The 57,240-nt window shown below is 68.5% G+C and carries 48 protein-coding genes and 5 tRNA genes (1 of these 53 only partly in view); 19 read left to right on the plus strand and 34 right to left on the minus strand.

Going from position 1 to position 57,240, the window contains the following annotated elements:
* Positions 1–223: 223 nt before the first annotated feature.
* The 4 genes from IEY69_RS00010 to IEY69_RS00025 form a co-directional block, all read right to left on the minus strand.
* Positions 224–298: transfer RNA gene (locus IEY69_RS00010), tRNA-Thr, on the minus strand.
* 15 nt (positions 299–313) lie between these two features.
* Positions 314–386: transfer RNA gene (locus IEY69_RS00015), tRNA-Gly, on the minus strand.
* A gap of 7 nt (positions 387–393) precedes the next feature.
* Positions 394–479: transfer RNA gene (locus tag IEY69_RS00020), tRNA-Tyr, on the minus strand.
* A gap of 70 nt (positions 480–549) precedes the next feature.
* Positions 550–622, minus strand: a tRNA-Thr gene (locus tag IEY69_RS00025).
* A gap of 327 nt (positions 623–949) precedes the next feature.
* On the opposite strand from IEY69_RS00025, the gene IEY69_RS00030 reads away from it, so the two are divergent.
* The gene (locus IEY69_RS00030; RefSeq protein WP_189071149.1) at positions 950–2,872 is read left to right on the plus strand and encodes an ABC transporter ATP-binding protein; all 1,923 of its coding nucleotides are present in this window, start codon (positions 950–952) and stop codon (positions 2,870–2,872) included.
* Positions 2,869–4,731: an ABC transporter ATP-binding protein gene (locus IEY69_RS00035; RefSeq protein ID WP_189071150.1), complete on the plus strand. Its 1,863-nt coding sequence runs from the start codon at positions 2,869–2,871 to the stop codon at positions 4,729–4,731. The genes IEY69_RS00030 and IEY69_RS00035 overlap by 4 nt, the downstream gene beginning before the upstream one ends.
* A gap of 64 nt (positions 4,732–4,795) precedes the next feature.
* On the opposite strand, the gene IEY69_RS00040 is transcribed toward IEY69_RS00035, so the two are convergent.
* Positions 4,796–6,637 carry an extracellular catalytic domain type 1 short-chain-length polyhydroxyalkanoate depolymerase gene (locus IEY69_RS00040; protein WP_189071151.1) on the minus strand — a complete coding sequence of 614 codons (1,842 nt, stop codon included), beginning with the start codon at positions 6,635–6,637 and terminating at the stop codon, positions 4,796–4,798.
* A 191-nt stretch (positions 6,638–6,828) separates the two neighbouring features.
* On the minus strand, positions 6,829–7,404 hold the full coding sequence (tsaB, locus tag IEY69_RS00045) for a tRNA (adenosine(37)-N6)-threonylcarbamoyltransferase complex dimerization subunit type 1 TsaB (RefSeq protein ID WP_189071152.1): 576 nt from the start codon (positions 7,402–7,404) through the stop codon (positions 6,829–6,831).
* Between the two features lie 100 nt (positions 7,405–7,504).
* Between tsaB and IEY69_RS00050 the strand changes: the two genes are divergently transcribed.
* Positions 7,505–8,647, plus strand: coding sequence for a citrate/2-methylcitrate synthase (locus IEY69_RS00050; RefSeq protein WP_189071153.1), 1,143 nt, complete (start codon positions 7,505–7,507; stop codon positions 8,645–8,647).
* A 68-nt stretch (positions 8,648–8,715) separates the two neighbouring features.
* Here the strand turns inward: IEY69_RS00050 and IEY69_RS00055 are convergent, their stop codons facing one another.
* The 5 genes from IEY69_RS00055 to IEY69_RS00075 form a co-directional block, all read right to left on the minus strand.
* On the minus strand, positions 8,716–9,156 hold the full coding sequence (locus IEY69_RS00055) for an ACT domain-containing protein (RefSeq protein WP_189071154.1): 441 nt from the start codon (positions 9,154–9,156) through the stop codon (positions 8,716–8,718).
* Between the two features lie 179 nt (positions 9,157–9,335).
* The gene (locus tag IEY69_RS00060; protein WP_189071155.1) at positions 9,336–9,797 is read right to left on the minus strand and encodes a hypothetical protein; all 462 of its coding nucleotides are present in this window, start codon (positions 9,795–9,797) and stop codon (positions 9,336–9,338) included.
* A gap of 131 nt (positions 9,798–9,928) precedes the next feature.
* Positions 9,929–10,921 carry an MBL fold metallo-hydrolase gene (locus IEY69_RS00065; protein ID WP_189071156.1) on the minus strand — a complete coding sequence of 331 codons (993 nt, stop codon included), beginning with the start codon at positions 10,919–10,921 and terminating at the stop codon, positions 9,929–9,931.
* Positions 10,922–11,020: 99 nt separating this feature from the next.
* Entirely contained in the window at positions 11,021–11,956 is a 936-nt protein-coding gene (locus IEY69_RS00070) for a PEGA domain-containing protein (protein WP_189071157.1), read from the minus strand.
* Positions 11,957–12,025: 69 nt separating this feature from the next.
* Positions 12,026–12,496 (minus strand): peroxiredoxin, encoded by a 471-nt coding sequence (locus IEY69_RS00075; RefSeq protein ID WP_189071158.1) that lies wholly within the window; start codon positions 12,494–12,496, stop codon positions 12,026–12,028.
* A gap of 36 nt (positions 12,497–12,532) precedes the next feature.
* On the opposite strand from IEY69_RS00075, the gene tilS reads away from it, so the two are divergent.
* Positions 12,533–14,131 carry a tRNA lysidine(34) synthetase TilS gene (gene tilS, locus IEY69_RS00080; protein ID WP_229783506.1) on the plus strand — a complete coding sequence of 533 codons (1,599 nt, stop codon included), beginning with the start codon at positions 12,533–12,535 and terminating at the stop codon, positions 14,129–14,131.
* Here the strand turns inward: tilS and IEY69_RS00085 are convergent.
* The 3 genes from IEY69_RS00085 to IEY69_RS00095 form a co-directional block, all read right to left on the minus strand.
* Positions 14,128–14,310 (minus strand): hypothetical protein, encoded by a 183-nt coding sequence (locus IEY69_RS00085; RefSeq protein ID WP_189071159.1) that lies wholly within the window; start codon positions 14,308–14,310, stop codon positions 14,128–14,130. The genes tilS and IEY69_RS00085 overlap by 4 nt on opposite strands.
* A gap of 71 nt (positions 14,311–14,381) precedes the next feature.
* Positions 14,382–15,155: a glycine-rich domain-containing protein gene (locus tag IEY69_RS00090; RefSeq protein WP_189071160.1), complete on the minus strand. Its 774-nt coding sequence runs from the start codon at positions 15,153–15,155 to the stop codon at positions 14,382–14,384.
* Positions 15,156–15,256: 101 nt separating this feature from the next.
* The gene (locus IEY69_RS00095; RefSeq protein WP_189071161.1) at positions 15,257–16,354 is read right to left on the minus strand and encodes a GTP pyrophosphokinase; all 1,098 of its coding nucleotides are present in this window, start codon (positions 16,352–16,354) and stop codon (positions 15,257–15,259) included.
* A gap of 84 nt (positions 16,355–16,438) precedes the next feature.
* On the opposite strand from IEY69_RS00095, the gene IEY69_RS00100 reads away from it, so the two are divergent.
* The 4 genes from IEY69_RS00100 to IEY69_RS00115 all read left to right on the plus strand — a co-directional run bounded on the left by IEY69_RS00100 (position 16,439) and on the right by IEY69_RS00115 (position 21,242).
* A complete protein-coding gene (locus tag IEY69_RS00100) occupies positions 16,439–18,247 on the plus strand; it encodes an N-acetylmuramoyl-L-alanine amidase family protein (protein WP_189071162.1) in 1,809 nt (602 codons plus the stop codon).
* Positions 18,248–18,873: 626 nt separating this feature from the next.
* Complete coding sequence (locus IEY69_RS00105; protein WP_189071163.1) at positions 18,874–19,560, plus strand: SDR family oxidoreductase; 687 nt, start codon at positions 18,874–18,876, stop codon at positions 19,558–19,560.
* Positions 19,561–19,598: 38 nt separating this feature from the next.
* Entirely contained in the window at positions 19,599–20,573 is a 975-nt protein-coding gene (locus IEY69_RS00110) for an NAD(P)/FAD-dependent oxidoreductase (protein ID WP_189071164.1), read from the plus strand.
* A 9-nt stretch (positions 20,574–20,582) separates the two neighbouring features.
* Entirely contained in the window at positions 20,583–21,242 is a 660-nt protein-coding gene (locus IEY69_RS00115) for an HAD family hydrolase (RefSeq protein WP_229783508.1), read from the plus strand.
* On the opposite strand, the gene IEY69_RS00120 is transcribed toward IEY69_RS00115, so the two are convergent.
* From IEY69_RS00120 to plsY, 5 genes are all read right to left on the minus strand, one after another.
* Entirely contained in the window at positions 21,202–22,998 is a 1,797-nt protein-coding gene (locus tag IEY69_RS00120) for a proline--tRNA ligase (RefSeq protein ID WP_189071165.1), read from the minus strand. The genes IEY69_RS00115 and IEY69_RS00120 overlap by 41 nt on opposite strands.
* 492 nt (positions 22,999–23,490) lie before the next feature.
* Positions 23,491–24,510, minus strand: coding sequence for an aspartate-semialdehyde dehydrogenase (locus tag IEY69_RS00125; RefSeq protein ID WP_189071166.1), 1,020 nt, complete (start codon positions 24,508–24,510; stop codon positions 23,491–23,493).
* 214 nt (positions 24,511–24,724) lie between these two features.
* Entirely contained in the window at positions 24,725–25,252 is a 528-nt protein-coding gene (locus IEY69_RS00130) for a hypothetical protein (RefSeq protein WP_189071167.1), read from the minus strand.
* 45 nt (positions 25,253–25,297) lie between these two features.
* The gene (locus IEY69_RS00135; RefSeq protein ID WP_189071168.1) at positions 25,298–25,597 is read right to left on the minus strand and encodes a hypothetical protein; all 300 of its coding nucleotides are present in this window, start codon (positions 25,595–25,597) and stop codon (positions 25,298–25,300) included.
* A 135-nt stretch (positions 25,598–25,732) separates the two neighbouring features.
* Complete coding sequence (gene plsY, locus IEY69_RS00140) at positions 25,733–26,323, minus strand: glycerol-3-phosphate 1-O-acyltransferase PlsY (RefSeq protein ID WP_189071169.1); 591 nt, start codon at positions 26,321–26,323, stop codon at positions 25,733–25,735.
* A 100-nt stretch (positions 26,324–26,423) separates the two neighbouring features.
* On the opposite strand from plsY, the gene IEY69_RS00145 reads away from it, so the two are divergent.
* Positions 26,424–26,513: transfer RNA gene (locus tag IEY69_RS00145), tRNA-Ser, on the plus strand.
* 167 nt (positions 26,514–26,680) lie between these two features.
* Here the strand turns inward: IEY69_RS00145 and IEY69_RS00150 are convergent.
* Entirely contained in the window at positions 26,681–28,417 is a 1,737-nt protein-coding gene (locus IEY69_RS00150; RefSeq protein WP_189071170.1) for a type ISP restriction/modification enzyme, read from the minus strand.
* Entirely contained in the window at positions 28,356–30,014 is a 1,659-nt protein-coding gene (locus IEY69_RS00155; RefSeq protein WP_189071171.1) for an N-6 DNA methylase, read from the minus strand. Before IEY69_RS00155 ends, IEY69_RS00150 begins: the two co-directional genes overlap by 62 nt.
* Before the next feature lie 522 nt (positions 30,015–30,536).
* Here IEY69_RS00155 and IEY69_RS00160 point away from each other — a divergent pair.
* Both IEY69_RS00160 and IEY69_RS00165 read left to right on the plus strand, forming a co-directional pair.
* Entirely contained in the window at positions 30,537–31,478 is a 942-nt protein-coding gene (locus IEY69_RS00160) for a hypothetical protein (RefSeq protein WP_189071172.1), read from the plus strand.
* A 78-nt stretch (positions 31,479–31,556) separates the two neighbouring features.
* A complete protein-coding gene (locus tag IEY69_RS00165) occupies positions 31,557–31,793 on the plus strand; it encodes a hypothetical protein (protein ID WP_189071173.1) in 237 nt (78 codons plus the stop codon).
* A gap of 14 nt (positions 31,794–31,807) precedes the next feature.
* On the opposite strand, the gene IEY69_RS00170 is transcribed toward IEY69_RS00165, so the two are convergent.
* Positions 31,808–32,686 (minus strand): tyrosine-type recombinase/integrase, encoded by an 879-nt coding sequence (locus IEY69_RS00170; protein WP_189071174.1) that lies wholly within the window; start codon positions 32,684–32,686, stop codon positions 31,808–31,810.
* A gap of 559 nt (positions 32,687–33,245) precedes the next feature.
* Here IEY69_RS00170 and IEY69_RS00175 point away from each other — a divergent pair.
* Positions 33,246–34,529 carry a hypothetical protein gene (locus IEY69_RS00175; RefSeq protein WP_189071175.1) on the plus strand — a complete coding sequence of 428 codons (1,284 nt, stop codon included), beginning with the start codon at positions 33,246–33,248 and terminating at the stop codon, positions 34,527–34,529.
* A gap of 58 nt (positions 34,530–34,587) precedes the next feature.
* On the opposite strand, the gene IEY69_RS00180 is transcribed toward IEY69_RS00175, so the two are convergent.
* Both IEY69_RS00180 and IEY69_RS00185 read right to left on the minus strand, forming a co-directional pair.
* Positions 34,588–35,760: an MFS transporter gene (locus tag IEY69_RS00180; RefSeq protein WP_189072270.1), complete on the minus strand. Its 1,173-nt coding sequence runs from the start codon at positions 35,758–35,760 to the stop codon at positions 34,588–34,590.
* A gap of 123 nt (positions 35,761–35,883) precedes the next feature.
* Complete coding sequence (locus IEY69_RS00185; RefSeq protein ID WP_160980099.1) at positions 35,884–36,306, minus strand: cobalamin B12-binding domain-containing protein; 423 nt, start codon at positions 36,304–36,306, stop codon at positions 35,884–35,886.
* A 152-nt stretch (positions 36,307–36,458) separates the two neighbouring features.
* Between IEY69_RS00185 and IEY69_RS00190 the strand changes: the two genes are divergently transcribed.
* Positions 36,459–37,592, plus strand: coding sequence for an META domain-containing protein (locus IEY69_RS00190; protein WP_189071176.1), 1,134 nt, complete (start codon positions 36,459–36,461; stop codon positions 37,590–37,592).
* A gap of 222 nt (positions 37,593–37,814) precedes the next feature.
* Here the strand turns inward: IEY69_RS00190 and IEY69_RS00195 are convergent, their stop codons facing one another.
* The gene (locus tag IEY69_RS00195) at positions 37,815–39,701 is read right to left on the minus strand and encodes an alpha-amylase family glycosyl hydrolase (RefSeq protein WP_229783509.1); all 1,887 of its coding nucleotides are present in this window, start codon (positions 39,699–39,701) and stop codon (positions 37,815–37,817) included.
* A gap of 425 nt (positions 39,702–40,126) precedes the next feature.
* Entirely contained in the window at positions 40,127–41,041 is a 915-nt protein-coding gene (locus IEY69_RS00200) for a DUF4384 domain-containing protein (RefSeq protein WP_189071178.1), read from the minus strand.
* Positions 41,042–41,282: 241 nt separating this feature from the next.
* Between IEY69_RS00200 and IEY69_RS00205 the strand changes: the two genes are divergently transcribed.
* The 4 genes from IEY69_RS00205 (at position 41,283) to IEY69_RS00220 (ending at position 44,871) form a co-directional block, all read left to right on the plus strand.
* The gene (locus IEY69_RS00205; protein ID WP_229783510.1) at positions 41,283–41,828 is read left to right on the plus strand and encodes a molybdopterin-dependent oxidoreductase; all 546 of its coding nucleotides are present in this window, start codon (positions 41,283–41,285) and stop codon (positions 41,826–41,828) included.
* Positions 41,825–43,066 (plus strand): sensor histidine kinase, encoded by a 1,242-nt coding sequence (locus IEY69_RS00210; RefSeq protein ID WP_189071179.1) that lies wholly within the window; start codon positions 41,825–41,827, stop codon positions 43,064–43,066. Before IEY69_RS00205 ends, IEY69_RS00210 begins: the two co-directional genes overlap by 4 nt.
* A 53-nt stretch (positions 43,067–43,119) precedes the next feature.
* The gene (locus IEY69_RS00215; protein WP_229783511.1) at positions 43,120–44,109 is read left to right on the plus strand and encodes a CAP domain-containing protein; all 990 of its coding nucleotides are present in this window, start codon (positions 43,120–43,122) and stop codon (positions 44,107–44,109) included.
* Positions 44,110–44,301: 192 nt separating this feature from the next.
* Positions 44,302–44,871: a DoxX family membrane protein gene (locus tag IEY69_RS00220; RefSeq protein ID WP_189071180.1), complete on the plus strand. Its 570-nt coding sequence runs from the start codon at positions 44,302–44,304 to the stop codon at positions 44,869–44,871.
* A gap of 47 nt (positions 44,872–44,918) precedes the next feature.
* Here IEY69_RS00220 and IEY69_RS00225 read toward each other — a convergent pair whose 3' ends face one another.
* From IEY69_RS00225 to IEY69_RS00240, 4 genes are all read right to left on the minus strand, one after another.
* Positions 44,919–45,296, minus strand: coding sequence for a DoxX family protein (locus tag IEY69_RS00225; RefSeq protein WP_229783512.1), 378 nt, complete (start codon positions 45,294–45,296; stop codon positions 44,919–44,921).
* 81 nt (positions 45,297–45,377) lie between these two features.
* Positions 45,378–45,599: a hypothetical protein gene (locus tag IEY69_RS00230; protein ID WP_174366860.1), complete on the minus strand. Its 222-nt coding sequence runs from the start codon at positions 45,597–45,599 to the stop codon at positions 45,378–45,380.
* A gap of 74 nt (positions 45,600–45,673) precedes the next feature.
* A complete protein-coding gene (locus tag IEY69_RS00235) occupies positions 45,674–46,165 on the minus strand; it encodes a GNAT family N-acetyltransferase (protein ID WP_189071181.1) in 492 nt (163 codons plus the stop codon).
* A 12-nt stretch (positions 46,166–46,177) separates the two neighbouring features.
* Complete coding sequence (locus IEY69_RS00240) at positions 46,178–46,813, minus strand: hypothetical protein (protein WP_189071182.1); 636 nt, start codon at positions 46,811–46,813, stop codon at positions 46,178–46,180.
* Between the two features lie 71 nt (positions 46,814–46,884).
* Here IEY69_RS00240 and IEY69_RS00245 point away from each other — a divergent pair, with 71 nt between their 5' ends.
* Together IEY69_RS00245 and IEY69_RS00250 are read left to right on the plus strand one after the other, a co-directional pair.
* Entirely contained in the window at positions 46,885–47,640 is a 756-nt protein-coding gene (locus tag IEY69_RS00245; protein WP_189071183.1) for a metallophosphoesterase family protein, read from the plus strand.
* Positions 47,641–47,657: 17 nt separating this feature from the next.
* Positions 47,658–48,737, plus strand: coding sequence for a hypothetical protein (locus tag IEY69_RS00250; RefSeq protein ID WP_229783513.1), 1,080 nt, complete (start codon positions 47,658–47,660; stop codon positions 48,735–48,737).
* Between the two features lie 57 nt (positions 48,738–48,794).
* Here the strand turns inward: IEY69_RS00250 and IEY69_RS00255 are convergent, their stop codons facing one another.
* The 4 genes from IEY69_RS00255 to rnr form a co-directional block, all read right to left on the minus strand.
* Positions 48,795–49,478, minus strand: coding sequence for a Bax inhibitor-1/YccA family protein (locus IEY69_RS00255; RefSeq protein ID WP_189071184.1), 684 nt, complete (start codon positions 49,476–49,478; stop codon positions 48,795–48,797).
* A gap of 84 nt (positions 49,479–49,562) precedes the next feature.
* The gene (gene treY / locus IEY69_RS00260; RefSeq protein ID WP_189071185.1) at positions 49,563–52,373 is read right to left on the minus strand and encodes a malto-oligosyltrehalose synthase; all 2,811 of its coding nucleotides are present in this window, start codon (positions 52,371–52,373) and stop codon (positions 49,563–49,565) included.
* Positions 52,370–54,229, minus strand: coding sequence for a malto-oligosyltrehalose trehalohydrolase (gene treZ / locus IEY69_RS00265; protein ID WP_189071186.1), 1,860 nt, complete (start codon positions 54,227–54,229; stop codon positions 52,370–52,372). The genes treY and treZ overlap by 4 nt, the downstream gene beginning before the upstream one ends.
* A gap of 266 nt (positions 54,230–54,495) precedes the next feature.
* On the minus strand, positions 54,496–57,240 hold the 3' portion of the coding sequence (rnr, locus tag IEY69_RS00270) for a ribonuclease R (protein WP_189071187.1). Its footprint extends 1,344 nt past the window's final position; only the last 2,745 of its 4,089 coding nucleotides appear in the window; its start codon lies off the right edge, out of view — the gene reads right to left on this strand; the stop codon is at positions 54,496–54,498.

Consider the following 57,240-nt stretch of genomic DNA (forward strand, 5'->3'; position numbering starts at 1 on the left):
CGACGTGACCGATGGTGCCCACGTTCACGTGGGGCTTCGTGCGCTCGAACGTTCCTTTAGCCATGAGTGTGTCCTCCTGAGAGTGGACTGCCCGCTGTGCAGGCAAGCCTTGACAGTGTACAGGGCCGCCGCGTGAACGCAAAGAGGGTTCCTTGGGTTTCAGCGGTCGGTCCGGAATGGGGGCCTAGAGAAGAGGCGCGACCCACAAGAGGCCGCGCCATGTTGGAGCTTCTGGTCGGGATTGAACCGACGACCTCTCCCTTACCAAGGGAGTGCTCTACCACTGAGCTACAGAAGCGTTGGGGGGTGAGAAAGCGGGAAACGAGACTCGAACTCGCGACATTCAGCTTGGGAAGCTGACGCTCTACCAACTGAGCTATTCCCGCGTGATCGTGGTGGGCAGGGGCGGATTCGAACCGCCGTACACTTACGTGAACAGATTTACAGTCTGTCGCCTTTAACCACTCGGCCACCTACCCGTATTGTACCCACTGTTTCGCCTTTCTCAAAGCGCACAATCTTCCCTGTGGTGAGGTTGATTGTGTTTGAAGCCACCCAGGAGAATCGAACTCCCAACCTTCCGATTACAAGTCGGGTGCTCTACCAGTTGAGCTAGGGTGGCACCGTTCCTGTCTGAAAGCGCTGGAACAATGTCCGGCCTCTGAGTGCGGTTGTTCCGGCGCTGGGCGCGTTCACTTCCGGCTGTGAATAGTAGCAGTCCCCCCCAGGAGTGTCAATCACCTCCCGAATGCGGCCGCCGCGCTGCTCCACAGGCAGCCCGGTCAGGGCCACGAGCTGCGCCTTGAGCGATCCCTGAACCTGCGGTGCATATGCGCCATGTGGCGCATTTCGCAGCCAGCCGACAGGCGTATTCTCGCGGGCGCACAGGTGCGCCGCACCTTGAACCGCTCTGGCCCCGCCCTCCCCACCGCCTCAGGAGGCACCACCCTTGGACAGTTTCCGCTCCCTGCTCCCGTACCTGCGCCTGCACACCCGCCAGTACGTGATCGGGCTCATCGCCGTGGTCATCGCCACTGCCGTGAACCTGCTGCCGTACTACCTCATCCGCCTGACCATCGACGGCCTGACCGGGCAGGTGGACGGCAACGCCGCCACGCCCGGCATCACGGCCGCCACCGCCGGGCTGTACGCCCTGGGCGTCGTCGCCGCCGCCCTGACCGCGGGCTTTTTCATGCTGGTCATGCGCCGCAACATCGTCGTGGCGTCCCGCCAGTCCGAGTACGAGATCCGCCGCGATCTGTTCGGGCACCTGCAGACCCTCGACAAGCCCTACTACGACCGCGCCCGCACCGGCGACCTGATGAACCGCCTGACCGGCGACCTGAACGCCGTGCGCGAGATGCTGGGCTTCGGCGCGTGGCAGATCGTGAACATCGTCGCGGGCTTCATCTCGGCCTTCGCGGTCATGTTCAGCCTCAGCTGGCGCCTGACGCTGATCGTCGTGGCGATCGTGCCGGTCATCGTGGGCGTCCTGACGTACCTCGCGCGGCAGATCAACGTCCGCCACCGCCTGGCGCAGGAACAGAACTCGCTGATCTCCGCCAAGGCGCAGGAGAACTTCAGCGGCGCCCGCGTCGTCAAGGGCTACGCCATCGAGGACCGCGAGATCGACGACTACCGCGCCATGAACCTCGAACTGCTCCGCCGCAACATCGCCCTGACGAAGGTGGACGGCCCGCTGCGCTCCTTCATGAGCCTGCTGCTGGGCCTCGCGTTCGGCCTGATCCTGCTCGTCGGCGGCCGCCTGATCCTCGAACCCGGCAGCACCTTCACGGTCGGGATGTTCGTGCAGTTCGTCGGTACGCTGGAACGCCTGACCTTCCCCATGCTGATGATCGGCTGGATCACCAGCATCACCCAGCGCGGCCTGGCCTCCTGGCTGCGCCTGAAGGAGATCCTTGACGCGCAGCCGCTCGTGCGGGACGAACCCGGCCGCACCGACCCCAACATCCGCGCGCTGCGGGGCGACCTCAGCTTCGAGAACGTCACCCTGAAGTACGGGCAGACGACCGTCCTGAACGGCGTGAACCTGCACGTGCCCGCCGGGACGTTCCTGGGCATCACCGGCCCCACCGGCAGCGGCAAGACCCTGCTGGGCCAGCTGCTGACCCGCGCCATGGACCCCAGCAGCGGCACCGTGCGCCTTGACGGGCACGACGTGCGGACCGTGCCCCTGAGCGTCCTGCGCGACGCGATCAGCGTCGTCCCGCAGGAACCCTTCCTGTTCGGGGACAGCATCGCCAACAACATCGGCTTCGGCATTGAGGCCCGCGACCTGCCCATCGTACCCACGGGCGTCAGCGTGGTCGGCGCGCCCCCACCCGACGACATCCCCCAGACGCCCGACCCCGAACGCGTCCGCAACGCCGCGAGGCTCGCGGGCCTACTTGACGACGTGGAGGACTTCCCGCAGGGCTTCGACACCATGCTCGGCGAGCGCGGCGTCACCCTCAGCGGCGGGCAGCGGCAGCGCACCGCCATCGCCCGCGCCATCGTCCGGGAACCCGCCATCCTGATCCTCGACGACTCGCTGAGCGCCGTGGACACCGAGACCGAACGCCGCATCGTGGACGGCCTGCGCGAGGTCAGCCAGGGCCGCACCGTCATCCTGATCGCGCACCGCGTCAGCACCCTGCGCCACGCCGACCAGATCGTCGTGCTCGAGGATGGCCGCGTGACCGAACAGGGCAGCCACGACGACCTCCTGGCCCAGAACGGTCACTACGCCCAGCTGGAACGCCTCCAGCGCCTCGCCAGCGACCTCGACAGCGAAGACGACCCCATCGCCGACCCTGAAGCGGCCGCCGATCAGCTCGAACAGGACCAGCTCCAGCTGAAGGTGACCCGATGACCCGCCCCGATCAGACCGACGCCTACCAGAAGGGCTTCGACGCGCAGCTCGTGCGGCGCATCCTGCACTACGTCCGCCCCTACCTGCCCCTCGTGATCGGCGGCGTGCTGCTGGCCCTGCTGATCTCACTGGCCTCCCCGCTGTTCGCCCTGATTCAGCGGCACGCCATCGACGCGTACCTCTCCCCGCTGGCGCAGGGACAGGCCACCAGCCGCGACGCGCTGATCAGCGGCCTGACCACCACCGCCCTGGCCTACATGGGCCTGAAGGTCATGGAATTCGCCCTGCAGTACGGCTTCATCCTGACCATCGGCTACCTGGGCCAGAACGTCCTGCGTGACATCCGCGCCGACGTGTTCAGCAAGTTGCAGCGCCTGCACCTCGCGTACTTCGACCAGAACCCCGTCGGGCGCCTGATCACCCGCGTCACCAGCGACGTGGACGCCATCAACCAGTTCATCACCGGCGGCCTCGTCAGCCTGATCCAGAGCACATTCATCATCGTCGTATACGTCGTGATCATGCTCACCGTGAACTGGCGCCTGGCGTTGATCTCGTTCACGGTGCTGCCCGTCCTGTTCCTCGCCACCCGCTTCTTCCAGACTCGCCTGCGCGACTCGTTCCGCGTGACCCGCACCCAGCAGGCCATCGTGAACAGCAAACTGAACGAGAACATCACCGGCATGCTCACCGTGCAGCTGTTCGCCCGGCAGAAACGCAGCGCGCTGGACTTCAACCTCAGCAACCGCGCGCTGCTCGCCGCGAACGAGAACAGCGTCAAGTGGTTCTCGCTGTTCATGCCCGTCGTCGCCGTGCTCGCCCAGGTGGCCGTCGCGCTGATCCTGTACTTCGCCGCGCGGCAGATCCTCGGCGTGGACGGCGTGGTCGCCGGAGCCATCACCGTCGGGACGCTGTTCGCGTTCGTGCAGCTCTCGCAGCAGCTGTTCCAGCCCATCCAGGACCTCGCGGACGTGTTCAACAACCTGCAGGCGGCCATGGCCAGCAGCGAACGCATCTTCGGCGTGCTCGACACCGAGGAAGCCATCCAGGACAAACCGGACGCCAAGACCCTGCCGGACTTCCAGGGCCGCGTCACCTTCGACAAAGTCTGGTTCGCGTACGACCAGGACGTCACCGCCACCACCCCCGACACCGACGACCGCTGGATCCTGCGCGGCATCGACCTGGACATCCAGCCCGGCGAGAGTGTCGCCCTGGTCGGCGCGACCGGCGCGGGCAAGACCAGCGTCACGGCCCTCGTCAGCCGCTTCTACGACGTGCAGCGCGGCGCGGTGAAGGTGGACGGCGTGAACGTCCGCGACCTCCAGCAGCACGACCTGCGCAAACACGTGGGTGTCGTGCTGCAGGACGTGTTCCTGTTCGCGGGCACCATCGAGAGCAACCTCACCCTGAACAACCCCGCCATTCCCCACGAGCGCGTCGTGGAGGCCTGCCGGTACGTCGGCGTGCACGACTACATCCTCAGCCTCGAGCACGGCTACCAGACCGAGGTCCGTGAACGCGGCGCGACCCTGTCCACCGGGCAGAAGCAGCTGCTGGCCTTCGCCCGCGCGCTGATCCAGAACCCGGACATCCTGCTCGTGCTCGACGAGGCCACCGCCAACGTCGACACCGAAACCGAACTGCGCATCCAGGCCGCGCTGGAACGCGTCATGCGCGGCCGGACCAGCATCATCATCGCCCACCGCCTCAGCACCATCGAACACTGCGACCGCATCGTGGTCATGCGCAAGGGCCGCATCGTCGAACAGGGCAGCCACCGCCAGCTGCTCGACAAGGGCGGCTACTACGCCAAACTGCACCGCCTCCAGTACGCGCAGGGCGACGCTGCCGACTGAACCAGAATGCCGAGGGGGCGCCGCTGCGGTACCGTCCGCAACCGGCGCCCCTTTCCCGTGGAGGTCAGCGGTAGGTGACGTTCAGCGTGACCTGCGTGCCCTCGCCCAGCGTGAGGTAGTCGCTCAGGCCGTTGCTGCGGGCCGTGCCGCCCGTGAAGGCGAGGCGCAGCTGCGTGCTGCCCACCCGGTTGATCGCCGCGAGCCCCGAGGCGTTCAGCGGTGCGCTGAGGGTGGTGCCCGCCGCCGTGCCCGCAGGCGCCGCGAAGGAGGCCGCGCCTGCCGCCGTGACGGCCACCGCGAAGTCGTCCGTGCCCAGTGCGCAGGTGGCGCCCAGACAGCCGCCCTTCACGTCCGCCGTCAGGGCCGCGCCGCCCGCCCAGGGATTCCCGTTCGGCACGAGGCTGTAGCGCACCGTCAGGGTCGCGCCGGTCACGGTCGCGCCGTCCGGCAGGCTGGACGTGTCGAACGACAGCACGCCCTTCCACGGGGCGTCCGCGTTGTCCCCCACACTGATCCCGCCCGACGCGACGACGTACCCGCCGGTCGTGGCGGACGGCGTGTTCGCCGCCACGTACCCGTCCTGCGCCGCCACCGAGCTGAACGACACCGCCGTGTCCGGCGCGGCCGTCAGCGTGTACGCGTACGTCTGCGGGGCCGACGCGTTCCCCGCCGTGTCCACCGCGTACGCCCGCACCGTGCCGCTGCTGCTCAGCGTGACGCTGCCCCCGCCCGCCAGCGCGACCCGCGAGGCACTGCTGACCGGATCGCTGCCGTCCGTGGTGGCATACACCGTGCCCGGCTCATTGACGGACAGCGTGACCGTCAGCGGCCCCACGTACGTGCCCGGCGCAGGCGACACGCTCACGACCGGCGCGGTCGTGTCCGGCGTCGTGCCGCCCCCACCCCCCGACCCCGCGCTGAAGAAGCGCCACATCTCCGCGCTGGCGTCCGGTCCCTTCGGGTCCGTGTACGACCCGGCGGTACTCCCACCACTCCAGGCGTGCCCCATGCCCGTCACGGACCACTGCTCGACCACGCCACCCGCGAAGGACTTCACGGTGTACGCCCGGCCGCCAGTCCCGCCCACCGTCCCCGTGCGGGACGTGACCTGCGCCGTACTGCGGCTTCCGTTGTCCTGCCCGTCGTCCGCGAGGTCGTTCGTCTGCACCCACTGCGCCGCCACCTGATCCCCGTTCACCGGGTACACCGTGTAATCGCTGCTGCCGTGGAACACGATGGTCCGCACCGTCCGCCTGAACGTCCCCATCGCGTTGAACGCCGCCGTGCCCTGCGCGTCCGGGTTCGGCCCGCCGCTGTTCATCGCCGTGAACGCCGCCGAGGAACTTGTGGCCGCCTTGAACTCCAGCCCCGACGCGACGCCCACGCCGCTGAACACGTCCGGGTACGTGGCCCCCATGATCACGCTCATGGCCGCGCCCGCCGACAGGCCCGCCACGTACACCCGCGCGGGGTCCACGTTCACCCTGCCCTTCACGGCGTCCACGACCGCCCTGATCGCCGCCGGTTCCCCCTGCCCGCGCGCCTGATGCGCCGGTTCAAACCAGTTCCAGCATTTGTTCTGATTGGCGCTTGCGGGCTGCTCCGGGTACACGACCAGGAACCCCTGCGTGTCCGCCAGATCGTTCATGCGTGTCCCCGCCGCGAAATCCGCCGGGGACTGCGTGCAGCCGTGCAGCATGACCACCAGGGGCCGCGCCGCGCCCGCCCCGGCCGTGGGCGTGTACAGCGTGTAGTTGCGGGTCACGCCAGCCCCGGTCGCGCTGCCGGTAGTCGTGGTGCCGGTCGCCTGCGCGTGCAGTGCGGGCGGCGCGGACAGGAGAGAGGACGGAGCCTGCGCGCAGGCAGCCAGCAGCAGCGGCAAAGACAGCAGGGCGGCGCGGTTCATGACGGACCTCACAGGAAGCGGGCGCGGCGCGCTCCGGCAGCGGAACGACAGCAGTTCCGACGCGGGCCGCCGGGAGAAGGAATTGAGGCTAGACCCGCCCACCCTAAGCGCCGGGCGTCACACGCCGGTTACACACAGCAGGCGGGGTGCAGGCTTCACGGCTCCCTGCGCCCCGCCTCGCCCGGTCGCCGTTACAGGTACGCCAGCGCCCAGTCCCGCGCGCCGTGATCCAGCCCGGCGCGCAGCAGCGCGAGACCGTCCGGCGCGGTGTCCGCGTGGTGAGGCGCGCCGTCCAGCCGCGCCTGGAACTCCTCCAGCGGCAGGCGCGTGGGCGGCATCAACGTCGCGCGCACCACGCTGCCCTGCGCGTCGTACCGCGCGCCGTACACGTTCCCCTTGCGGGCATCCAGCGACACGCCCTGCACGCCGTCCCCGCCCACCAGCGCCTCCAGCGTGCTGACCCCCAGGACCGGCGCGCCCCACACCCGCCCCAGGCCCAGCGCGTAACTCGCGCCCACCCGCACGCCCGTGTACGACCCCGGCCCCGTGCCGATCACCACGGCGTCCGCCCGCAGCGGCACCCCCGCCTGCGCGAATAGCGCCTGCACCGCGCCCGGCAGCAGCTCCGCGTGCGCCCGGCCCACCTCACGCGACACCCCCAGCGACCCGCCCGGCCACACCAGCGCCAGCGTCAGCCACGGCGTCGCCGTGTCCAGCGCCAGGGTCACGTCCGGCTTCAGGGAGGCAGGGGCAGCGTGCTCAGTCATCGCCGGGCATTGTAGAGGCCGATTCCCCGGCGTTTGTCACCCCGCCGGGAACGTCGCTCAGGGGGCGGCGCAAAGCGGCCCGGTGGTATGCTCGATCATCATGACGAACACCGCCAGTATCGCCAAAGGACTCGAAGGCGTTCTCTTCACCGAGAGCAAACTGACGTTCATCAACGGCACCGAAGGCATCCTCACCCACCTGGGCATTCCGATTCAGGAATGGGCGGAGAACAGCACCTTCGAGGAACTGTCCCTGGCCCTGCTGAACGGCCAGCTGCCCACCGCCGCGCAGCTCGCGCAGTTCGACGCGGACCTGAAAGCCAACCGCGCCATTCCCGAAGCGCTCGTGGAGATCATCAAGGGTATGCCGCGCGGCGTGCACCCCATGCAGGCGCTGCGCACCGCCGTGTCCTACCTGGGCCTGCTGGACCCCCAGTCTGAGGACACCAGCCCCGAGGCCCGGCGCGCCATCGCCACGCGCATGATCGCGCAGTTCTCCACGATCATCGCCGCGATCAACCGCGCGCAGGAAGGGCAGGACATCATCGCGCCCCGCATGGACCTGACGCACGCTGGGAACTACTTGTACATGCTCAGCGGCAAGGAACCCACCGCCGAGCAGGCCCGCCTGTTCGACATCGCCCTGGTGCTGCACGTCGATCACGGCATGAACGCCAGCACGTTCACCGCGATCGCCACTGGCAGCACGCTGAGTGACATGTACTCCTGCATCACCAGCGCCATCGGCGCGCTGAAGGGCCCCCTGCACGGCGGCGCGAACGAGGCCGTCATGGACATGCTCGACGAGGTCGGCACGCCCGACAAGGCCGAAGGCTACATCACGAAGAAGCTCGACAACAAAGAGAAGATCATGGGTGTCGGGCACCGCGTGTACAAGTACTTCGACCCCCGCAGCCGCGTCCTGCGTGACTACGCCGAAGTGGTCGCCAGCAAGGAAGGCAAGAGCAACTACTACCAGATTCTCGAGACCATCGAGAAGGTCGTCGTGGACCGCATCGGCAGTAAGGGCATCTACCCGAACGTGGACTTCTACAGCGGCACCGTGTACAGCGACCTGGGCATCAAGAAGGAATACTTCACGCCCATCTTCGCGCTGGCCCGCATCAGCGGCTGGTGCGCCAGCCTGATCGAGTACACCGGCAACAACCGCCTCCTGCGCCCCGACGCCGTGTACACCGGCGCCACCGACGCGCACTACGTGCAACTGCAAGACCGCCAGTAACCGGCAGGACAGAAAGGGGCAGGCAACCCGCACGGGTCAGCCTGCCCCTCTTCCTGTTCTGTTCCCGCCTACGCGCAGATCGGTTCGACCACCCACGCCCCGTAATGATTCACGAAGTGCGCCCCGGACTCCCGGAACGCCCCCGCCACCTCCGGCAGGCGGCCCGGCTGGTCCGACACGTCCACGCTCAGCAGGATCTCGCCCCAGCCGAGCGCCTCCACGTAACGCTCCACATGCACCCGCTCGTCGGTCGCGCCCTGCATCAGCCGCAGCAACTGCGCCCACAACCCGTGCCGCCGCCCGTCCGCGTCCAGCGCCGCCACGCCGTCCTCACCCATCAGCAGCTGCACCGACTGATCCCCCAGCCCCAACGCCAGCAGCCGCGACGTGCACGCCTGCACGCCGTCCAGCGACCGGAACAGCCCGTACACCCGGCCCCGGCTGAGCATCGTGAAATGCATCGCGCCCGCCCGCGCCGCCCGACCTCGACCCTGCACGCCTCTGGTCATGCCCATCACCCCATGACTGCCGCTGCCCAGCCCACGGGCAGAACACACGTTCCGGCGACCACCCACCACGCCAACCGTCAGTTCAGGCCCCCACCGTACGCCGCCCGGACCACGCGGAATAGGCCCAAGCACACGGAAAGGGCCACGGGCACCGGCGCGCCCGTGACCCCGACGAAGCGTTACGCGCTCAGGCCCTTGCTGCCGTGCAGGGTGCGCTCCACCGTCTCCGTGACCTCCCGCTCGAAGCGGCGCAGGTGCTCCCGCAGACGGTCCAGTTCCGCCACGCCCAGATCCGCCAGCCACAGCACGCTGCGGCCCAGCACCGCGAACGTCAGCGGCGCGTCCTCATCCGCATCCTCCTCCGGGTCCACCGGATCGAGGTTCAGGATGCCGTAGTCCAGGCCCTGATTCATCAGGTTCATGCCCATCAGGATGTCCGGCAGGCTGTCCTCCTCGACGTACAGGTCCAGGTCCAGGTGCAGGCGCACGATCACCCCACCCTGCGGATCAGCCTCCGCGAACATCGCCACGCGCGTCTCACCGTCCTGGATCAGCGCGCCGTCCTCGACCGCCTCGACAGTCAGGCCGCTCTGTTGCAGCGCCGCCATGATCCGCTGCAGTTCCGACTGGGATGCTGTCATGCGCCGGAGTATAAAGCGCAACCACGCCCGGGACGGTCACGGCGTCCACGGTCCGTGGGGGAGGATGGTTGATGGTTGACAGTTGATGGATCTGTCCCCTCCATCAACTGTCAACCATCAACCTGAAACCCTTACGCGTGGTACAGCCACACGCCGCGCGCCTCGTTCCAGGTGCGGTACAGCTGCCCCAGCAGGCGCAGGTGCTCGACATGCGCCAGCGTCTCGGCCAGGGCGAAGCGGCGACCCGAGACGTTCAGGTCACGCGGGAACATCGCCAGGGACAGGTCGTAGGCGCTGCGGGGCTCGCGGGCCGCCTCGGCTGCCATGAAATCCAGCCGTTCGTGGTGATGGGCGCGCAGTTCGCGCGCGCGGGCCTGCACGCCGGTCATGACCGGCCCGTGGTGGCCGACCACGGCCCGCGCCGGGTTCAGTGCCTCCAGTTTCCCCAGCGTCTGCAGGTAATCGCCGAGCGGATCCGGGCGGGTGTACGCGTACAGGCCCACGTTCGGGCTGATGCGCGGCAGGATGGCGTCCCCGGCGATCAGGGTCCCCTCGGCTTCGTTCCAGAGGCCCAGGTGCCCGTCGGCGTGACCGGGCAGCCACAGCACCTCCCACGGCTGCCCCGAGAGTTCGACGTGCTGTCCCTCGCGCAGCGGCTGCACGCGCGACGCCGGATGCACCCGCTCGCGGCCTCGGCGGTTGTCGGCGCCCATGCTGTCCAGTGACTCGGGCGGCAGGCCGTGATCCCGCATGTGCTTCAGGTGCCCGGGCAGCCACTCCTCCCACAGGTGCCAGTAGCGTTCGCCGCGCCCGATCTCCACGTCCAGCATCTGCACCTGCGCGCCGCTGCGTTCCTCCACGACGCCCGCCAGTCCGTAGTGGTCCGGGTGGTGATGCGTGATGATCAACCGGTCCACGTCCGGCCAGTGCAGGCCCAGCGCCGCCAGTCCGTCCTCCAGCGCCGCGCGGGCCTCCGGGGTGTCCAGCGCGCAGTCGATCATCGTGACCGGCCCACCCGCCGGGCGGTCCAGCAGCACCGTCACGTACTTCATCGGGTACGGAATCGGCACCTGCAGGGCGTGAAGGTCGCCCAGAACGTGGGTCAGCAGCGGCGCGTCCGTCATGCCGCCGAGCGTACCACCACCCCGCCCGTCCGCTGGACACCGCGCCAGGAACACCGAAAAAGGGGGAGACCTCAACGCCTCTCCCAGTCTGGAGCACCCTCAGGGCAGCTTGCAGGTGTACGCGCCGCCCTGAATCTCACAGATGACCGGGCTGACCTGATCCGCCGTGACCCGCACCAGCAGGTTCTGCGCCGCGAACCGCCGGTCACGCGGCACCACGTTCAGCGCCACCACACCCGGCCGCAGCGGCAGGTCCAGTCCCACTCCCGGCTGCACCGTTCCAGCTCCCTGACGCTCAACGAATAGATCTGCCAGCAGGTCGCTGCGGACCGACAGCGTCCCCGTGATGGGCCGCAGCGTCACGTCCACGCGGCTCACGCTGTCCCCCACGATGTTCACGCGCTGCGTGACGGTCTTGTACCCACTGCGGGACACCTCCACCGACACCTGCCCCTCCGGCAGGTCCGGCACCGCGACGGGCGTGGTTCCCACCCGCGACCCATTCACCCGCACCAGAGCGTCCCTGAAGTTCGACGACACGTCCAGAGAACCGAACCGCACCACGCGGTACACCGTCGTGCCGACTGTATACGCCCCGGCCGGCAACGCGCGCGCCGCCGCCTCGACCACCCGCGACACGTCTGACACGCTGCGCGCCCCGGTCGCCGCTTCCAGCGGCATGGGCGCCAGACTGGCCACCGTGAACACCTGCGTGAACCCCTGCGTGCCCGGCAGGGGCGTCGAGATCACCTCGCCCGGGCGGGTCTGCACGGTCGGCAGGACCACCGCCCCACCCTGCGCGGGCAGCACGACCGACGTCACGAACGCCGGCCGGTCCGTACTGACGTTCAGTGATCCCGGGCCCGGCGCCCGGTACAGGGCGTCCTCGCCCGTGACCGGCTGCACGGGCCGTGACCCCGGCTGAACCGACACCCGCAGCTGCGCGCCCGACTGCGCCCGCAGCGGGGACGGCACGCACCCACTGAGCAGACCCGCCAGCACCAGCCCTGTAACCCCCGAGACCCCACGCTTCATAAGACCAGGGTAAGGCACGCGCGTGACCCGCACCTGACGGTTCCAGCGGCCCGCCCAGGCACCGGGCGTTCAGGCACGGGTAGGGGCGCGCCGCTCCAGTTCCGCCAGGGCGCCGCTGACGTGTGTCAGGGGGTTGCCGCTGCGGTGCACCCACGCGACCAGTCCGTCCGGGTCGATCAGGACCGTCACGCGGGACGCCATGTTCAGCAGGCCGCCCAGCGTGCCCATCACGCCGTACTGGCGGCACAGGCTGCGGTCCCCGTCCGGGATCAGGGGGTAGCTCAGGCGGCACGAGTCCCGGAACGCCGCCTGCCGCGCCTCGGTGTCGGTGCTCACGCCGATCACCTGCGCGCCCAGTCGCTCGAATTCCGGCAGGGCCGCCTCGAACCGCTGCGCCTCGATGCTGCACCCGGCGCTGCCCGCGCGCGGGTAGAAGTACAGGACCACCCAGCGACCCCGCAGCGCGCCGAGGCTGACGGTGCGGCCATCGTCGCTGCGGCGCGTGAAGTCGGGGGCGGGCTGTCCGGGCGTGACGCTCATGCGCCCGATTGTACGGGCCGCCCGTACAATGCGCCCGTGCCCGATCCCACCGAGTTCCTGCTGCGGCCCCTGCGCGAGTACGCGGGCGCCGTGGTGGTCGTGGGCGTGTCCGGCGGGGCGGACAGCGTGGCGCTGCTGCTGGCCCTGCGGCAGGCGGGCGCGCGGCCCGTGGCGGCGCACCTGGATCACGCCCTGCGGCCCGATTCCGCGCGGGACGCCGCATGGGTGGAGACGCTCGCCGCGCGGCTGGACGTGCCGTTCGTGGGCGCGCGAGTGGACGTGGGCGCGGTCGCCGCCCGGCGCGGCTGGAACACTGAGGACGCCGCCCGCCGCCTGCGCTACGACTTCCTGGCCCGCACCGCGAAGGCGCATGGCGCGCCGGTCATCCTGACCGCTCACACCCGCCGCGATCAGGCGGAGACGGTCCTGACGGCCCTGCTGCGGGGCGAGGCGGTCCTGCACGGCATTCCCGCCGCGCGCGAGCGGGTGCGGCGGCCCTGGCTGGACGTGCCCCGCGCCGACCTGGAAACGTTCCTGCGCGCCCAGGGGCAGGACTGGCGCGAGGACCCCACCAACGACGACCCGGCGTACACCCGCGCGTGGCTGCGCCGCGACGTGATGCCCATCCTGACCGCCCGCTACCCTGCGCTGGAGGCCACCCTGGCCCGCGTGGCGCGGCATCAGGCACAGGACGATGACGCACTGACCAACCAAGCGGAGCGGATCACATCGCACCTGCCTCTGCGCGCCGTGCCGCCCGCCGTGCTGCGCCGCTGGTTGCGCGCCCGCCTGCGGGACGCAGGGCTGGACGCGCACGCCACGCACTTCGACACCCTAGCGGAGGCCCTGACGACGGGCGGCACCACGCACCTCGACCTGCCTGGCGCGCACCCCGTCACCGTCACCGGGGGGAGGTTGCACCTGACCTCGCAGACGTACTCGGACCCCGACTTCCCCCTCCCGGACGGCTGGACGCGCCAAACCCGGCAGCCCGGCGACCGCATCCACCTGCCCGGCGGCACCCGCAAGCTCAGCGACGTGCTGACCGACCGGCACGTGCCCCGCGCCGACCGCGACCGTGTGCCCCTGCTTGTCAGTGACGAGGGCGTGCAGTGGATCGGCCTCCAGCCGCCCGTCTGGGCCAGCGGAGCCCGGGAAAACGCCGCCCAGCCCCCCGACCCCCTGCATGCCGCGATGGGCGAGGCGCTGGCGCAGGCCCGGCAGGCCGCAGGCGCCCAGGAAGTCCCGGTCGGCGCCGTCATCCTCGGCCCGGACAGCACCGTGATCGGACGGGGGCGCAACACCAGCCGAGAGCACGGCGACATGACCCGCCACGCCGAACTCCAGGCGCTGCGCGAGGCCGCCCGCACCCTCGGCACGCCCTACCTGACCGCCTGCACGCTGGTCGTCACCCTGGAACCCTGCCCCATGTGCCTCGGCGCGGCCCTCGAAGCGCGCATCGGACACATCGTCTACGGCGCCGCCAACCCGAAAGCAGGTGCGCTGGGTGGCGTCACCGACCTCCTCGCCGCGCACTGGGGGCATGCACCCCGGGTCACGCCCGGCATCCGCGCCCGCGAGGCCGCCCGCCTCCTGAAAGACGTGTTCAGCCAGTTGCGTGCCCAGCGGTCCTAGCGTTTCAGCGCCGCGAGGGACGCCTGAAGCGCCTGGAACTGCGCAGCAGTCAGGCCCAGTCGCGCCGCGTTCGCCTCGTCCTCGGCGGTCCCGTGCCGGACGATCAGCTCGTGCCGGGACAACCGCGCCAGGTCATTGTCCGTGGGGCCGGTGTGCAGTCCGGGAATCTCGACTCGCATGCGTCACCTTACCCGCCCCACTCCGGGCGCCGCATCCGCCGACTGGCCGACCCCGCCGCCTGCGGGTGTGCTCAGCTGCTGCACCCGCCGCCACCGCAGCTGGACCCGCCGCCACCGCAACTGCTGTCACTGCCGGGCGCGCAGTCGCCACCGCCGGAGGTGCCGCCGATCCAGGTCATGCCCGAGTCCCCATCAGGGCGGCGACGCAGGCCAGTGGACCAGAGGGCTGGAGGGGTGAGGGTCAGGATCAGCAGCGCGATGAGACCCGCGCCCAGGGCCAGCAGCAGCGCCACGTGACTCCAGGCGAAGGTCAGGCCCGTGACGACCGCCACGCCCAGCGCCAGCCACAGGCCCGAGCGGCGCGCGCTGCCCTGCACATGTTCCCGCTGGGGACGCGCGCGGCGCGGGTCCGGCCAGATGTCCGCCGGCGGCTGCTCCCCGAAGGTGCGGGCGTAGGCGTCCAGCGTCGCCTCGTACTGCGCGCGGAAGCGGGCCGCGTCGCCCGGCTGGCCGCTGCCGGGCTCGTGGTGCAGCGGCGCGGGCAGCAGCGGCGTCAGGCGCTCCCAGTAGTCGCGGGTGAACAGCAGGTGCAGGTGCCAGACCTCGTCCACGACCGCGGACGGCGTGACCGGCGCGCCCAGCGTGGACAGCAGCAGGAACCGGCGGTACTCCTGCGCGGCGCGCTGCGCGTAGGCGGGCGTCCAGCGCTGCTCGCGGCTCACGCGGGCCAGCAGGCCGTCCGGCAGCGCGTACGCGCGCAGCTCGTCCCACAACGGGGGCAGCAGGGGCAGGGTGGGGAGGTTCGGGGTGACATTCAGCTGACCGCTCATTCGTTCCTGGCTCATGGCCCACTCCCTGACGGGACACGGCTTGCCGGTCGGCCTGGACGGCCTCCACGCTGGTAATCCCGTCACGATCAGCGTGCCTGGACTGTGTCAGGCGCCCGTCAGCCCACCCGCGCCGACCCGTCCGCCATGACCTGCGCGTACGCCTCCCGCACCGCCGCCACCAGCTGATCCCCGCTCAGGACGCCACGCAGGTCCAGCATGCTGACGATCTCATGCGGGTCCAGCGACGGATTGCCGCACGCGCGCAGCAGCGCGTAATGCACCACGCTCGTCCCCGGCCGCGCCCCGCCCGCCGGGGTCCACGCCTCGCGCAGGCGCGGCAGCAGCAGCGACGCGAAGCGCACCACCTCGCCCTCATGCCGCCGCAACTCCTTCTGCAACGCCCCCACCGAGTGCACCCCGACGTAATGCAGCAGGCTCGCCAGTCGCTGCGGCCGCTCCGGGTCCGGCCAGTCCGTCAGGAGCAGTACGTTCAGCGCCGCCGCCACCTGCTGATCCAGATCCCGCACCGGCGCCACCCCCAGCAGGTGCTTCATGCTGGGCGCGTCCACGAACACCGCGTCCGGCGCGTCCACCACCCGCGCAGGCAGCGTCGCCGCGTACTGCTGCGACAGGCGGTGCAGGGTCATGAACTCCTCGTCCGCCATCTCCAGCAGACCCGCCAGCCGGTAGAAGCGGCGCTGCACCTCCCGCGGAATCGCCTCACGGTTCTTGTACCCCAGGTCATGCTCGATCTCCGCCCACGCGTGCTGGAGGATCGACCGGATCTGCACCTCGAACTTCAGGCCCGCGAACTCCGACAGGTCCGGCGAGTCCGGCCCCACCTGCACCACGTAATGCACGCCCATGTACCCGAAGCGGTCCGGGTCGTGCATCTTGCTCTTGTCGATCGAGTTCTCCCAGTCGATCTCGTGATGCTCCTCCAGCAGGCGCGACACGACCCCCACATCCGACTCGAAGTACGTGATCACGCGCACCGCCACCAGATCCGTCACGTCCGCCAGGGACGCGTACCGGCCCGGCTTGCGCCGCAGCTTGTCCTCCAGACTCGCGCGTTTCTTCACGCGGGCCGTCACGTGATGGATGTTCAGGCCCGCCCCGGCGATCAGGCGGGCCGTGTGCGCCACCGCCGCGTCCCGTAAGCCCTCGAAGGTCCTGCACCCGTCCTCGTACTCCTGGAGTAGCTGACCGTTCATGTGCCCCCAGCTTAATCCTGCGCGTGGCCCGCCTGGCGCGCAGGTCCACACCCGCGCCCCCGGCGCCGCGTGCTATCCCCAGACATGCGCCCCGCCCTGCCCGCCCTGCTCCTGGGCACCGCCCTGCTGACCCTCGGCGCGGCCCCCGCCGCCACCCCCACTGCGGTTCCCGGCATCCTCGTCGCGTACCCCCCCGACGGGCACCGGGTCGCGTTCGACTACGTCATTCTGGAGGGCATGGTCCCGCCCGGCGCGACCCTCACGGTCAGCGGCACGCCCGTCCCCACCGGCCCCGACGGGCTGTACATCAGCTGGTTTCCGCTCAAGCCTGGCGTGAACGACCTGCGCCTGATCGCCCGCACCCCCGCCCGCCCCGGCCAGAGCGCCCGCAGCACCACCCGCATCCTGCGCGTCACCCGCACCGTCCCCCGCACGCTGCCCGCCGCGCCCACCACCATCACCCGCGCCAGCATCACGCCCGCGCAGCCCACCGAACTGTGGGACCCCGCCGGGGACACCCCCCAGGACCGGCAGATCCCCGTGCGCTTCCAGGGCAGCCCCGGCGGCCGCGCCAGCGCCCGCATCGCAGGCCTGCCCGCCCAACCCCTGCGCGAAGGCCCCGCCGGAACGTACAGCGGCACCCTCGACGTGCCCCCCACCGCCCGCCTGAGCAGCGCCGCCCTCACCGTCACCCTCACCGGCCGCGACGGTCGCACCACCAGCGCCCCCGCCCCCGGCCGGGTCACCAGCGCCCCTGGCACCGCCCGCACCGTCACCACCCCACCCGGCACCATCCCCGGCCCCGGCCTGAACGCCAGCAGCACCCGCCTCACCACCACCCAGGGCGCGCCGCTGCTGTACCCCCGCGACGGCACCACGTACCGCGCCGTCGGCCGCGTCGGCCCCGACCTGCGCGTCCGCCTCGCTCCCGGCGTCAGCGCCCTGATCACCGCCGCGCAGACCACCCCCACCGGCTTCACGCCGCCCCCCGCCCCAGGCGGGGGCCCCCTCACCCTCAGCAGCACCCCCGACCAGTTCCAGCTGCACCTCCCGCTCGGCACCGCCCGGCCCCCCTTCACCCTCACCCAGACCGGCGAACGCACCCTGCGGCTCACCCTGTACGCCACACCCAGCCAGCCCCTCACCGTAGCCGAGGCGGGCGACCCCCACCTCGCCCGCCTCCACCTCAGCACCCCCACCCCCGGCGTCACCCACATCGACCTCACCCTCCACGCCCCCATCCGGGGCTTCCACGCCGACCACGACGACCAGGGCCTCCTCCTCACCGCCCGACAACCCCCCACCCCCGACCCCACCCAACCCCTGCTGGGCCGCGTCATCACCCTCGACCCCGGCCACGGCGGCATGCAGAACGGCGGCGCGGGCAGCCTCGGCACGCCCGAGAAGAACCTCAACCTCCCCATCGCCCTCATGACCGCCCAGCTGCTCGAAGCGCAGGGCGCCACCGTCACCCTCACCCGCGACACCGACACCACCCTCGACCTCTACGACCGCGGCCTGATCGCCGAACAGGTTGGCAGCGACCTCCTCGTCAGCATCCACGCCAACGCCCTCCCCGACGGCCGCGACCCCCGCGGCACCCGCGGACCCGAGATCTACTACACCCACCAGCAGGCCAGAGGCGCCGCGCAGGCCATCCTCGGTGCCCTTCGCACCCAACTCCCCGACCTCGGCCCCGGCGCCGGACTCAAACCCGACGCCGACCTCGCCCTCACCCGCCCCACCACCCAACCCAGCCTGCTCGTGGAAACCGGGTACCTCACCGACCCCGGCAACCTCCGCCTCCTCAACAGCCCAGACGGACAGCGGCGCGTCGCGCAGGCCATCGCCGACGGCATCAGCGCGTACTACGCGGGGCTGGCGGGACGGTAGGGATTCGGGGGTGGTGTTGGCTGGTCTGCGCTTGCGGCGGGCTGCCCCACCCCCCAGCCCCCTACCCCAGAGGGGCAGGGGGGGCTTACGTTGGCACTGGGCAAGAGATTCGACTTGGGCGGCGTGTTTGTTTCGGGCGGTGGCGTGTCCGGCTTCGACGCCATCCTCTGCCCCTCTCGTAGGCCCGCGCGCTGCGCGCACGACGGCCGGTGGTGGTCTGCGGTCAGATGGTCGGTGGGATGCTTCGCGCCGCTGATCGACTTTCAAAAGACTGCTTTGGCAGAAGCCAAAAAAGTAGAACCTGCTGGGCCACGCCAGGGTGTAGTGCCACCCCATCGTCGTGGCAGAGGAGCCCGTCGTGCGCGCAGCGCGCGGGGCGCCCGCAGCGAACCCGGAGGCATGCAGGCACATCAGTGGCCGAACCCGCCAGTCACCCACCGACCACCTCCGAGAAAGACCTGCCGAGCACAGCGAAAACGCCCCCGCCCCTCAGGGGTAGGGGGCTGGGGGGTGGGGAGGCACGCCACAGGCGCAGCCCCGCCCCCCGCCGGGGTGGGTCGCGGGTGGTGGGGGCGTTCAGCCTTTCCCACAGTTCATGTGCCGGTGCTCCTGTTACTTTCGGGGGCATGAGTGTTCGTCCGGTGACGGTGGTGACGGGTGCGGCGGGTGGGATCGGGGCGGCGCTGGCGCGGGAGCTGGCGGCGGGGCATGACCTGATCCTGTCGGGCCGGAACGTGGGGGCGCTGGAGGCCCTGTGCGCGGAGGTGGGAGGGACGCCGCTGGTGCTGGACCTGACCCGCCCGGAGTCGTTCGAGGCGGCGCTGGCGGGGCTGGGGCGCGTGTCGAACGTGGTGCACAACGCCGGGGTGGTGGAGCTGGGCGCGGTGGCGGAGCAGCCGCATGCGGTGTGGTCGCACACGCTGGCGGTGAACGTGGTGGCCCCGGCGGAACTGACGCGTCTGCTGCTGCCGCGCGTGCGCGCCGAGCGGGGCTCGGTGGTGTTCGTGAACAGCGGCGCGGGCCTGCGCGCGAACGCGGGCTGGGGCAGCTACGCGGCGAGCAAGTTCGCCCTGAAGGCCCTGGCGGACGCGCTGCGTGAGGAGGAGGCCGCGCATGGCGTGCGGGTCACGAGCGTGTATCCGGGTCGCACGGCGACGCCCATGCAGCAGAAGGTGAGGGCGCAGGAGGGCGCGCCGTACACCCCGGAGTCGTTCGTGCGGCCGGAGTCGGTGGCGGCGCTGATCGCGTTCGCGTTGAACGCGCCACGGGACGCGCTGCTGCCGGACCTGAGCGTCCGCCCTGGGCCGCAGTGAGTGGGGCGGAGGTTCCCGCGCCGCGTGCGGGTGAGGTCGTGCCGGGCCTGTGGGACGTGCTGGTCGTGGGGGCGGGCCCGGCGGGCCTGAGTGCGGCGTTGACGCTGGGCCGCTCGCGGCGGCGGGTGCTGCTGCTGGACGGCGGGCCGCCCCGCAACGCGAGCGTATCGGCGGGGCACGGCCTCCTGACCCGTGACGGGATCAGCCCCGAAGAACTGAAGGCGGCGGCCCTGGCGGACCTGGAACCGTACGACGTGACGGTCCGCGTGGACTGTGCGCGCGAGGTCCGGCGGGTGGGCGAGTGCTTCGACGTGCGCGTCGGGGACGCGTGGCAGCGGACGCGGGTGCTGGTGTTCGCGACGGGCGTGCGGGACATCCTGCCGCCGGTGCCGGGGTTGCGGGAACGCTGGGGGCAGGGCGTGTTCCACTGCCCGTACTGCGACGGCTGGGAGCACGAGGGCCGCGCCCTGGCCGTGTACGGCTCCGGGCAGTCGGCGCATCACCTCGCCCTGACGGTGCGGGCGTGGTCGCCCCGCGTGACGCTGCTGTGCGACGGGGACCCGTGCCTGACGCCCGAGCAGTCGCTGGATCTGCAGCGGGTGGGCGTGGCGGTCCGCACGTGGCCGGTGCGCCGCGTGAGTGGCGGCCCGCTGGAGGACGCCCCGGTGTGCGTGTCGTTCGTGGGTGCCCCGCCCCTGAGCGTGGACGCGGTGTTCATCGCGCCCGAGCAGCAGGGTGGCAGCCACCTGCCGGCCGCGCTGGGCTGCGCGCTGGACGAGAAGGGCCGCGTGACCGTGGACGGCAATCTGGAAACCACTCTGCCGGGCGTGTTCGCGATCGGGGACATGACGGGCGCGCCGCAGTACGTGGTGCAGGCGGCGGCGGCGGGCATGCACGCGGCGCAGGTGATCAACACGCGCCTGATCCACGCGGCGGTGCACTCCATGGGCGCGGCGTTCCACAAGAGCCCGGAGGACGAGGGGGTCCGCGATCCCGCCAGCCGTGACGAGTAAGATACTCATGTGAGTATTAAGGCGATCCTGTTCGATCTGGACGGCACCCTGCACGACCGCGCCGTCACGCTGCGCGCGTGGCTGGCCGGGCACGTCCGGCAGTTCGGCCTCCCGGCCGGGTACGCCGAGCGCTTCCTGGAACTGGAGGACCACGGCTACCGCCCGAAGGCGGAGGTGATCCCGCAACTCGTGCAGGAGTTCGCCCTGCCGCACGACCCACGCACCCTGCTGGACACCTACGCGGGACACGTGCAGCACGCCGTGCCGATGGCCCACGCGCCCGCCGTCCTGCGCGAACTGCGCGCCCGGGGCGTGCGGGTGGGGGTCGTCACGAACGGCTGGGAGAACCTCCAGCGCACCTGCGTGGACCGCTGCGGCCTGACGGGACTGATCGACGACCTCGTCATCAGTAAGGCGGTTGGTCTCAGCAAACCCGCCCCGGCGATCTATCGGCTGGCGCTGGACCGCCTGGGCGTCCACGCGGATCAGGCGTGGTTCGTGGGCGACTCGCCCCGCAACGACATCGCCGGACCGCAGGCGGTGGGCCTGCGCGCCGCGTGGCTGCCCACCACCCACCCCCTGCGCGGCGAGGAGCCGGACGCCACGCTCGATGATCTGCGCGGCGTCCTCAGCCTGCCCGGACTGTCTGTGACTGGAAGCGGGCGCTGAGCCAGCCCGCCACCTCCGCTAGTGGGAGGGTGAGCGTCTCGCCGCTGCGGCGGTCCTTCAGTTCGACTTCGCCGCGCTCCAGCGTGCGGCCCAGCGTCACGCGGTACGGGACGCCCAGCAGGTCGGCGTCCGCGAATTTCGCCCCGGCGCGTTCGTCCCGGTCGTCCAGCAGCGGGGCCAGCCCGGCGGCGCGCAGCGCGGCGTACAGGGTCCGCGCGGCCGCCTGCTGCGCCTCATGGCGGACGTCCACCACGATCAGGTGCGCGTGGAACGGCGCGAGGGCGTCCGGCCAGACCAGTCCCCGCTCGTCGGACAGCCCCTCCGCGACGGCCTGCGCCAGCCGCGACACGCCGATGCCGTAGCAGCCCATCTGGAACGGGCGTTCGCTGCCGTCCGCCGCGGTGAACGTCGCATTCATCGCCGCCGAGTACCGGGTGCCCAGCTGGAACACGTGTCCCACCTCGATCCCCCGCGCCGACTCGAGGATCTGCGTGTCGTCGTGCAGGGCGGCCTCGCCCGCGCGGGCCTGCCGCACGTCCACCTCTTCCGGCAGGGCGTACTGCGCGCCCCAGTTCGCGCCCGTGACGTGCCAGTCGGTGTCGTTCGCGCCGGTCGTGAAGTCCCGCAGCGCCGCGCCTGCCGGGTCGCACAGCCGCAGGAACGATCCCACCACGTCCTCCCGCGCGGCAATCGCGCTGTCCGGCAGGTCCGGCGCGAGGTACCCCAGCGGCAGCGCGCCCGCCGCCCAGGCGTCCGGCTGCGCGACCTCCAACCCCACCAGTTCCCCGTCCACGCGGACCTGCACGGCGTTCCACAGTTTCACCGGGTTCACGCTGTGATCCCCGCGCAGGCTGACGAGCACCGGCCGCAGCACCCGCCGCCCCGCCCGCAGGAACACGGCGTCGTACAGGACGTTCTTCAGCATGTGCGCCGCGTCGCAGCCCAGCGACGCGCACGCCCCCGCGACCGTCGCCGTGCCCGGCGTGTGCCGCCGCGCGAAGCCCGCGAACGGACTCGGGGCCGCCACCGACGCCCGCGACACGGCCCGCTCCGCGTTCGCCGCGTACTGCCCGTCCGGGGTGAACAGCACCTCGTCCTCGCCCACGTCACTCAGGACCATGAACTCGCGGCTCTCCGCCCCGCCGATGTTCCCGCTGTCCGCCTGCACCGCCCGCCACGCCACGCCCAGCCGCGACAGCACCCGCCCGTACACGCCGCTCATCGCCTCGAAATGCTCCTCCAGGCTCGCCGCGTCCGCGTGGAAGGAGTACGCGTCCTTCATCACGAACTCCCGCGTGCGCAGCAGCCCGAAGCGCGGGCGCAGCTCGTCCCGGAACTTCCGCCCGAACTGATACACGCTGACCGGCAGGTCCCGGTAACTACGCACCAGCCCGCCAACCACGTCCAGCGCGACCTCCTCATGCGTCGGCCCCAGCGCGTGCGCCCGCCCCGCGCGGTCCGTCACCGTGAACATGATCCCCTCCGCCTGCGTGTACGCCTCCCAGCGGCCTGACGCCTCCCACAGCGCGCGCGGCTGGAGCACCGGGAAGCTCACCTCCTGCGACACGCCCTCCAGCTCCTCACGGATCAGGGCCTCCAGCCTCTGCATGACGCGTGTCATCAGCGGCAGGTGCGCGTACAGGCCACTCCCCACCCGCCGCACGTACCCCGCCCGCAGCAGAAACTGCACCCCGCGCGTCTCCGCGCCCTCCGGCGTCTCACGCCACGTGCGGAACAGACTCTCACTCAATTTCATGGCAAACACCCCTCAGGGAAGACCACCCGCAGGCCGGTCTCTCAGACAGTCGCGATGTGACGACACACCCAGCTCAGAGCCGGGCGGCAAACTCCAGACATGGCAGCGTCGGACGTACCGCCTCCGACTCCGGTGCATTCCGGGAACCGCGCCGGAATGCTCCTGCGTCTCCGGCTGCACGTCCTTTCTGTTTCTCGCTCCGCTCGGGTTGAGCAGAGCCCTCAACCACAGTTCATGTCACACCCCGGAGGGTGGCGGGAGCACGGGCAGGCCCGCACCGATCCGGATGGTGGGGAAGATCTGCTCGCTCATGCCGCCCAGACTAGACGCGACGCCAGGGGCGGTCAAGCGAATGTGAAGCGCAGGCAGTGGTGAGTGGAAAGGAACAGGGCAGTCAGAAGCGTCCGCTCCGGCTGCCCCGCTCGACTGGGCTGAGCGAGTGGTGGGGGAGGGCCGCGCACCACTCACCACTGCCCACTCCCTACTTCCCGTTCACGCCCGCTGTTTGGCTTTCAGCGCGCCTTTCTGCTGGAGGTACTCGGCGATCTGCACGGCGTTCAGCGCCGCGCCTTTCAGGAGCTGGTCGCCCGCGACGAACAGGTCGATGCCGCCGTCGAACACCAGGGACTCGCGGATGCGGCCCACCTCGACGTCGTACTTGCCGCTGGCAGTCAGGGGCATCGGGTACAGCTTACCTTCGGGGTTGTCGCGCACCTCGACCCCGGCGGCCCCGGCCAGCAGGTCGCGCACCGCTTCGGGCGTGGCGGGGCGTTCCAGTTCCAGCGTGATGGCCTCGCTGTGGGTGCGGAGGGTGGGGATGCGGACGGCGGTGCAGCTGATCTTGAGGCTGTCGTCCCCGATGATCTTGCGGGTCTCCCACGCGACCTTCATTTCCTCCTTGGTGTACCCGTTGTCCTGGAAGGAGTCGATGTGCGGGATGACGTTGAACGGGATGGGGTGCGCGAACACGCTCGCCTGCGCAGAAACGCCGTTCAGTTCGGCGCGGGTCTGCTCCAGCAGTTCCTCCATGCCCTTGGCGCCCGCGCCGCTGGTCGCCTGGTAGGTGCTGACGATCATGCGTTTCACGCCGTACTCGCGGTGAATGGGGGCCACGGCGACCACGGCGATGGCGGTCGTGCAGTTCGGGTTCGCGATGATGCCCTTGTGCGCCAGCGCGGCGTCGCCGTTCACCTCGGGCACGACCAGGGGAACGTCGGCGTCGTAGCGGAAGGCGCTGCTGTTGTCGATCACGACCGCGCCTCCTTCGACCCACCTGGGCGCCAGGGCCTTGCTGATGCTGCCGCCGGCCGACGCGAGGATCACGTCCGCGTCGATGGCGCCTTCAGGCGTGACCTGCACGGTCAGGGGCTGGCCCTTGAAGGTCAGCTGCGTGCCCGCGCTGCGCGGGCTGGCATAGAGGAGCAGTTCGTCGAACTGCAGCGTGCTGTTTTCCAGCACCTTGAGAAGTTCGTGGCCCACCGCTCCGGTCGCTCCGACAATCGCTACGCGCATGCTCGTCTCCTTGAATGAAAAAACCGCCCGGCGTGTCTCGCGGGGCGGCTGTCAATCGACACCGCCCTCACGGGGTAATGGTGGTCATGACGGTCATGCGCCCCAGCGTAGGGGCTGCCCGGGTGGGGGTCAAGGCTGCCTGCCTAGCGTGAAGGGACCGTGGAGCTGGCCCCGACTCGCGCTGGGGTGCAGGGCGCATCTGGGGAAGTGCGGGTCAGAGGTTCACGGGCCACCCGTCCACACCCTGGTGGATGCAGGGCCCGGCGGTGGGGACGGTCAGGGTGATGGTCGTCAGGTAGGTGAACGTGTTCATGTTGAGCGCCCCTTCCCGCTGGACGGTCAGCGTCCCGAACGTCCGGGGGTCGAGGCTCTGGGTGGCGAGCCAGTCCGTCAGGTCGCGGACCTGCGGGCCGCTCAGGTTGAGGCAGGTGCGTCCGGCGCGGCTCAGGAACTCCTGCATCAGGTTCAGTTGCGTTCCGCTGAGGGCGTGCCTGGGCACCCTGATCTGCAGGTCGCGGATGGGTTGTTTCGGCGCGGCGCTCGTGGTGAACGAGAAGAAGAAGTCCGGTTCGGTCAGGCTCCGCACGATGAACCCGTCGCGTCCGGTCTTCCAGATCGCTGTGCCGGTCACGGCCACCTGCGCCAGCGTGGTCGGCGCGGCGCTGACCCGGGTGGGAACGGTCTGGGCCTGGGCGGCAGGCAGGGTGGTCAGCAGGGCAGCCAGAAGCAGGGAGCGGGTCATGCCTCACGGTACGTGGCCGGACGGGCAGGAGTTGCCGCAGGTGCGTTACTTGCGGCGGCGCAGGAAGCTCAGCCACCCGGCGCGTTCGGGCTGCCGGGCCGGGGCGAAGTCCTCCATCTTGATTTCCGCTTCGGGGTGCGGCGCGGCTTCCCAGCCGTACTCGGTGGCGATCAGGCCGCCCAGGCGTCCGGCGGCGTACAGGGCGTGCGTGCGTTCCTGATCCTCGGTGACGGCGCGCGGGTCGGCCAGCGCCTGGAGCATCGCCTGGAGGCTCTCGTCGTCGCAGGCCCAGTGGCCCTGGGTGAAGGTGGCTTCCTTGCCGTACACGCGAATCCTGGCCGTCATGCGTTCCTCGGGGTGCCCGCCCGCGCGGGCTGAAGGGTGGGATGGGTTGTGGGACCGGACCAGCATAGCGTACAGAGCACGCAAATGCAGAGGCAGGAGCAGCGTCACGCCGCCCCTGCCCCGGTCGGGTGCGGATCAGGCTTTCTGGCCGAAGCGGCGTTCGGTCCCGGCGGTCAGGCGACCCACGTTGTCCCGGTGCTGCCAGATCAGCAGCGCGGCCAGGGCGGTCACGACTAGACCCAGCCACTCGGGTCCCACCAAGAACGCCGTGAAGGCGGCCGCGACCGACGCCAGGATGCTCCCGGCGGACACGAAGCGCGTGAGCCACACGGTCGTCATGAAGATCACGAAGAAGGCGAGGCCCGCGACGGGCAGCAGCGCGGCGACCGCGCCGAAGGTGGTGGCGACGCCCTTCCCGCCCCGGAAGCGCAGGAACGGGCTGAAGTTGTGCCCGATGACGGCCGCCACGCCGCACGCCGCCATGATGGGCAGGCCCAGCCCCAGCTGGTACGCGGCCAGGACGGCCAGGACGCCTTTCAGGATGTCGAAGAGGGCGACGGCCACGCCGGGGCCGTTGCCCAGCGCGCGCTGGACGTTGGTGGCGCCGCTGTTGCCGCTGCCGACGGTACGGATGTCCACGCCACGCATGCGGGCCACCCACGCGGCGGCCGGGATCGCCCCGAACAGGTAGGAACACAGAACCGTCAGCACGGCAGAAAGGGTCACCCTTGCATGATAGGCCAGTCGTCTTACACCGGGTTTACTTCGGGGTGGTTTCAGGTGTGGCTTGCACTTCCCCGCCAGAGCCGCTACTCTGCTGTGCGCTGGAACGGTGTCCGAGTGGTTGAAGGAGCACGCCTGGAAAGCGTGTATAGGTGCAAGCTTATCGAGGGTTCGAATCCCTCCCGTTCCGCCAGGACGGAAAGAGCGTCGCAGTCGAAGAAATTCGGTGCGGCGTTTTTTCATTTCCTTCGCCTACCTGCATACCCCTATATACGCTTAGGGTTTTCGGTGACTAGAGAATTATATCGCCCCCAACAGCCTTTTTGGGCATTTGTTGGGGGCATGCCGTGTATAGGATTCCTACATTTCCGCCTCGGCAGCGGCACCCGCAGATTCGGCTGGAGCAACTGCAGGAGCACTGACGCGCCTGTAATTGGCGTCCAGTTCGTCAGACAGCAGGAGTAGAGAGGCGATCCGCTGCAGGGTCGCTCTGAGTTCCCTGATCTCCGTGACTTCCAGCGCCCGCCCCAGCACGTCAACCTCTCTGTAACTGAGCCACTTCTTCACGACCTGATACCCGCCCAGTTTGTACTCCCACACGCTGAGCGGCACGTTGTCCAAGTACAGGTTCGGACTGAGGTACACCCGCAGCGCTTCCGTGCCCAGCCTGGAGTCAAACGCCGCCTCGACAGGCTCTGTCCGCCCGCGCCCTGGCATGACGGCCCCATTTGCCAGGTACCCCCAGCGCATGCTCACTTTGAGATCCTCTGCCGTGGGCGTTTTGCCGTCCACCGTCCTGATCTCACCGATGGCTTTCACCTCCGTCGAGGCTTTGAATGTGGTGGTCTGATCCAACAGCGCCGCGACCTGCCTGCCCAACTCGGCACTGGCCTGCAGATGCTCCAGCACAGGCGGGAGGGGAATACGGGGCCAATCCTGCCGCAGTGCGCCGTCATTCTCCGTGCGATACGCAAGGCTGTGCATCACGGCCAGGGCATGACAACTTAAGTGAGTCACGGTGGAGTGATCCTGAAGGTAGGCGTAAGCGAGTGCGCTCAGGTTTGGTCGTAGCTCCGTTTGTGGTCCGTCTGGAGTCACCGCTACCACATGTTTTATATATCGGGGAAAGAGGCTAGCCCCTCTGTCCATCAGGTCGTAGGAACCGAGTGGCCGTACAACTTGAGGCGGGCTCCAGTCACGGCGGGGCTTTTGTTGAGTAACGATGAACAGGTTCTCAGGTGCTACCGAGTCAAACAGGTTCTCTCTCTTCTCATCGAGTAACTTTGTTTCAGGTTCCCAGTACAGCCAGCGGACATCGAAAGGTCTATAGGCGTATGGCACGAATAGGTCGTTCCTGAGTCCACGTTCCTTGAGGTAGGTGCGTATTCGCTCCGCCTGGAATCGTCGTGTGGGCTCAAGCAGCACTGGTATCTCTGCCTTCACGTCTCCGTCGGATACCTCTTTATCGAAATACAGACTCATGCGCTGTCGCAGTCTGTCCTCATCAATATCCACAAGCGCAGCGTCTCGGCTCGTGGTGACGCCTGAGAACGATACGGGGAACAATTCCTCTATCTTCGGCCATTGCAGATACGCAGTACTCACCTCAGTCGGGCGGAAGGGTGCGCCCAGCCTCAGCTCTGGCTTGACCTCGGTGTACTCAGGCTGGGCACCCTGCATGGCCTCCTGCGCGAGCTGTTCCAATTTGCCCGCGCCCCACAACTCGCGGTAATGCACCGCCTCTGCAGGCTTGTGCCCCTCTTTCCTGACCATAAGGGCGATAGCTGTCCCCACCTGAATTCCCTCACGGTTGAAGGGCGTGCTGAAAATGCTCGGGTCAGGTTTGCCCTCGGGTGTGACTTTGCCCGTGCGGAAGCGGTCGCCGTTCAGGTTATCCACTCTGACCTTGTCGAAGGCGTTCAGGTAGCGCTCGCGCATGCCCGTGTGAGACAACCCATCCAGCCACGAGTAGTTGCTGATGTAACACACCACGCCCCGACGGTCTTTCCCGTCCCTGGGGTGGGTGATCTGCCGCTCAGCCATGCGGAAGAACCGCACGTACAGGTCGTTCAGACCATGACCCACAGGCTTGGGCACGTTGGCGACTATCGCGGTAGGCGTCGCCCAGCTCCCTTTCTTCTCTAACCCCGATTCCTGCATAGCTGGAATAGGGCGGGTTGCCGATCACGACCAGCACGGGCTCTTTCTGTTTGACGTGGCTGGACTCCTGCCATTCACTGAGGAATTCCCCGAAGTGTGCGAGGTCAGGGCTGCCCTTATCCTCGTACCCCGTCAGGGCATTCGTGAGGTATACGCCTAGGCGTTCGTCCTCGCTCAGCTCAAAGCCGAATTTCTTCAGCTGCATGTTGAGGCGCATGTGTGCCACCACGAACGGCGCGGGCATCAGCTCAAAGCCGAAAATGCGCTTCAGGGCGATGTTTTTCAGATCCTGCCCACTGAACGCGTCCAGTTGCCCCTCTTCCTCAAGGGTGCGCTGGATGCGCTCCAGCACTTTGAGAATGTAGGTGCCCGTGCCCGTGCAGGGGTCAAGAATCACGACTTCCTCTGAAGCCAGTCCCAGAGGTAGGCCCAGATCATCTCTCAGGGCGCGGTCTACCTGCTCGACCATGTAGGTCACGACCTCATCAGGGGTGTACCAGACGCCGAACTGCTCTCGCAATTCTGGGTCATACGCCGCCAGGAAAGGCTCGTAGAAGTACTGGACGGCATGAGCGCCACTGAACCGCGCGAAGAACGCCTCACGGTTCACGCGATCCAGCACCTCTTGCGCCTGATCCATCACCCCGACAAGGTTCATGCTCCGCATGGCTGCAGGTTTGGCAACCTCACTGAACAGCCGCTGAAGCACGCGCAGGTGCAGGTCGAAGGCCGCACCTCTCCAGTTGAACGGGGCAGTATTTCCAGCCTCATGGTGGATAACCCAGGCGCTGAAGAGGCCATAAAAGAGCGTCTGGACGAGGGTTGCCCTGAAGAAGTGCTCGCCTTGATCGGTGCGGAAGCTCACGCCCAGCAGTTCCTCAAGAGCGTTTCGCAGTCCTGACAGCTCAGCCGTTCCGCTCACTTCCAGCCTTAACCGCGCTTCCTTTGCGTAGGAGGCCAGGAATAATGCCAGGTCTACGGGCCTGGACAGCGAGGCGCGACGCATCAGCGCACGCCTCAGGAACTCGATGAAGCGCTCTGCCTGCAGGTCGCTGACCGCCTGCGGATTCGCTGCCTGCTGCCAGAACGCCTCTTCACTGTCCGCGAGGTCGTACTGCTCAATCAGGCGCACGACCTGCTTGCCGCCTTCCTGGGCCAGTTCGACTACCGCAAAGCTGTACAGGTTGGTCGCCAGGACTTGCCCGTACCTCTCCAGGTATTTCATGACCTGAGCGGACTTCAGGAGGGTGGCGAGATTCGCTCCAGTGCCTTTGACTTCGCAGACGCCACGGGACGGCGTGAGCGCCTGCGTGTTCGGCTCGCCTTTGAGCTGTTCAGGCGTAAAAAATCCCCCGTCAGGGAGGCCTGCGCCTTTGCCTTTGGGGTGGGTGATGTGAATGACGGGCGTGGGCAGGGTTTGCCCAACGGCATTCAAGAGCTTGTCGAGTGGTGGGTAGAACGAGGTTTCGGCAACGCCCTGGCTGCGGATCTGTGCGAGCTCAGACAGGTACGTGCGGAGGAAGGTTGAGGGCACGGTTCAGGATACGGCGCGTGGGCTGTGGCCTCAGGACGATTTGAGGAGCAGCTATCCCGAGGAATTAATTCCCGTAGGCCATGAAGTATGAGAAATCTAAGCACTCGGCAGGCTGTAAAACCCGTCTCTAACGCATCGGGCAGGTGGGGCGACCCAAATGCCTTAATCGTTTTCGGATCTTCCCTCACTTTCCCTCGCCCAGATGAGAGCCTTTAGTCAAGAGGGCTGAACACCTATAGGAATCGCTGGAAAAGATAGAATTTGGGCATGAAAGAGATGCGCGAAAGGCCAAAAAATAAAGGCGATCCGACTATTTGAAAGAGACTTAGATTAAGCCTAATTCAAGTAGTTCAGTTAACCATCAATCCTCTTGCTTTTAACATGAGGACATCGTGAGATGTCCTAATCTTTTTACTCTACATTAAATACTCTACATAAATACTCTACATAGGTTTGACGAAAAGATAGAATTCACTGTGCTAAACGTCATTTACCGTATTTGAATCAGGTGCAAAATTTGCAGTGAGTGCCACTGTGCGGCGCATCGAATGCATAGGCACCGTGCATTGGTTGCGGAAAAATATTTCACTACTACAGCGAGGTAATTATATGTCAGAGAATAAAGATTTCTTTATTAAAATCCCCCAAACCTTAATCCGAATTCCCGCATTTGGAAGGTTGATCAAAGATAATCCTGCACTCATGCCTGTTTGGTCAACTCTCGTTTCCTGGGGATATTATAAGGATTCACCGTATCACGGCAACAATAATCATCTTCAGTCTAAGTATTGGGCTGATATTGTAAAAAATGGTAAGTTACCAACTACTATCGGGGTAAAAGAACTGGTCAAAATAACTGGATTCGATAAAAGGACGATCCAGAGAGCAATAGACACTCTTACTAAAGTTTGCATGATTGAGATTCAAAAAAACTTAAACGGGGACGACTTATTTATAGTCGGTTTTGTTGAAAAAAATGTTAAAGGTAAAATAGAATCATTTCCTACCTTTTTGGATTCTATGGGGCGAAGAGCTATGACATTCTCTGGTAATTGGGCTTGTCAGAGTTTATTTGAATCACTGCCAGAAAACGGATCTCGTTTGCAGCCAATTTATGATATTAGGCATGGTGCAAATGAAATAATTTCCTTAGGTTTTGATGCTGCAATGGATGCTAAGTTGAGATCAGTTGCTCGTCCTAAATTTGGGCATATAGAATCATTTATGGATGAGTACTGGCATGACAGCAAGCATGGCAATCCTCATCAATTTAATCTGTATTTTATCGAAAAGATTGATAAACTGAAAGATATATCATGTGATATTCAGGATTTCTGGGAGAAATGCTCTGAAGAATTCTATGCAGAATTTGAGTTGCATTTTAGTGAGATAGGCAGGTTTATTATTGGAGAGCCTCATAAGTGGAATGAATCGGGTTTAGCTGAGAATGAATATCCTTATTAAATTGCTATAATCTTAGTGAAATGGCAAAATAATAGACAGGTTTGCAAAATTAAAGATAATTTTTAGAGGATAGATAATATGAATCAATCGGAAAAAATATTAAAGGCGCTTAGAATCGCTGAATTAGCCGTACAGCTTGTTGGAGAGGTAAGAAATGGGGCTGTTATTAAATCTTCACAGCCCCCAATAAGCTACTCGTACAGCCATGAAATAGATCTAGGTCAAGGCAGAACTAGGACAATACATCTTAATTTTTCATATAATTATGAAACTGGTAAAATGGAATTAGTTGGAGAAACATACAGTGATAATTGACCATGTAAAATGCCCTATTTAAGTGAAGCGAATGGACTAACCCGCCTATGAACATCCTGAACATCGCTAATGTTTAGCATTGCATACCTGTTTGTCATAGTAATTGTAGTATGTCCCAATACTCGCATTAAAGTAAATTGATCTCCGCCATTTCTTATGTAATTAACGGCGAAACCGCGCCTGAATGCGTGAGGGCTGTACCTTTTGACCTTCGCGCGTTTGCAAAGGCGCTCTAGAAGCTTATATATGCTTACGTTGGAATAAGAACTATACTCATCAACTAGAAATAGATTAGACAAAGAACTTTCTGGTCGTTCATCCCTTATGTATCGATGGATTAATTTAAGTGTTGGCCGTGAAATGGGCACGATTCGGTCTTTCCCGCCTTTGCCTTCTCGAATCATCAAGCATTGTGTTGGCAGTATGTCTCGTAATTCCAGGTTCCACAGCTCGGAGACTCGCAGGCCAGTGTCATACAGGACGGCTAGGAGTGCCTGCAGCTTGATCGGGGACGGGCTGTTTTGTGCCGCGAGAATGAGTTTTTTCATGTCTTGGGCGGATACGGCATCGAGCATTTTCTGCTTCAGCCTCGGCAGCGGCACCCGCGCCATTGGGCTTTTGGCGAAGTAACCTTCTTCGGTCGCCCAGTTGAGGAATGAGCGCAGGACGCGCAATCGGGCATGTGCTCCAGCGGGGGAGAGGGTTTGCATGCACTCTGCAGCAAAAGCCCTGACCACGGGCGTCGTGAGGTCGGCGGCAAACTCAACGTCGTGCTTGTGAGTGAACTCCAGAAACTGCCGTAGTGCGGTGCGGTAGGCCCGCATGGTGTTGCTGGAGTGACCACGGTTGAGGCAGTCGAATTCGTACTCTTGGCGGATGGTGTCCAGTTGCATTTGCATGCTGCTCCTGCACCGAAAACCCTATATACGACTACACCTAAGATGTGGATTTGATGAGTCGGCGTCTACTGGTTTCCCCTACTTTGAAGCTGGAGAAAAAGCTGTACAGATCGAGGTTTCTCGCTTCAAGGTATCAACAGGGTTGTCATCCGATAAGGGTTCTGGAGGCAAAATCAACGTCCTAGCTGGAAAGCGTGTATAGGTGCAAGCTTATCGAGGGTTCGAATCCCTCCCGTTCCGCCAGAAGCGTCGGGGCTCCCATCAGGGGGCCCCGACGCGTTTGTGTTGCTGGTGCTGGTGGGTGCTGGAGGCCCGGGCAGCGCCGCATGGTGTCCAGCGGCTGCCTTCGCGGGGGCTGCGTCTGCGGAGGGTGGGGGTGGGCCGCTAGCACGTTTTGCAGGGCCATGGGGCCGCAGAGTTGTTGAACTGGATCAAATTTTGAACCGGGAGGACTTTTTTTCGCGGGGGGGACAGGGTACGGTGGGCGTCGCACCAACAACTCAGCCCCGCCGGAAACCGGTTTCCGGCATTCTTTCCTGTCCGGAGGCCCACCATGATCCGCCGCTCTGCTATCCTTCCGTTCCTGCTGCCCGCCCTGCTCGCCGCCTGCGGCAGCCCCACCACCCCCACCAGCACGCTCGACGCGGCCCAGCCCGGCCTGCCCGAGGACTTCAGCGCGGCCCTGGTCGCCGAGGCCGCCAAGGGCGGCACCGCCAGCACCCTGCGCGCTCAGGCCGCCACCTGCCCCACCCAGCTGGCCCTCCCGTACGGTCAGAGCGGACTGGATACCGGCCTGTACTGGTACAGCAAGGGAGAAACCGGTTCCCTGGGCGGCGTCGGCTGCAAGGCCCGCACCGACGGCGCCGCCATGACCGGCTACTACGACCCCGCCAAGCCCGTGCTGGTGTTCGTGCACGGCTGGCAGAACGGCAGCACCGTCGCCGGCGTGCGCGACAACTTCTACTTCAGCGAGGCCAGCCGCAACGTCGCCGACGCCTGGATCGACGCCGGATGGAACGTCGCCCTGTATCAGTGGACCCAGCTCGCCGACGACGAGGGCACGGGCGGCGCGCCCTATCACTCGCAGGCGAAGATCTGGACGCCCACCTACACCTACCGCGACACCCTGGGCCGCACGCAGAACATCAACATGCGCTACCGCACCCCCAGCGGCACGTACGCCACGACCGGCATGCCCACCGTCAGCGCCGGGCAGCTGTTCTACACGGCGTACAAGAGCGCCCTGAGCCAGTGGACGTACGCCGGGACCGAGGGCGTGCGCGTCATGGGCCACTCGCTGGGCTCGCAGATGGCCCTCGCTATGACCGAGAAGGCCTATGCCGACACGGCACTGACCGCCGCCAAACGACCCAAACGCGTCGTCCTGGCCGATCCCTACTGGACGCCCGCCAGCGCCGGGTCCGGGCACAGCTACGCGTTCCTCAGCCCCGACGTGAACCCCGCCGCGCGCAGCGCCCGCATCGCGCAGACCCTCAAGGGGCAGGGCGTGGCCGTCGAGTGGATCAAGTCCAGCCGCGTGAACGACCTGGGCGGCGACAACAACACCGGCATGGCGAAATTCATCAGCCGCACCGAGGTCTTCCCCGAGTACGTGTTCGACCTGAACCCCGCCAGCGGCGTGGCCCGCAAGCATGGCGTCGCGCCCCGCTGGTACCTGTGGAGCAAATCCTTCGCCGCCAAGACGGCGGTCAGCGCCGCGAACACCCTCAGCGGGGCGACCACCGTCATGAACAGCGGCGTGCGCTACGACCAGAACGCCGGGCGCAGCACCACCACCCCCGGTGACGACACCTTCGTCAGCGCCGCGAACCCCTGAACCGGGGAAGGGGAGGGGGCACCGGGGAATCGACTCCCGGTGCCCCCTCTGCCCTGCGTTATGCGCGTGCGGGTCGGGCGCGCCACGCGCTGACCAGCGGCAGGGCCGCCAGGACCGCGCAGGTGATCGCCAGCGCCGGGAAGCCCGCCTGCGCGATCACCGCGCCGCCCAGCAGGGTGCCCAGCCCGGCGGCGACGTACCCCAGCGCGTCGGTGACGCCCTGTGCCGCCGGGAAGCGCGTCAGGGCCTTGCTGCCCGCCACGAACGCCAGGTTCCAGCCGAGGCCCAGCAGGAACATGCTGACCGCCAGCCACGCCTGACCGCCATTCAGGGCGCTCAGGGCCGCCGCCGACAGCAGCAGCGCGCCGCTCACGTACCCGAAGCGCAGGCCCAGCCGGTCGATCAGCGGCCCGGTCAGCCAGCCGAAGCCGAACATGCCCAGGATGTGCCCGCTGATCAGCGCGGCGATCGACGCGTGATCCAGGCCCATGTGGTGCGCGCGCAGCGGCGTGAGGCTCATCAGGGTGACCATCAGGCCCTGCGCGGTCGCCACCGCCAGCGCCGTGGATTTCACGCCGGGAATCCGGAACGCCTCCGCCAGGGACAGCCGTTCGCGTTTCGCGGCGGCCGGGCCGCTCAGGGGATGCCAGGACAGGATCAGCAGCGCCGCCACGCCCAGCAGCGCGCCCCCCACCAGCCAGCCCGTGACCTCCGGCGTGGCCCCCAGCGCCGTCCCCAGCCGCTCGATGGGGTGCGAGAAGCCGGTCATCACGAACGACCCCAGCACGCTCATGAGCATCAGCGCGCCCAGCGCCGTGCCGCGCCGCGCCTCGGGGACGCTCTCGGCGGCGGCGTAACGGGCCTGCTGGTACCCGCCCTGCGCGGCGCCCATCATCATGGCCCCCAGCAGGAACAGCGGCGTGACCCCCGCGCGGGCACCCAGGAAGCCCACCAGCGCCCCGGCAGTCCCCAGCGCGAACGCCACGCTCAGGCCCGTGCGGCGGCCCCGGCGGAGCATCAACGCCCCGAACAGCCCCGCCGACGTCGCGGCGGCCGCCGAGATCAGCGTGCTCGGCAGCCCGGACAGCGCCTCGCTGCCCAGGCCCGACATGATCAGGCTCGCCAGGACCGTGCTGACGGTGGTCGCGCCGGTCGCCAGCGCCTGCGCGGCGTACAGCGGCGCCAGCCGCGCGGCCCCGCTCAGCGCGGCGGGGCGGGCGGCGTCACTCACGGCGTCCGTCTGTTCCGTGGCCTGGCCGGCGCGGTTCCGGGCAGGCCACTCCACGCCCGGACCCCTCCGGACTCCTTCTCGCGCTGCTCGGATTGAACGGCTGACGCCGTCCAACCGGAGGGATCACGCCTCGCCCTGCGCCTGCCAGCGGGCCTGCACGGCGCCGCGCAGGTACGTCGCGGCGTCCTCGGTGCTCGCGCCCGGCGTGAACACGCGGCCCACGCCCAGTTCCTGCAGGGTGGGCAGGTCCTGATCGGGAATGATGCCGCCCCCGAACACGATGATGTCCTCGGCGCCCTTTTCGCGCAGCAGGCCCATGACCTCGCGGAAGTAGTGCATGTGCGCGCCGGACAGGACGCTCAGGCCGATGGCGTCCACGTCCTCCTGCACGGCGGCGTTCACGATCATCTCGGCGGTCTGGCGCAGGCCGGTGTAGATGACTTCCATGCCCGCGTCGCGCAGGGCGCGCGCCACGACCTTCGCGCCCCGGTCATGGCCGTCCATGCCGGGTTTGGCGATCAGCACTCGAATTCGGCGGTCTTCCATGATTCCTCCGGTGCCCGCCGGGTGCCTGCCCGCACGGAAGCGGCGGCCGTGACCTAACGGGCGTTTGGGTGTCATTCTACGCGCTGCCCAGCCCGCGCGTCCGGCCCAGCCGTCATCACCGGCCGGTCAGCTTCCCGGGGTACAACCAGAGCATGAGCGCCCTGCTGACCACCCTGACCCTCGCGGCCCTGGCCGCCGCCCCAACCCCGGCCGTGAGTTCCAACCCGGTCACCGCGCCCAGTGTGACGTGGACGCTCGACACCCTGCAGCCCACCGGCCGCGCCGTGATCACGCCGGGCGCCCGCCTGACCCGCCCCACCCTGCGTCTGACCGGCAGTGGCGCCGCGCTGACCGTCACGGGGAGCACCGGCTGCAGTCCCCTGACCGGTCAGGCCGCCCTGAAGGGTCAGGCGCTGGTCCTGCGCGGCGTGCAGGGCGGTACCAGCGACCGCTGCACTGACGCCGCGCTGAGTCTGCGCGAGGATTACCTGCGCCTCCTGAACACCACCACCCGCTACGACCTGAGCGGCGACACCCTGATCCTCAGTGGCGGGGCGGGCCGCCTGACCTTCACCCGCACCGGAGGCGCGATGACCCAGACCCCCACCGACTCCCTGGACGGCACCTGGCAGATGCGCGTCACGCCCGGCCCGGCCGGACCGGAACGCGGGCAGGCGGCGCTGCGCTTCACGTTCAACGGGTTGAAGGTGACGGTCGCGGGCCTGACCGGCTGCAACACCGTGACCGCTTCGGGCGCGCTGGTGGGGCCGCAGGTCGTGCTGGGTCCGGTGATGTCCACCCGCCGCATGTGCCCCGGCACGGCAGGCGTGTCCGAGAACCGCCTGCTGGGCCTGCTGCGCGCCCCCCTGACCACCGAGCGGCAGGGCGCCGCACTCGTCCTGCGCGGCCAGAGCGGGCAGCTCACCCTGACCCGCGTGCCTGCCCCCGCGCCCACGGGCAGCGTGACGCCCGACCCGGCGGCGACGTACACCCTGACGCGCCTGAACGGGCAGCCCGCCCCGCAGACCCTGCGGCCGGTCACGCTGACCTTCAAGGACGGGCGGCTGGGCGGCAGTGACGGCTGCAACAGCGTGGGCGGCGCGTACGTGATCCGCGCGGGCCGCGTGGAACTGGGCGGCGGGCTGACCAGCACGCGGATGGCCTGCGCGGACCAGCCGGACCTGGGCTTCCAGTCGTTCTTCGAGCAGCGCCCCACCCTGAGCGTGCAGGGCAGCACCCTGATCCTGAAGACGGCCGAGGACACCTGGGAATTCCAGGCCCGCTGATACGGACTCCGGTTGAAAGGTTTGCCAAATCTTTCAACCCGAGCGGATGCGACTCGTAGAGCTGCAGAGCAGAGCAGGAGTGAAGCGCCCCTCCGGACGTGGAGTTGACAGATCGGTGGTCTTCCGATCTGTCAACGAAACAGACGGAATCCGCATGAAGACCAACACACGGAGGAGGCCCCCGGGGAACGTCCCGTGGGGCCTCCTCTGCCTGGATTGGCGTTACTGCCAGGTGCCGCCGTTGTAGGTGGTGCTGCCCGTGGCGGGCGTGGTCAGGGTGCGGTTGTTGCCGCCTTCCCAGGTGACGCTGGCGCCGCTGTCGCCGGGTTTCTTGATGAACTTGAACTGCGCGGCGACGCTGGGCGGCAGGCTGACGGTGGTCTTCCAGGTGCAGGTGCTGCCCGAGCAGCCGCTGGGCGTCATCGCCATGGCGGAGGCGGTGTTCCACGCGCCCAGTTCCGCGCGGTCCCCGACGAGGTACACGTCCTGCCCGAAGTACGTGCTGGCGCTGACCTGGAAGGTGACCTGCACGGCCGCGCCGCCCGTGCCGCCGGTGCCGCCGGTGCCGGTCGCCCCGGCGCGGTAGATACCCATTTTCCCGGCGCCGATCGTGACGGGCAGTTTGCCGCTGGCGACGGTCGCGCTGCTGGGTGCCCCCTCGGCGAGCAGGTCGTTGAAGACGGTGCCGTTGCTCAGGGCGCTCTTGTCGGTCGCGCTGATGCCCGCGTTGCCCTGAATGTCGAGGTTCACGGTCGCGGCGCTGCCGGAGGTGTTCACGACGACCACGACGCGGTTGGCGCCGCTGCCGCGGTAGAAGGCGTACACGTTCTGCCCGCCGTTGGGGCGCCACATCTCGGCGTAGTTGCCCTTCCACAGGGCCTCGTTGCCTTTGCGGATGCCGATGAGTTTCTTCGTCAGGTCGTACGTGACCTTCGGGTTGCCGCCGCCCGCCACGAAGTTCGCCTGGGTGGCGTTGCGGCCGGTGTCCGTCCAGGCCCAGGCGGGCATGTCGCGGCGGTTGTCGGGGTCGTTGCCGCCGTACATGCCGAGTTCGTTCCCGTAGTACACCTGCGGGATGCCGGGCAGGGTCATCAGGAGGCCCATGGCGTTCCCGTAGCGGGCGCGGATCTCGGTCTCGGCGACGGCGCTGCCGGGTTCGTTCACGAAGCGCGGCACGTCGTGGTTGTCCAGCAGGTTCACCTGCAGCAGCGTGCGGTCCAGGCCCAGGGTGCCCAGGGTGTCCTGCATGCTGCTGGCGACCCGGTCGAGGCTCCCGGCCTTCCCGACCGAGTCCACGAGCGCCTGCCGCAGCGGGAAGTTGAACGTCGAGTCGAAACCGGCGTCGAGGAACGGCTTGAGCTGCGCGGCGCTGCCGGACAGGAACGCCTCGCCCAGCAGGAACGTGTTGGGCCGCGCGGCGAGGACGCCGGGCACCCAGGAGTTCTGCCAGTAGCTGTTGGGGACGTGCTTGACCGTGTCCATGCGGATGGCGTCCACGGCGTAGTTCGTGACCCAGGTCTTGGACAGGTTGGTCAGGTACGTGGCGACCGTGCTGTCCTCCTGGCGGAAGTCCGGCAGGCCTGCCAGCGGGCAGACGATCTCGTCGCCGGTGCAGTTGCTGTGGAACCAGGAGGGGTTCTGGCTGACGATCCGCGCGCCGTACCCGGCGTGGTTGACGACCATGTCCATCATGTATTTCTGCCCGCCGGCCTTCAGGTCGCTGATCAGGCCGGTGAGGTCGGCGCTCGTGCCGAACTTGGGTTCGATGGCGGTGTCGTTGGGGTTGGTGTAGTCGGGCCAGTAGCCGTGGTACCCGCAGGAGTTCCCGTTGACGATCCCGACCTGCTTGTACACGGGTGTGGTCCAGACGGCGGTGGCGCCCAGGTCGCGGATGTACCCGAGTTTGTTGCGCAGGCCCTGAATGTCGCCGCCGTGGAATTTGGTGGGGCTGGCGGGGTCAAAGCAGTTGGGCTGGCCCAGACCGTCGTTGGAAGTAGTTCCATTCGAGAAACGGTCGGGCATGACGAGGTAGATCACCTGCTGCCGCCAGGCGTCGATGTTCGTGCCACTGATGGCCTGGGCGCTGACAGGCTGTGAGCTGCCATTCATGTTGGAAACGGTTCCATCGAGGGCAGGCGTCGGAGCGGAGGAGCAGGCGGAAAGAAGAAGGGCAGCCGAGAGGACTGCCGCGCCGGAGCGGGCCAGGACAGAACGGTTCATGGGAAACCTCCATGGAATGGTTCCACAACGGCGTGGAACCGGTTTCAGGATTTTTGGTGCCTGCCAATCATAATCGACAACAGGCCACCCCAGACAAGCCAGGTGACCGCCCACCGGGCCAACCTGTCCAGACAGGCGCCTCAGATACGCTTGCCACACCCCGGGTCACCATCCCATTTTCCGAATCGGCACGCAGCACGCATCCGCACGCCGGTCACCCACGCGCCGCAGACGGACGCTCGCGAACCGCTTCGGTCACTTCACGACAAGAAAAGAGGTGAAGGACATGTCCTCCACCTCTTCGTTGACGGCGCTTACTTGCGTTCGACCTTCACTTCCACGCGGTTGCCCTTGCGCTTCACCTTCAGTTCCGCCTTCCCGCCGTTCGCCCGGCGGTACTCACTCGTGACCTCGCTGGATTTGCTCTTCAGTTCCGTCAGGGTGTAGCCCTCGGCGCGCAGGAACGCCGCGTAGCGGTCATGCAGGGCCCGCAGATCCGCCTGATTGGCAACCACCGTGCTCCACTCACGCGCTGAACCCCACGGACTGGCCGGGGCTTTGGGCTGCACCGTCACTGACAGCGCCTGAGCAGTCCGGGGAGTCGGCGCCGGCTGCGCGGCCACCGGAGCGGTGCGCAGCGGAGCCGCCGCTGCCGGGGCGGCCACCGCGTAGAACGCCGTGTCCGTCACCCAGCTGTTCTGCGGGACGGGCGTCACCACGATGCTCAGCGCCTGCGCCAGCCCCTGCTGCCCGGACACCGTCACCGAAGCGAAGCTGTTCTGCGACTTGAACGTGGCGATCTGATCCAGGTTCAGCGGCGAGCGGCTCGCCAGGGCCAGCACCTTGTTCACGCCGTACGGGGCGGCAATGTCGAACGTGAACGGATCACCGGCGCTCGGGAACGCCTTGACGGTGTTCGCCTTCAGGAAGTTCGCGCCCCCCTGATAGCGGTTGGGCAGAATCAGGTCCACCTGCCCCTGCGGGTCCACGTTGAACAGGTACACGTACGCGTCCTGATTCACGCTGGTGAACAGCCGGATCTTCTCGCCAGGGCGGTACGCGGGCGTGCTGGCGCCGCTGCTGTCACGGTCCGTCCAGACCTTCACGTTCAGGTCCGTCTGCACGGGATTCACGATGATGCTCTGGGCACTCAGGGTCGGGGCGGCCAGCGCGGGCGCACCCAGCCCCAGCGCGGCGCTCAGAAGAGTCAGGGAAAGTTTCGCGTTCATGCCCCTACCCTGCCGTCCCGGCGTGACCTGAGCCTGACCGGGCCATCAGGAAAGTCGGCCGCTGGGCTCACGCCCCCCTCACAGGAGACACGGTCCGCATCAGGATGAACTCCAGCGGCTGGCCCCACCACCGTCCACCCGAACAGGCCTCGGGTGCGTCAGAAGCTGGCCTGCTGCTCCGCCCGCCGGGGGGCGAACCAGACGACGTCTGCACCGGTTGAGGTGCTCTAGAATCTGGAGTGTGACCCCGCTGCATTTCGCCCGCGCGGCCCTGAGCGTCCTGTTTCTCCATTCCGCCACCGCACAGACCTGGGGCGCCCCTGCCAGCTGGAAACCGTTCACGTACGCCCGCCCTGCGCAGGCCACTCCCGTCCGCAAGCCCGGCGAGCGGATCATGCTGGAACTCGACGGCACGGCCGGCACCCTGAAACTGACCCTGCGGCAGCTGCAGGCCATGCCCGCCGTGCGCTACGCCACGCCGCACCGCCAATTGAAACAGACCTACACCTACCAGGGCGTCACGCTGCGCGACCTCGCCGCGCGGGGCGGCTTCGCAGGCAGGGACCTGCGCGTGTACGCCAGCAACGGGTACTTCACGACCATCCGCGCCAGCGACTACATGACCGACCCGATCATGCTGGCCTACAGCGCCGACGGCAAGGCCATCACCGCGCAGCAGAAGGGCCCGCTGACCGTCGTGCTGCCCGCGCAGCCCGAGCGGTACCACGGACCCGACTACGGCGCGGCCTGGGTGTGGTACGTCGAGCGGATCGCGCCACTGAGATGACGACCCCGACCCAGCGCCGCACCCTGCTGCGTGAACTGCTGCTGGCCCTGCTGCCCCTGCTGGCCACCGTCACGCTGCTGGCCCTGGCCACCCAGCCCGCCTACCGCGCGCTGCTGAACAACGGCACCGGCACGCGCCCGTACGCCTACCAGGGCCTGGTGCAGGACCTGCTGATCTACCGCGCCAATCTGCTGGACCCAGCCGTCACGCCGCAGGAACGGCAGGACAGCTACGAGCAGGTGCTCGGCAGCGCCCGCAACCGCGCGCAGTTCGCGTACCTGACTGAACTCGAAGCGCGGGACGAGTTCCGGCTCGCCGCCGTGCAGCGAGGCCTGGAAGCCAGGACGGCTGAGGGGCTCAGGCAGGCCACGGACGAGGCGTTCGCGCTGAACAACCTCGCGCGGGATCTCGGAACGGCGCAGTCCGGGGCGTACGTGCAGGCCCTGCACGACCTGAGCCGCGCCCTGATCGGCAGCGCTCTCTTCTCGGGCCTGCTGAGCCTGACGCTGATCCTGCGGGCGCTGCTGCTCTGGCGCGCCGATCGTCTGCGGGCCCAGCAGCGTGAGGAGCGGCAGCGTGACGCCCTGAATCTGGCCAGTCACGAGATGCGCCGCCCCCTCCAGGCGCTGCTGCTGGCCGCCGACGCGCTGCGCGCCGCGCCGGACGAGGGCCTGCGCCAGCGGCTCCTGACGCAGATCGAGGACAGCGCCGCGCAGCTGGCCAGCCGCGCCGACCTGACGCGCCTGAACGACCTGTACATGGACGTCACCCTGCACGTCCAGCCTGTTGACCTGGGTGAACTCGTGCGGCGCTTCTCCTCAGGCCGGGTGCATGTCAGTGCGCCCGCACTGCCGCTGGTGTGGTCCGTGGACGCCAACCGCGTGCGCCAGATGCTGGAGAACCTCGTGGAGAACGCCGTGAAGTACACGCAGGACGTGGTCGAGCTGACCCTGGACGCCCCGTCAGGCACACCCCGCGTGCAGGTGCGGGATCACGGCCCGGGCATGAGTGACGACCTGCGCGGCCGGGTGTTCCTGCCGTACGAACGCGGTCCGCAGAGTCTCGGGCCGGGTAGCGGACTGGGTCTGCCCCTGGTGCGCCGGTACGCGCGGGCCCACGGAGGGGACGTGATGATCACGCACGCGCCGGGCGGCGGACTGCTGATCACCCTGACGTTCGGTCAGGCCACGGCACACGTCTCGGCCCCACCCGTGAAGGGCAAGCTGACGCCGGGCTGATCTTCACGGCCACTTCACAGCGCCGGGCGTTAAGCATCCCTTAACCTGAACGGGTGTTCACTGCGCTGACCCGCCGCACCCTGACCGCAGCCCTGCTCGCCGTGACCCTGCCGGCCGCAGCCGCCCAGGGCGGCGAAGTGTTCCGCGTCGGATACAGCGCCAGCGGCGACCGCCTCGCCCCGCTGACCGTCACGCTACGCGCGACCACGCCCGCCGGGCACCGCGTGCAGTGGACCTTCGGCGACGGTCAGAACGCCACCGGCGAGCAGATCAGCCACACCTACTACCGCCCCGGCACGTACCAGATCGAGGTAAGCCTGATCGACCCGCAGGGCCGCGTCATCAGCCGCGCCGACATCCCCCTGCAGGTGCTGGGCAGCGGCGGCGAGCGCGCCGACCTGACCGTGCTGCACGCCGCCGACGGCACCGTCCGCCTCAGCGGTCTGGGCAGTGTCGTCTACCGCCCCGGTCCCGTGCGCGTGCTGCTCAATGGCCGCGAGATCAACGGACCGCAGCGCCTCGGTACCGGGACAAACACCGCCGCTGCCGTGGCCATCACCAGCGCCGGACAGAACGTGCAGCGCCAGCTGACCCTGACCCACGCTCCCATGACCGTCAGCGCCGCCTTCGACAGCGAGGTACTGCGCCTGACCAACCAGGCGCGCGCGCAGGGCTGGAACTGCGACACCAAACGCCCCGGCGGTCCGGGACTGCCGCCCCTGAAGGGTCACCTGACGCTGGACGTCGCCGCCGAAGCTCAGTCCGCCGGGATGGCCCTGTACGGGTACTTCGACCACACCAGCACCCTGGACGGCAGCAGCCCCATGCGGCGCGTGCAGGCCGCGGGCATGACCCCCACCAGCGTCGCGGAGAACATCGCCGCCGGGCAGCAGACCCCCAAGGAGGTCGTGGACGCCTGGCTGCGCAGTCCCGGCCACTGCCGGAACATCATGGGCGACTTCACTCTGATCGGCCTGAGCTACGTGCAGCGCCCCGGCACCAAATTCAAGAACTACTGGACGCAGGTGTTCGCGCGCCTCTGACGTCCCGCTTCTGTGCGGGGGCGCCTGCGCTGTCTTCGTGTCGTCGCGGCAGCCGCTCCGGCCAGCCGCGCCACCTGACCGGGCCGCGCCAGAATTCAGACGCCCCGCCCGCGGTAACGGGTTGGTAATCAGGGGCGCGCACGCTGCCCTCAGCGCGGTCCACCGTTCCCCCGGGACCGCCTGGAGGCCGGTATGACCACCATCCTGAGCACCCCCGTCCCCACGCCCGGCGCGGCACACACCATCCCCGAGAGCCGCCTGTCGCACCTTCTGTTCGCCAACACCCGGCTGGCCCCCCTGTGGACCCTCCTGCGCCTGTACGTGGGCTGGCAGTGGCTTGCGGCCGGCTGGCAGAAAGCCACGGGCGGCGGCTGGATCGGCGCGGATGCTGGCGGGGCAGTCAGCGGATTCCTGACAGGCGCGCTCGCCAAAACGTCCGGTGAGCATCCGGACGTCTCGGGCGGCTACGCGTGGTTCATCCAGCAGGTGGCCCTGCCGAACGCGGCGCTGTTCTCGCATCTCGTCACGTTCGGTGAACTGACCGTCGGCGTGGCCCTGATCCTGGGGCTGTTCACGGGCGTCGCGGCCTTCCTGGGCGGCTTCCTGAACGCGAACTTCCTGCTGGCGGGCACGGTCAGCAGCAACCCGCTGCTGTTCATCCTCGCCACGTGGCTGGTGCTGGGGTGGCGGGTCGCGGGCTGGCTGGGCCTGGACCGCTGGGTGCTGCCGCGCGTGGGCGTCCCGCAGGCCCGGGCGTCGTAGCGCCCCGCAGGCCGTCCCCGTCTGCTCCCCGGCGGGAGCGGCAGCCCTCAGCGGCCCGCGCGCCACACCGCCCAGATTAGCAGGGGTTGCAGCGGCAGGCGCCCCCACGCCACCAGCGGACTGACCCGGAACCGCTCCGGGTCCTGCGCCATCCACACGTTCGCGGGGAACACCGCGACCAGCAGCGCGATCAGGCCCCAGCGGGCCGCCGGGCGGGTGCGCGGGTGCAGCAGGCCCAGACCGCCCAGCACCTCTGCCGCGCCACTGACCAGCGTCGCCTGCCGCGCACTCAGGGGCACCCAGGGCGGCACGATCCGGTCGAAGAAGCCGGGGGTCACGAAGTGCAGCGTGCCAGCCGTGACGAACAGCGCCGCGAGCAGCAGGGTGCCCACGCGGGGACGGGCGGACACGGGAGATGGGGTCACCCGGACAGGCTACGCCCCGGCAGCAGAAGAGGGAGCCGCTGCGGGGCTCCCTCTTCCTTGGGGGTTCAGGTGTGGCGGGGGTCAGCCGTTGCTGGAGGGGACGCTGCGGGCTTCCTCGCGGTCCTTCAGTTCCTTGTCGCTCAGGCCGTCGTCGTTGTTGCGGGGCGCGTTCGCCTCGCGGTCGTTGGCGCTCTTCATGGAAGGAGTGTTGTCGTGCTCGATCTCGTGCACTTCCTTCTTGTTGCGGTCGTAGTCCTGCGGCTGGCTGGTGTGCCCGCTGTTCTTGTCGTCCTTGTCTGGCATGCCCGTAGCCTGTCAGGTCACGGGGCGAGAAACCCGCGCGCCGCGTGAACGCCACTTGATCTTTCAAGGTCCGCTCAAGAGGAGGGCTGCGCGTAGACCCGCACCCAAGGGTGCGAACCGTCCGGATCCGTCCAGGGCGCGCGGGTTCGCGCCACGAACCGCCAGCCCTCGCGCTCGTACAGGCGCAAGGCGGGCACGCTGGACTCGTTCACCTGTAGCACGCTGAACGCCCCGCGCCGGCGCGCCTCACTGAGGGCGTGGGCCAGCAGCGCCCGCGCAGTCCCGCCCCGCTGTGCGTCCGGGCTGACGAACAGCCGCTTGACCTCCAGCGGCACCTGCGCCTCCCGCACCCAGTCCGGGCGAGGCTCGGGCAGCGGGGCGAGCATGACCTGCCCGACCAGCTGCCCGTCCTGCTCGGCCACCCACGCCTCGCCGCGCCCCTGCACGAACGCCGCCGGGTTGTCGGGCCACACCGACGGGTACCCCATTCGCTCGTGCACGGCGCGAAGCACGGTGACCAGTTCCGGCAGGTCGTCGGGCGAACGGGGGCGGAGGTGCAGCGTCATGCGCGCAGGGTATCAGCGGCGCGTCGCCGTCTCCGCTTGCGTCATGACCTCTGCGTTGCTGACCTGAAAGAACATGCCGCTCAGCTCACCAGTATCTGGATTCAGTCGGTACAGCGCGACCTGGCAGTTCGGAGCGCCGAACGCGGTAGCCAGCGTGCCGTCCATGAGGATGCCGCTGCCGCGGGTCTCGTCCTTGCCGATGATCCACTCGGGCGTGGTGTAACCGTCCTGGACGGGCAGCAGCAGTTTGCCGGCGTACGTGCTGCCGTCCGGGTTGCTGCCCCGCACGTCCACCCGCGCGGCTTTCAGGCCGTCCCAGTCGAAGGTCTCGGTGCCCACCCCGGCGCCGGTCACCGTCCAGTTCCCGGTGAACGTCCGGCCCTTCTGCGCGTAGATGGCGACGCCGCACTCGGGCTTCCCGACCGCGACGGCCACGGCGTTCCCCAGTCGCAGGCCCAGCCCACTGAACTTCCCGTACGGGGCGTCCCACGTGAAGCGCAGGGCCTTGCCCTCGGCCGTGATCTTCAGCGTGCCTTTCAGGGTGCCGTCCAGGAACGTGGTGCGCCGGGCGTCGTACGTGCCCTCCAGCGGGTCGGCCAGCGCGGAGCCGAGCAGGAGGAGGCTGGCCAGCGGGAGGAATCGTTTCATGCGTCCAGTGTGCGCCGCGGGCGTGACACTTGCGGGGACAGTTCCGCCCGGGCGCGCTACCCTGCGCGGTGATGAGGGTCGCGGTGATCAGTGACGTGCACGGGAACGCCTTCGCGCTGGACGCGGTGCTGCGCGAGGTCCGCGCGGCCAGTCCGGACCTGATCGTGAACCTGGGCGATCAGGCCGAGGGGAGCTCCGACCCCGCCCGCGCACTCGGCATTCAGGCGGAACTCGCGGCCGCGGGCGCGCTGGAGGTCCGGGGGAACAACGAGGAGAAACTCTGGCCCGGCGGGCGCCGCTCGGCCCTGTCACGGTCGTACGGGGCGTGGCTCGCGGCGCACACCGACCCGGCGCTGCTGGCCCGCGTGGCGGCGCTGCCGCTGACCGCCCGCGCGGAGGGACTGCTGGCCTGCCATGGCACGCCGGACAGCGCCTGGGACAGCCTGCTGTGGGTGTGGGACCACGGCGGGTACTACCGCGCCCGCGACCCGCGCGAACTGCGCGCCACGCTGGACCCGCTGGGCGCGGAGGTCGTCCTGTGCGGTCACACGCACCGCGCCGGGACGACCCGCGTGGGCGACACGCTGCTCGTGAACGCCGGATCGGTCAGCGATCAGGTGGACGGCGACCCCCGCGCCCGCTGGACGAGGCTGGACCGCGTGAACGGACAGTGGGCCGTCACCTTCCACGCCGTGCCGTACGACATCGAGGCGGCGGTGACCTGGGCCTGCACCCACACGCCCTTCGGGGACGGCGAGGCGAAACTGCTGCGCACCGGCACCATGGACGCCCGCGGGGACGGCGTGTGGGAAGGACCGCAACCCTGACGGTGTACGCTGCAGGCATGCTGAGATGGATGTTCACCGCCGCCCTCGTTCTCGGTGCGGGCGCGCAGGCTGCCGGGTGCGGCGGCACCGAGGGAATGCCCGACTGGGCGCGCGCCGGGACGTTCCGGGGCAGCCTCGGGACGCTGCCGGTCGCGCTGAGCCTGGACCCGAAGGGTGAGTCGCGGTACTTCTACGAGGGTCGCAGCCTCGACCTGTTCCTGGAGGTGCGCCGCAGCGGGAACGCGCTGGTGCTGGAGGAAAGCGTCCGGCGTGAGCTGGGCGGCGAACCGGTCGTGACCGGCTGCTTCAGCCTGATGCCCGCCCCCGGCGGCCTGAAGGGGACGTGGCAGGCCCCCGGTGCGAGTGCCCCGCTGGAGGTCACCCTGACCCCGCTGGACGCCGCGCGCCTGCCGTTGCGGCTGCCCCTCTCGCCGGGCCTGAGCACCCTGCGCCGCGAGGACCCGCTGGCGTTCCTGAAACTGAACCGCGCCTGGGTCACGCTGCCCGGAGGCCGGGCGGTGCGCGAACCGCTGTCCGGCGTGACGTACCCGCGCGTGCCCGGCGCGAGCGGCGCGCTGAACGCCGCGCTGCAGGACCGGCAGCTGCGCCACGCGGCGGACGCCCTGGACTGCCGCGCCAGGCTGCCCGAACCGGCCCAGAAGGACCCGGAGAACGGCTACACCCTGAGTGCCGGTCTCACCCTGTCGAACGCCCGGCTGCTCAGCCTGCGCGAGGACGTGAATTACTACTGCGGCGGCGCGCACCCGGACAACTGGACCGAGGGTGTCATACTGGACCGCGCCACAGGCCGCTCCGTCCCACTGACGACTCTGTTCCCGAAACTGAGTGCGGCGCGGCAGAAGGCGCTGTACCTGTCGGGCGTGAAGACGAAGGTGAACGCCGAGTGCCTGGACGTCCTGCGTGAAAACGCCGACGACTTCACCGCGCACCTCAGTGCGACCGGGGTGAACCTGACCCCCAGTGGCCTGCCGCATGTGGTCGCAGCCTGCGCCGAGACCGTCACGCTGCCCTACGCGACGCTGCGCGGCGACGCGAATCTCGGCAGTCCGCTCGTGAAGACGCTGTACCCGAAATGACCTGAACAGCAGACGCCCCCACCAGTGCATCGGTGGGGGCGTTTCCCTGCGCGTGGGTCAGTCGCGGCTGCCGCCGAACAGACGCAGGATGAACAGGAACATGTTCACGAAGTCCAGGTACAGCGCCAGCGCGCCGTTGATCGCGGCTCGCTCGGCCATCTCGCCCTGCACGCCACTCAGCGCGAGGTTGCGCAGCATCTGCGTGTCGTACGCGGTCAGGCCCGCGAACAGCAGAACGCCCACCACGCTGATGATCATCGTCAGGGGGCCACTGGCGATGAACAGGTTCACGATCATCGCCACGAACAGGCCGATCACCGCGAACATGAAGAAGCGGCCCATGGCGCTGAGGTCCTTCTTGATCACGAAGCCCGCCACGCTCATCAGCGCGAACGTGCCCGCCGTCGACACGAACGCCGCCGTCACCGCACTCTGCGAGTACACCAGCAGCAGCGCGGAGAACGTCAGGCCGGTCAGCGCGGCGTACGCGATGAACAGCATGCCCGCCACGGCGCTTGAGAGGCGCTGCGCGAACATGCTCAGCACGAACACCAGCGCCAGCTGCGCCAGGATCAGCGGCAGGCGCAGCTGCAGCACCTGCATCATCAGCGCCTCGTTGGTGGAGGTCAGGTAGGCGACCCCGGCGGTCAGCGCCAGACCGGCGGCCATCCAGGAATAGGTGCGGGCCATGAACGTCCGCACGATGTCGGTCGAACGGGCAGTGGTGGGATAGGTCTGCATACGCCTCAGACTACGCGGTGACCACGGGGAAAGTTCCCGCAGGTGGTGAAGGCGGATTCACGTCCCGCCTCCACCCGATGAACCCTACTCGCGGCGCAGCAGGGCCAGGGGGAAGTCCTCCAGGATCTTCGCCAGGGGCGTCTTGCTGCCGCGTGCCCGCAGTCGCTCGCCGGTCAGGAGGTTCGTGTACGTCCCGGCAGGCAGGGTCAGCTGCCGCGTGCCCCACACCTCCCCGGTCGCCCAGGCGGTGCGTTCGCGGGTCAGGGTGAACGTCAGGCGGGGCGCGACCGTCACCACGCGTTCGCTGCCGTGCTGCCGCGCGAACGCCAGGACGTGCCGCCCCCCGTCGAGCGGCTGGTACGACCCCTCGCGCAGCGCCGGGTGGGCGGCGCGGGCGTGCAGGGCCGCGCGGGTGACCATGACCTTCACGCTGCCATCCTCGTACGAGTCGAGCAGTTTCCGCGCCAGGGCCAGGGTGCCCTCGCCGCGTTCCAGGCGGCCCAGCGTGCGGTTCAGCGCGCCGTAGTCCACGGGGCGGCGGTTGTCGGGGTCCACGAGGCTCTGGTTCCAGCCCTCGCAACCCTGATACGTGTCGGGCACACCGGGCGCGGTCAGGCGGACCAGCGCGGCACTCAGGCCGTTCTGCGCGCCGTGCGGACTGATCCGCGCGTGCAGTTCCCCCATTGAGGCCATGAAGTCGTCGTCAGCCAGCAGGCGGCGCACCAGGGCGTCCAGCGCCGCCTCGTACTCGCCGTCCGGGGCGGCCCAGCTCGTGCGGAGTTTCGCCTCGCGCGCCGCCTTCAGCAGGTACGCGCTCAGGCGGTCCGCGAAGCCCTCCAACCTCCCGCCCAGCGGGTACGCGCCCAGGGCGTTCTGCAGCAGCACGTAACTATCGAGCGGGGTGGGCGCGCGGCCCAGTTCCGTCTGCGTTTCCAGGCTGCGGATCAGCGGGGACCAGCGGCTCAGGTACGCCGCCCACGTCTGCGGCAGTTCCGACAGCACGCTGATGCGCGCGCGGGTGTCCTCGCCCCGCTTCGTGTCGTGCGTGCTGCCCGCCAGCATCGCGTGGGGCCAGCGGGCGGCGCGCTCCTGCGTGGCCGCGTGGAAGGTCGCCAGCGGCGTCCCGTACAGCGCCGGGTCGCCCCCCACCTCGTTCAGGGACAGCAGCCGCGCGAACCGGTAGAAGGCCGTGTCCTCCGCGCCCTTGGCCGTGACCGGACCGGTCAGCTGCTGGAACTTCAGCGCGAAGGCGGCGTACGCCGCGCGCGTCGCCTCGTCCGGCGCGTCCAGCGTCAGGACCGCGTGCAGGTAATCGAAGGCGCTGGGGTCCACCGGCAGGCCGTCCTCGCGGTTGTGGGCCTTCGCGTCCCGGATGGCGTGCGCGATCTTCGCGTCGTCCCCCGGCTCACGCTCGCCGTCCGCGCGGACGTACGTGCGGTACACCGGGAACGACGCGATCACCTCGCGGATCGCGGCGCGCAGCGTGCTCAGCGTGAAATCCCGTGCGTTCAGGTCCGACTCGGCCAGCCGCTCCAGGTGCTCGGTCAGGACGTTCACCTCGCCCGGCAGGCTCACGCGCTGGATCAGCTGCTTGCCGCGGTACAGGTGCTCCCCGTACGAGCGGCGGTCCCCGCTGAACCGGCGGTAGATGGCGCTCAGTTCCTCCTCGGTCGTGCGGTCCACGAACGTGCCGCTCAGCTGCGCCAGGAAATCGTACCCGGTCGTGCCGTGAATCGCCCACGCCTCGGGCAGGTGCTCGCCGGGTTCGAGGATCTTCTCCGCGACCACGTACAGCGGCAGTTCACCCCCGACCTCGCGGCCCAGGGCGTGCGCCGCCCCCTCCTGCAGCGCCCGGAAGTACCCGGCCGGGTCGAACAGCCCGTCCGTGTGGTCCAGCCGCACGCCCTGCACGAGGCCCTGACGCAGCAGGTCGAACAGCGTCGCGTGCGCCCACGCGAACACGCGGGGATCCTCCATGCGCAGCGCCGCCAGATCGTTGATGTCGAAGAAACGCCGGTAGTTGATCTCCTCGGCGGCGACCTTCCAGAACGCCAGGCGGTAGTTCTGCTCGCCGATCAGCGTGTCCAGCCGCGAGGGGTCGGCGTTCACGGCGTCCAGCGTGGCGTCCAGCGCGCCCCGCACCGCCCCGGACTCGTCCAGCAGCGCGCCCAGGCGGCGGGTCATGACCTGCACCTCCTGCGCGCGGATCACGCGGTCCGTGTCGGTCAGGTCCGCCGACGTGCTACGCGGCAGCGTGTCCACCGACCGGCGGATGCTCGCCAGTTCCCCCAGCGTCACCGTGTCCGTCCCGGCGGGCAGCGCGGCCGCCGTCCAGGCCAGCAGCTGCGCCACGCTGCGCGGCGACAGCGGCAACTGCCGCTCCCAGTACCGCAGCGTGAACTCACCCCCCTGGCGTTCCAGGCGCAGCTCAGCGCGTTCCAGCACGCGGCCGTACTGGTCGCCCAGCACCGGCAGCAGCACCTTCCCGTCCAGCGCCCGCTTCAGCGGATGCCAGGAGATATCGAAGAAATGCGCGTAGCGACTGGCCTGCCCGTGCCGCAGCACGTCCTCCCAGTACGGGTTGTGCCCCCCCTGGATACCCATGTGGTTCGGCACGAAATCCACGATCAACCCCAGGCCCAGTTCACGCGCCCGCGCCGACAGGCGCTTCAGGCCCTTCAGGCCGCCCAGTTCCGGGTTGATCTGCGCGTGGTCGGTCACGTCGTACCCGTGCGTGCTGCCCGGCGTACTCGACCAGATGGGGGAGAGGTACACGTCCGTGACCCCCAGCCGCGCGAGGTACGGCAGCACCCGCCGCGCCGAGGCGAAATCGAAGTCCTTATGCAACTGGAGGCGGTACGTCGCACCCGGTAGGTGAGTCTGAGCGGCGGTCACGCCGTCACCGGCCCGGCCAGCAGAGCGGCCTCACCTGCACCGAGGCGCAGGTCATCCAGCGCGGGGGGCGCGTCCGGGTGCCCCTCGGAGTGCAGCAGCACCTGCGGCGGCAGCGGGAACGGCAGCGTCAGCAGGTGCGGGTCCAGCGGCGTCTTGGTGAGGTTCCACAGCAGGACCCGCACGCCCTGCGGGGTCTCCCAGCGCACCCACAGCACCTCCCCAGTGCTGGATTCCCCAGCGCCGGCTTCACTGGCTCCGGTGTCCACCGCGCCCGCCCGGATGAACCGCCGCGACCGCTCGCGCAGCACCGAGTCCTCGCGGCGCAGGTGCAGCAGGCGGCGGTACAGCGCCAGGGTCCGGCCGTGCTCGCCCTGCCCGCGCTCGGCCCAGTTCAGCTTCGCGCTCTCAAACGTCCCCGGAGCCTGCGGGTCCGGCACGGGCAGCGTGCTGAACCCCGAGAAGTAAGCGAATTCCCGGCGTCGCCCCTCGGTCACCATCTGCCCCAGTTCCCCGGCGTGATCGCTGAAGAACGGGAACGGCGTGCTCGCCGCCCACTCCTGCCCCTGGAACAGCAGCGGCGTCATCGGCAGCGACAGCAGCAGCGTGCTCGCGCCCCGGTACTCGGCGAGCGTCACGGACTCGAAGTGATGCAGGCGGTCCCCCAGCGCGCGGTTCCCCACCTGATCATGGTTCTGGATGCAGTACACGAAACTCGGCGCCTCCAGACCGGTCGCGGGTTTGCCGCGGTGGTGTTCCTCGCCGGTCACGTTCCAGAACTGCCCCTGGTACTGCCAGCCGCGGTTGATCACCTCCGACAGTTCACGCGCGCCGCCCCGGAAGCCGCCGTAGTAGCCCTCCTGCTCCTCGGTCAGCGTCACGCGGACCTCGTGGTGGAAGTCGTCCACCCAGATGCCGTCCAGGCCAACTTCCGTGACCAGTTCGGGCAGGTTGCGGTGATCCTCGGCCAGCAGGACGTGCCCGCCGCCGATCGCGTGCGTCTCGCGGGCCAGTTCGTGCAGGATGTGCTCCTCGCTGTCGTCCTGCATGCTGGCCGTCGCGTCCAGCCGCAGGCCGTCGAAGCGGTAGTCCTGCAGCCACATCCGCACGTTCCCCGTGATGTAGCGGCGCATGTGCGGCTCGGCGTAATCCAGGCCCTGCCCCCACGCCGTGTGGAAGCGGTCCGTGAAGTACGACGGGCTGTAGCTCGTCAGGTAGTTCCCGTCCGGCCCGAAATGGTTGTACACCACGTCCAGGAATACCGCGAGGCCCAGGCCGTGCGCGGCGTCCACGAACGCCATCAGGTCCTCCGGGCGGCCGTACGGCGCGAACGGCGCGAACATCGCCACGCCGTCGTACCCCCAGCCGCGCTCGCCGGGGAAGGCCGCGACCGGCATCATCTGGATCGCGGTCACGCCCAAGTCCACCAGCTGAGGCAGGCGCTCCTGCGCGGCGCGGTAGGTGCCCTCCGGCGTGAACGTTCCCACGTGCAGCTCGTAGAACACGCACTCTGCCAGGGGCCGCCCCGCCCAGTCTGCGTGCTGCCACGCGTGGGCGGTGAAATCCACGACCTCCGAGTCGCCGTGCACGCCGTGCGGCATGAAGCGCGCGTACGGGTCCGGCAGGGCGTGACCGTCCAGCTCGAAGCAGTAGCGGGTGCCCGCCCCGACCGGCAGGACCGTCTCGAAGTACGCGCCGGGCAGCGGGTCCATCACGTGTGACTCGCCCGCGATCCGCACGCACATTGTCCCGGCGCGGGTGCTCCACGCGCGGAAGCGGGTCTCGCGTCCACCCGGCAGCAGTTGCGCCCCCAGGCGGGAGCGCTGACGGGCATTGCCCGGCTGTTCCGAAATCGTCATGTTGGCCTCCCAGCACACGGCGGCCGCAGCGGCACGCCGTCTCCCGGTCAGCCTAGTCGCCACGCCCGGCCCCCCCGATGAAAGGAACCCTAAGGCGACCCACCGCTCCGGGCACCTGCATAGGTCACCCCGCCACCTCAGGAACCCGCCCGGCGGCTTCTGGAACGTCGCGTACGGTCTGCGCCCGGCAGAAGGGCATCATGAGAGGTTGACCAAAGCGGCGGGCCGATCCCCCACAGGAGACCGGCCCGACCCGTGTCACGATTTCAGCTCTGCGAGGGCGTGCTGCCACCGCCCCGGCGGCCCCGGCGGCGACGGCGGCGCTTGGCGTCCTCCCCGCCCGCCTCCTGCACCGGGGCGGGCGCAGCCTGCGGGGCCTGCACCTGCGGCGCGGCCTCACGCTGACGACCCTGACCATTCTGGCCCTGCTGGCGGCCGTTCACGCGCTGCACCGCGCCCCGGTCGTTCCCGCCGCGCGTGAAGCCACGCCCGCGCTCCCCGCTGCCCCGTTCACGCATGGGGAGACGCCCGCTGCGCCCGCCACCCTGACCGTCCTCGGGCGGCATGTTCTCCAGCGTCCAGTCCCCGAAGTACATGCGCTGCACCGTGATGTTCACCGGACGCAGGTGCTCGTTGCGGGGGCGTTCCAGCGTGATCACACGCCGGGAGCGGCCCATGCTGACCCCGCCGAACGTCCGGCCGCCCTGACCGGCCCGTTCCCCACGGCCCTCGCGGGTGGCCTGGCCCTGCCCCTGGCCGCGCCCGCGCCCGGTGCGCCCACCCGCCGAGGGGGACAGCGTGGGACGGTTCGAGGGATCCTCCAGCGTGAACTTCTTCGGTTCGCTCACGGGCAGGCTCTGCAGCTTCTCGCGTTTTTCCTGCTCGCGGTCATCACGGCGGCGGGCACGGGGTTTGACGGGTGAATCCATATCGGTCTCCTGATGAAGGTCGCCCGGGCGGTAGTCCGGGTCGGTCGGGTCGGCCATCGTGAAGTCCGTCTGGCGCGCCAGCGGGTTCACGGCCTGAATGGTCACGTGCACCGGGTCGCCCAGGCGGTACGACCGCCCGCGGCTGCGGCCACGCAGGATCTGCGCGTCCTCGATGAACACGTAGTAGTCGTCGTCCAGATGGGAGATGTGCAGCTTGCCTTCCACGCCGTTGTCCAGCGCCACGAACAGCCCGCTCGACACCACGCCGGACACCGTACCGGGGAACGACTCCCCGAGGTGCTCCTGCGCCCACTTCGCCTGGTAGTACTTCGTGAGGTCCCGCTCCGCTTCCGTCGCGGCGCGCTCGCGCTCACTGGTGTGCTCGCCCATGCCGGGCAGGCGCGCCTGAAGCTGCGCCACCGCGCGCGAACTGGCCTTCAGTTCGCCCGACAGCATGCCGCGCAGCACGCGGTGCACCAGCAGGTCCGGGTAACGTCGGATCGGGGAGGTGAAGTGCAGGTACTCCGCGAACGCCAGCCCGAAGTGCCCCAGGTTCTCCCCGGCGTACTTCGCCTGCTGCATGGAGCGCAGCAGCAGCGTGTTCACGACGCTCTCGCGCGGCGTGCCCCGCACCTGCTTCAGCACCGCCTGGTACGCCTGCGGGGTGGGTTCCCCGCCGGGGAAGGCCAGCCCCATGCGCCCGATGGCGTTCGTGACGTCCTGGAAGCGCTGCAGGGTGGGTTCCTCATGGATGCGGAACAGGGCCGGGATCTCGCGCTGGATCAGTTCGTGCGCGACGACCTTGTTCGCCAGCAGCATCAGGTCCTCAATCATGCCGCGCGCCGTCTCCTCGCGGATCGGGATGAGTTCCATCCGCCCGTCGGGGCCGACGTCCACCTTGACCTCGCGCAGCTTGAAGTCGAGGGACCCCTCACGCAGGCGCTTCTGTCGCAGCTTCGTGGTGATCTTCAGCAGCAGGTGCAGGTCCCCTTCCAGCTGACGGGCGTGTTCGGGCAGCGTGGCGGTCGCCTCGCTGTACGCCTGCACCTCGTCGTACGTCAGGCGGGCCTTGCTATTGATCACGCTGGGGGCCAGCTGCACCTTCAGGATCTCGCCCTCGGCACTCAGTTCCACCAGCGCCGTCATCGTCAGGCGGTCCTCGTACGGCACGAGGCTGCACACGCCGTTGCTGAGGTGCTCGGGCAGCATGGGCAGCACCCGGCCCGGCAGGTACACGCTCGTCGCCCGCGCGTACGCCTCCACGTCCAGCGGCGAGCCCTCCTGCACGTAGTGGCTCACGTCCGCGATGTGCACGCCCACCACGAACGTCCCCTCGGGCGTCGGCTGGATGTGAATGGCGTCGTCGAAGTCCTTCGCGTCCCGGCCGTCCACCGTGAAGATGTTGAAGCCCCGCAGGTCCAGGCGGCCTTTCAGCGCCTCCTCCGGAATCACGCTGGGAATCGCGTTCGCCTGCTCCAGCACCTCGGGCGGGAAGTCGCCGCGCAGGCCGAACTTCACGATCACGGCCTCCGTCTCGGTGAAGGGATCGTCCTGATCACCCAGCACGCGCGACACCTGCCCGAACACCTCGTCCTCGCCCGTATGCTCGGGCCAGAACAGTTCGGTCACGACGCGCGCCCCGGCCTCCAGACCGTCCAGACCCTCGGGCAGCAGCAGGATGCGGTGCCGCGCCCGGTGATCGTCCGGCTTCAGGATCGGGTGCCCGTGATGGAATTCCAGCGTCCCCACCAGCTGACGGTAGGCGCGCTGCACGATCCGCACGACGCTCGCGCGCGGATTGCCGTCCCCACGCTGCCCGCGGCGCGACCCGCCCCGGCCCCGGTCGTCCCGGCTGTCCCCACGGCCCTCCTGGCGCACCAGCACGATGTCGCCGTTCCAGGCTTCCAGCGTCTGCTCGGCCGGCACGTAGTAATCGTCCCCGCCACTGTCCGGAATCACGAAGCCGAAGCCCGCCGCCGACGCCTGGAAGCGCCCACGGATGAGGCTCATCGCCTCGGGCAGCCCGTACGTCTTCTTGCGGGTGCGGATGACCTCACCGGTCTCCACCAGATCGTCCAGCAG

The sequence above is a fragment of the Deinococcus sedimenti genome (genome assembly GCF_014648135.1).
GTDB lineage: Bacteria > Deinococcota > Deinococci > Deinococcales > Deinococcaceae > Deinococcus > Deinococcus sedimenti.

What these genes read in the sequence shown, in the direction of transcription:
- tsaB (WP_189071152.1), bottom strand. Translation starts at nt 7,404, where the DNA reads ATGACTGAGCACGCTGCCCCTGCCTCCCTGAAGCCGGACGTGACCCTG.
- IEY69_RS00170 (WP_189071174.1), bottom strand. Translation starts at nt 32,686, where the DNA reads ATGCAACTGGACACCATCCGCCAAGAGTACGAATTCGACTGCCTCAAC.
- IEY69_RS00120 (WP_189071165.1), bottom strand. Translation starts at nt 22,998, where the DNA reads ATGAAATTGAGTGAGAGTCTGTTCCGCACGTGGCGTGAGACGCCGGAG.
- IEY69_RS00175 (WP_189071175.1), top strand. Translation starts at nt 33,246, where the DNA reads ATGATCCGCCGCTCTGCTATCCTTCCGTTCCTGCTGCCCGCCCTGCTC.
- IEY69_RS00190 (WP_189071176.1), top strand. Translation starts at nt 36,459, where the DNA reads ATGAGCGCCCTGCTGACCACCCTGACCCTCGCGGCCCTGGCCGCCGCC.
- IEY69_RS00130 (WP_189071167.1), bottom strand. Translation starts at nt 25,252, where the DNA reads ATGACCCGCTCCCTGCTTCTGGCTGCCCTGCTGACCACCCTGCCTGCC.
- IEY69_RS00065 (WP_189071156.1), bottom strand. Translation starts at nt 10,921, where the DNA reads ATGACGGACGCGCCGCTGCTGACCCACGTTCTGGGCGACCTTCACGCC.
- IEY69_RS00105 (WP_189071163.1), top strand. Translation starts at nt 18,874, where the DNA reads ATGAGTGTTCGTCCGGTGACGGTGGTGACGGGTGCGGCGGGTGGGATC.
- IEY69_RS00125 (WP_189071166.1), bottom strand. Translation starts at nt 24,510, where the DNA reads ATGCGCGTAGCGATTGTCGGAGCGACCGGAGCGGTGGGCCACGAACTT.
- IEY69_RS00040 (WP_189071151.1), bottom strand. Translation starts at nt 6,637, where the DNA reads ATGAACCGCGCCGCCCTGCTGTCTTTGCCGCTGCTGCTGGCTGCCTGC.
- IEY69_RS00135 (WP_189071168.1), bottom strand. Translation starts at nt 25,597, where the DNA reads ATGACGGCCAGGATTCGCGTGTACGGCAAGGAAGCCACCTTCACCCAG.
- IEY69_RS00235 (WP_189071181.1), bottom strand. Translation starts at nt 46,165, where the DNA reads ATGACGCTGCACCTCCGCCCCCGTTCGCCCGACGACCTGCCGGAACTG.
- IEY69_RS00035 (WP_189071150.1), top strand. Translation starts at nt 2,869, where the DNA reads ATGACCCGCCCCGATCAGACCGACGCCTACCAGAAGGGCTTCGACGCG.
- IEY69_RS00250 (WP_229783513.1), top strand. Translation starts at nt 47,658, where the DNA reads ATGCTGAGATGGATGTTCACCGCCGCCCTCGTTCTCGGTGCGGGCGCG.
- IEY69_RS00195 (WP_229783509.1), bottom strand. Translation starts at nt 39,701, where the DNA reads ATGAATGGCAGCTCACAGCCTGTCAGCGCCCAGGCCATCAGTGGCACG.
- treZ (WP_189071186.1), bottom strand. Translation starts at nt 54,229, where the DNA reads ATGACGATTTCGGAACAGCCGGGCAATGCCCGTCAGCGCTCCCGCCTG.
- IEY69_RS00050 (WP_189071153.1), top strand. Translation starts at nt 7,505, where the DNA reads ATGACGAACACCGCCAGTATCGCCAAAGGACTCGAAGGCGTTCTCTTC.
- IEY69_RS00075 (WP_189071158.1), bottom strand. Translation starts at nt 12,496, where the DNA reads ATGAGCGTCACGCCCGGACAGCCCGCCCCCGACTTCACGCGCCGCAGC.
- IEY69_RS00230 (WP_174366860.1), bottom strand. Translation starts at nt 45,599, where the DNA reads ATGCCAGACAAGGACGACAAGAACAGCGGGCACACCAGCCAGCCGCAG.
- IEY69_RS00210 (WP_189071179.1), top strand. Translation starts at nt 41,825, where the DNA reads ATGACGACCCCGACCCAGCGCCGCACCCTGCTGCGTGAACTGCTGCTG.
- IEY69_RS00165 (WP_189071173.1), top strand. Translation starts at nt 31,557, where the DNA reads ATGAATCAATCGGAAAAAATATTAAAGGCGCTTAGAATCGCTGAATTA.
- IEY69_RS00100 (WP_189071162.1), top strand. Translation starts at nt 16,439, where the DNA reads ATGCGCCCCGCCCTGCCCGCCCTGCTCCTGGGCACCGCCCTGCTGACC.
- IEY69_RS00095 (WP_189071161.1), bottom strand. Translation starts at nt 16,354, where the DNA reads ATGAACGGTCAGCTACTCCAGGAGTACGAGGACGGGTGCAGGACCTTC.
- IEY69_RS00255 (WP_189071184.1), bottom strand. Translation starts at nt 49,478, where the DNA reads ATGCAGACCTATCCCACCACTGCCCGTTCGACCGACATCGTGCGGACG.
- IEY69_RS00090 (WP_189071160.1), bottom strand. Translation starts at nt 15,155, where the DNA reads ATGAGCCAGGAACGAATGAGCGGTCAGCTGAATGTCACCCCGAACCTC.
- IEY69_RS00185 (WP_160980099.1), bottom strand. Translation starts at nt 36,306, where the DNA reads ATGGAAGACCGCCGAATTCGAGTGCTGATCGCCAAACCCGGCATGGAC.
- IEY69_RS00220 (WP_189071180.1), top strand. Translation starts at nt 44,302, where the DNA reads ATGACCACCATCCTGAGCACCCCCGTCCCCACGCCCGGCGCGGCACAC.
- IEY69_RS00055 (WP_189071154.1), bottom strand. Translation starts at nt 9,156, where the DNA reads ATGACCAGAGGCGTGCAGGGTCGAGGTCGGGCGGCGCGGGCGGGCGCG.
- IEY69_RS00240 (WP_189071182.1), bottom strand. Translation starts at nt 46,813, where the DNA reads ATGAAACGATTCCTCCCGCTGGCCAGCCTCCTCCTGCTCGGCTCCGCG.
- IEY69_RS00070 (WP_189071157.1), bottom strand. Translation starts at nt 11,956, where the DNA reads ATGAAGCGTGGGGTCTCGGGGGTTACAGGGCTGGTGCTGGCGGGTCTG.
- IEY69_RS00200 (WP_189071178.1), bottom strand. Translation starts at nt 41,041, where the DNA reads ATGAACGCGAAACTTTCCCTGACTCTTCTGAGCGCCGCGCTGGGGCTG.
- IEY69_RS00245 (WP_189071183.1), top strand. Translation starts at nt 46,885, where the DNA reads ATGAGGGTCGCGGTGATCAGTGACGTGCACGGGAACGCCTTCGCGCTG.
- IEY69_RS00085 (WP_189071159.1), bottom strand. Translation starts at nt 14,310, where the DNA reads ATGCGAGTCGAGATTCCCGGACTGCACACCGGCCCCACGGACAATGAC.
- IEY69_RS00060 (WP_189071155.1), bottom strand. Translation starts at nt 9,797, where the DNA reads ATGACAGCATCCCAGTCGGAACTGCAGCGGATCATGGCGGCGCTGCAA.